Raw genomic sequence first — 55,959 nt, 5'->3', positions numbered from 1 at the left:
CGCCTCGACCTCTCGCGCGTCGCGGTGATGGTGCTGTCGTACGCCGCGCAGTCCGCCCGCGGCCTCGGCAAGCCGGTCGTCAGCCAGGCCGAGGTCGACCAGGGTCGCACCCTCGCCGAGCGGTTCCTGATCCGCTGGCGCGGCGAGGCCGACCCCAAGCACGCGCACGCCATCGACGCCTACTGGTCGTCGGCGGCCGAGCACGGCATGAACGCCTCGACCTTCACCGCGCGCGTCATCACCTCCACCGGCGCCGACGTGGCCGCCGCGTTCTCCGGCGCCATCGGGGCGATGTCCGGTCCGCTGCACGGCGGCGCCCCGTCGCGCGTGCTCGGGATGATCGAGGAGGTCGAGAAGCGCGACGGCGACGCGTCGTCCTACGTCAAGGAGCTGCTCGACAGCGGCGAGCGGCTGATGGGCTTCGGCCACCGCGTCTACCGCGCCGAGGACCCGCGCGCCCGGGTGCTGCGACGCACGGCCAAGGAGCTCGACGCGCCGCGCTACGAGGTGGCCGAGGCGCTGGAGAAGGCCGCCCTCGCCGAGCTGCGCGAGCGTCGCCCCGACCGGGTGCTGGAGACCAACGTCGAGTTCTGGGCGGCGATCGTCCTCGACTTCGCCGAGGTGCCGGCGCACATGTTCACCTCGATGTTCACCTGTGCCCGCACGGGCGGCTGGTCGGCGCACATCCTCGAGCAGAAGACGACCGGCCGGCTGATCAGGCCGTCCGCCGTCTACGCCGGGCCGAGCACCCGGCCGGCGAGCGAGGTTCAGGGCTGGGACGAGGCCTGGGCGTAGTACCAGGACGTCTTGCCGTTCGCGCCACGGCGCGTGAGCGAGATGTGCACGTGGTCGCGGTGCCGCAGGGTGGGTGAGCACGTCCGCCGGTTGCGGCAGCCGGAGCTCAAGTAGCGCTTGGCGACGAACCCGTCGTACGAGGCGTACATCCGGTCGTCCCAGATGACGTACATGATCCCCATCCGGCGGGCGAGCGCGTGCGGCTGGCCGGTGTCGTCGGGGGCGAGGATCTCCTCGATCATCGCGTCGGCCAGGGCCTTCTCGACCGGGTCGGTGGCGTCGAGGATCCAGTCGAAGGCGCGCGCCTCCTTGTGCTCGCTGCGGCTCGACCCCGCGCAGTCACGAGCGATCGTGCCGTAGCCGCCGCCGCGTGCGACGAGCCAGTCGGCGAGCATCAGCACCCCGGCCCTCGGAGTGCGCCGGCAGGTCGTCTGCGGCTGGTAGCCGGCGTACGGCTCCATCGGCATGAGGTACGGCGCCGAGGACGTGACGGTCCCGCGCCGGCTGCTCGGCTCGTCGGCCGCTGCGGCACCCAGGGTGCCGGAGAGCAGGCCGAGCACGAGGGCGCACGTACCCGCGACTCGCGTGACGGCACGCAGTGGCGCTCGCATCGAGACGTCCCACCTTCCCCTGTGACCACATCCGGCACAGGGACCGTATGCGGCCCCACGCGCAGGCGTCAGGGGATCGTCAGAACATCACTGCTGTAGTTCGCAGGCGGCGGTGCCGCCCGGCAGCCGGTGCCGGTTGGCGGCCACCCAGGCGTACGTCCGGCGCGCCACCGCGTCGACGCCCGGGGCGGTCATCACGCGCCCGACGGCGCGCCACGGCAGCGGTCCGGTGCGCAGGATCGCGGCGAAGGCACGGTGGCCGTAGTCGACCCGGCCGTCGGGGTGGACGTAGGGCATCTCCACGACCGCACGGACCGGGTCGACGCCGAGGGCGGCGAGGTCCGCGGCCTGGACAGTGGAGGCGTCGACGTCGACGCCGAGCCTCGGCACCAGCCGTGCGGTGCGCATGCAGAAGCCGCAGTCGGCGTCGTTGAGCATCAGTCCGCGGGGCACGCTCACAGGCTACGCGGGTCGTGGATGCGACGGCCGAAGCAGCGGCTCAGCTCCGAGCCGCAGTAGTGGCCGAAGCCGGGGATCGGCTCGTAGCCCGAGGAGAGGTAGAGCGAGATCGCCTCCGGCTGCTTCATCCCGGTCTCCAGCACGAGCGCCTCGACGCCGGCCTCGGCGGCCGTGGCCTCGAGGTGGGCCAGCATCCGGCGGGCGAGCCCGCGGCGCTGCGCGGCCGGGACGACGTACATGCGCTTGACCTCCGCGGTCACCTCGGCGCCGAGCGCCCTCACCGAGCTGCGCCGCCAGGCGCCGGTCGCGACCGGCGTGCCGTCGAGGTAGCCGACGAAGAACTGTCCGAGCGGGTCCTCGAAGTCATGCGGGTCGACGGGCGACTCGTCGCGGCCGCCGTAGCGTGCGACGTACTCCTCCTGCACGGCCTCGACCAGCAGCATGGCGTCGGGATGGGTGATCGGCAGTCGCTCGATGCGCAGCCCGGGTGCAGGCACGTGTCGGATCCCCCCATGTGAGACGTCGTCGGGAAGGTGACAGACTAGGACCCGCTGACAGCGTCGTCAGGACCGCCGTTCCGTGTCCACCGTGATCCACGTGAGGTTCCTCCATGACCGACGCCCTGAAGATCCCCGCCGACCTCCTCCCGGCCGATGGCCGCTTCGGCGCGGGCCCGTCCAAGATCCAGACCAGCCACCTCGACGCGCTGGCCGCGACCGGCGCGTCGCTGATGGGCACCTCGCACCGGCAGGCGCCGGTGAAGAAGACGGTGGGCCGGGTGCGCGAGGGTCTCACCGCGCTCTTCGACGTGCCCGAGGGCTACGAGGTGGTGCTCGGCAACGGCGGCGCCACCGCGTTCTGGGACATCGCCTGCTTCGGCCTGATCCGCGAGAAGAGCCAGCACCTGTCGTTCGGCGAGTTCTCCTCCAAGTTCGCCACCTCGGCCAAGAAGGCGCCGTGGCTGGCCGACCCGTCGGTCATCACCAGCGAGCCCGGCTCTCGTCCCGACGCGGTCGCCGAGGACGGCGTCGACGCCTACGCCTGGGCCCACAACGAGACCTCCACCGCGGTGATGGCGCCCGTACGCCGCCCGGCGGGGATCGACGACGACGCTCTCGTGCTGGTCGACGCGACCTCCGGCGCCGGCGGCCTGCCCGTCGACCTCGACCAGGTCGACACCTACTACTTCGCCCCGCAGAAGTGCTTCGCCTCCGACGGCGGCCTCTGGATCGCCCTGATGTCGCCGCGCGCGCTGGCCCGCGCGGAGGAGATCGCGGCGAGCGACCGCTACGTCCCGCCGTTCTTCGACCTGCCGACCGCCATCGACAACTCGTCGAAGAACCAGACCTACAACACCCCGTCGGTCGCCACGCTCTTCCTGATGGCCGAGCAGCTCGACTGGATGAACGGCCAGGGCGGGCTCAAGGCGATGGTCGAGCGCACCACCGCGTCCTCCGACGCGCTCTACGGCTGGGCCGAGCGCACCGCCTGGACCACGCCGTACGTCACCGAGGCGGCCGACCGCTCTCTGGTCATCGGCACGATCGACTTCGACGAGTCGATCGACGCCGCCGCGATCGCCGCGACCCTGCGGGCCAACGGCATCGTCGACACCGAGCCCTACCGCAAGCTCGGCCGCAACCAGCTGCGGATCGCGATGTACCCCGCGATCGACCCCGCCGACGTCGAGAAGCTCACCGCGGCGATCGACTTCGTCGTCGAGAACAGCTGAGGTCCACCGCACTCGGGCAAGGCGCAGTCAGCCCGTCAGCAGCTTGAGGACGGCGCGCTCCAGGGCAGCCTGGCGCGCGTCGTCCGTGTCGTAGGAGGCGCGCACCTTGATCGTGCGCCCGCGCTCGTAGGCCTCGACGACGCGCGGGTCGACGTACGCCGTGCGCGCCAGGGTCGGGGTGTTGCCGAGGAACTCCGAGACCTCCTTCATCGCGCTCGCGACCGCGCGCTTGCGCGACGCCTTCGTCTTCCCCGGTTCGTCGGACTCCGCCAGCGCGGCCGAGGCGATCACCGTCGCGTGCCAGGTGCGGAAGTCCTTGGCCGTGGCCTCGATCCCGAAGCACGTGCGGATGTAGTCGTTGACGTCGGCGGAGGAGAGACCGCGCCAGGTGCGGCCGTCCTTCCACGCCAACAGCTGGTCGCCGCCACCACGGCGGCGGCGCATGACGTCGAGCGCACCCACGGCGGCCGGGTCGTCGATGTCGATGCAGTGCTCGACGCCCGACTTGCCGACGAAGCAGAACCGCAGCCCGCCCCGGTGCCGCGACACGTGCTCCCGGAGCATCGTGGTCAGGCCGAAGGAGCCGTTGGTGTCGGTGTAGACGTCGTTGCCGATGCGGAAGTAGCCGAGGTCGAGGAGGCGTACGGCGACCGCGCACGCGCGCTCCTGCGACATGCCCTCGGCGCCGATGTCGGCCAGCACCCGCTCGCGGGCCTTGGACAGCGCCTTGCCGAAGCCGAGGATCCGGTCGAACTTCGCGGCGTCCCGGCTGGCGCGCCAGTGCGGGTGGTAGATGTACTGCCGACGACCCGCGTCGTCGGTGCCGACCGCCTGGAGGTGGCCGTTGGGGTAGGGCGTGATCCACACGTCCTTCCACGCCGGCGGGATGACGAGGTCCTTGCACCGCTGGACCTGCTCCTCGTCCAGCCGGTTGCCGTGCTGGTCGAGGTAGGTGAACCCCTTGCCGGCCCGGCGTCGGGTCCAGCCTGGCTGGTCGGGGAACGTACGCCTCAGTCGCGGCATGCGGCGAACCTACTGGTCGACCCACGTGGTGGCGGACACCCACAGGGAGGGGTCCCGCGGCCCGCGCCGGCGACCGACGTCACACCTCGGACGTGCCGGGGCGCAGCACCTGCCGGGCGAGCTCGGCCTGGCTGTCGGTGAGCAGGTGCTCGGGCACCCGCACCGGCTCGTGTCCCTCGACGGTGAACGTGTAGACGAACATGTCGGGGTGCGGCCGGGCGTCCTTGGCCGCCGCGGACCACACCGCCGCCGAGACGAGCGGGCCCAGCCCGGAGGCCTCGACGTCGACCTCGGCCGCCTCGGAGCGACCGGCGAAGCCCCCGCTGCGCTCGACGCGCAGACGCCCTCCGGGCTGCGGCTCGGGGGCGGGCGCCGACGCGCGGCCGGGCTCGACACCGACCTGCCGCCAGGCGTCGCGCACCGCGTCGGCGTGCTCGCCGGCGGCAGCGACGGTCGCCGCCGCGAAGGTGCCGAAGTCCGCGCCGCGAGGGACCGCGCCGCCGACCAGCGCGTCGTACCAGATCCGGCCCGCGCCCTCGATCGCCCTGCCGCCGACGGCGAGCGCCGCGAGGTGGAAGGCCCGGTTGGGGATGCCGGAGTTGAGGTGCACGCCGCCGTTGTCGGCGGTGGTCACGATGTAGTCGTCCATGTGGCCGACCTGCGGGTCCGCGCCGACCTCGGGGTCGTCGTACGCCGTGCCGGGCGCCGCCATGTCGCGCAGTGCCCGGGCCTGCACGGACGGCATGAAGATCCCCTCGCCGATGAGCCAGTCGCCGTCGGCGGCCTCCTGGCCGAGCAGGCGCTGCTTGAGGCAGGACGCGAACACGTCGGCGACCGACTCGTTGAGCGCGCCCGACTGGCCGCGGTAGGTGAGGTCGGCGGTGTGCTCGATGACGGCGTGGGAGAACTCGTGGGCGAGCACGTCGACGGGCTTGGTGAACCGCTCGAACACGCGGCCGTCGCCGTCGCCGAACACCAGCTGGGTGCCGTCCCAGAAGGCGTTGTTGTAGTCGGAGCCGTAGTGCACCGTGAGGCTCACCGGGGCGCCGGCGCCGTCGTGGGAGCTGCGTGCGAGGTCCTCGAGGAACATCTGCAGCGTCGCCTCGATGCCGGTGGCGGCCTCGTCGACCGCGACGTCCCCGGTGTCGGGCTCTCCGGAGCGCCGGGCCGGCGTGCCCGGCAGCCTGGTCGACGACCCCGCGTCGTGGACCGTCCAGACCGGTGCGACGCCCACCCCCTCGACAGCCACCGTGGAGGCGGCGCGAGCCTCGACCCCGCGCTGCGCGCGCAGGCGGCGCACCGCCTCGTCACGCGCGGCCGCCTCGGGGCCGTCGACCCGCTCGGCCAGCCAGGGCGGGATGAAGGTGCAGCGCGGAGCAGGAGCGGAGTGGGTGTCCCGAGAGGTCATGGGACAGGTCTACCTGTCCGGTCCGACAGCCGGAAGGGGTGCGCCCGGGCGGGGCGACTCAGCAGGGCTGGTAGTCGAAGCTGACGTCGGTGACGAAGACCGCCTGGTTCCGGTCGACCCCGCTCCAGCTCGTCTCGGCGTTCCAGTAGGTCAGCGTGAAGCTCGTCAGCGGACCGGCGAACCTGACCGTGACGTTCCCGGCACCGCTCGAGCTGTCGCTGTAGGCCGCACCGCCCGCCCACGGGGACGTCTGCGTCCCGGCACCCGACACACCGCTCCCGCGAGCGACCTCGGTCCAGGAGCCGTCCAGCTCGGCGCGGTCGCGGAAGTCTCCAGCGGTCTGGTCGATGTCGGTGAAGGTGAGCACGAGGTTGCTCACCGGCTTGCTGAACGAGAACGTGTAGGCGCCCCGCGCGTTGCGTCCGGGAGCGGGGCGGTCCATCCGCCGGGTGACGCTCTGGATGAGCCCGAGCCCCGGCTTCCCGGTGCCGCCGACCGGGTCGTAGACGTCGTACAGGCTCGGACCGTTTCCGCCCTCGCTGCCGGCCTTCACGAATCCCGTGTAGCTCGCCGCGATCCTCATCGTGATCGGCGCGGCCGACGCCCCGGACGGAGGCGTGTAGGTCTGCACGTAGTCCAGGCCGCCGTTGGAGACGGTGCCCGACCAGGACGCGAAGGACGCGCCCGTGAGCGGCGTGCACGAGGCGGCGTACGCGGGCACCGCGGCGGAGGCCGCGACCACGGGGACGGTCCAGGCGACAGTGCGCGTGACCGTGCGGCGGGACGGCCGGGCGTGGGTCGAGGCGTGGGTCGAGGCAGTGGCCATGCTGTGCTCCAGTCCGAGTACGGGGTCCCGGTCCTCAGGGACGGCCCCACCGTAGGGAGCACCGGGCCACGCGGCGGTAACACACAGTTACAGCCCGGATCATTCGCCGGGAGGCCTTGATCACACCCGAGCCCGCTGGGTCCGCGAAATCTCGATCTGCCGCCCCGCGCACTAGACTCGACACGCTGCGGCCGTGCTGGCCGCGCCCGGCCCTTCGGGCCTCGTCCGCTCTCGCACAGCCCTGTCTCCGCCCGGAAGGCCCCTGCATGTCCACCCAGTCCCGCACCGACCTGCGCAACGTCGCGATCGTCGCCCACGTCGACCACGGCAAGACCACGCTGGTCGACGCGATGCTCCGCCAGGCCGGCGCCTTCACCGCGCACCAGGCCGAGAGCGTCGCCGACCGGGTCATGGACTCCGGCGACCTCGAGCGCGAGAAGGGCATCACGATCCTCGCGAAGAACACCGCGGTCCACTACACGGGCCCGTCGGCACCCGAGGGCATGACGATCAACATCATCGACACCCCCGGCCACGCGGACTTCGGCGGCGAGGTCGAGCGCGGCCTGTCGATGGTCGACGGCATCGTGCTGCTGGTCGACGCCTCCGAGGGTCCGCTCCCCCAGACGCGCTTCGTGCTGCGCAAGGCGCTCAACGCCGACATGCCGGTGATCCTGGTCGTCAACAAGACCGACCGCGGCGACGCCCGCATCAGCGAGGTCGTCGACGAGTCCTACGAGCTGTTCATGGACCTGCTCGACGAGTCGCACAGCCAGGACGCGCTCGACTTCCCCGTCGTGTACGCCTCGGGCAAGGCCGGCATCGCCTCCCTCGAGCAGCCCGAGAACGGGTCCATGCCCGCGGGCTCGGACCTCGAGCCGCTCTTCAAGACGATCCTCGAGACCATCCCCGCCCCGCAGTACGACGACGAGGCGCCGCTGCAGGCCCACGTCACCAACCTCGACTCCTCGCCGTTCCTCGGCCGCCTCGCGCTGCTGCGCATCCACCAGGGCACCCTCAAGAAGGGCCAGACCGTGGCCTGGATGCGCCGCGACGGCGACGTGAAGAACGTCCGCATCACCGAGCTGCTCGTCACCGAGGGCCTCGAGCGCAAGCCCGGCGAGTCCGCCGGACCCGGCGACATCTGCGCGATCGCGGGCATCCCCGAGATCACCATCGGCGAGACGCTCGCCGACGCCGAGAACCCGGTCGCGCTGCCGCTCATCCACGTCGACGAGCCGGCCATCTCGATGACCATCGGCACCAACACCTCGCCGCTCGTCGGCAAGGTCAAGGGCTCCAAGGTCACCGCCCGCCTCGTCAAGGACCGCCTGGACTCCGAGCTCGTCGGCAACGTCTCGCTGCGCATCCTCCCGACCGAGCGCCCGGACGCCTGGGAGGTCCAGGGCCGCGGCGAGCTCGCGCTGGCGATCCTGGTCGAGCAGATGCGTCGCGAGGGCTTCGAGCTCACCGTCGGCAAGCCGCAGGTCGTCACGCGCGAGATCGACGGCAAGCTGCACGAGCCGTTCGAGCGCCTCACGATCGACGCGCCGGAGGAGTACCTCGGCACCATCACCGAGCTCCTCGCCGCCCGCAAGGGCCGCATGGAGGGCATGACCAACCACGGCACCGGCTGGGTCCGGATGGACTTCGTCGTCCCCTCGCGCGGCCTGATCGGCTTCCGCACCGACTTCCTCACCGAGACCCGCGGCACCGGCATCGCGCACCACATCTCCGAGGGCTACTTCCCGTGGGCCGGCGAGATCCGTTCGCGCAACAACGGTTCGCTCGTGGCCGACCGCGCCGGCGCGGCGACGGCGTACGCCATGACGTCGCTGCAGGAGCGCGGCGTGCTCTTCGTCGAGCCGGCGACCGAGGTCTACGAGGGCATGATCGTCGGCGAGAACTCCCGCGCCGACGACATGGACGTCAACATCACCAAGGAGAAGCAGCAGACCAACATCCGGTCCGCCACCTCCGACAACTTCGAGAAGCTGATCCCGCCGAAGCGCCTCTCGCTCGAGCAGTGCCTGGAGTTCTGCCGCGAGGACGAGTGCGTCGAGGTCACCCCGGAGATGGTGCGCATCCGCAAGGTCGTGCTCGACGCCAACGCGCGTGCCAAGACCGCGTCCCGCGCGCGCAAGGCCAACAAGTAGGCCCGACCGTGCCCGACGGTGACCTCGCGCACGAGCTGGCGGACTGGCTGGAGGGCCTCGGCCTCGCCGACCAGCTCGCCGCGGCCGGGTTGCCGACGTACGAGCGCGCGGGCGCCGACGTGCGCTGGACCGAGCCCACGACGGGCGAGCCGCTCGACGCCGACCGGCTCGCTGAGCTCGACCGGCTGCTGCGCGCGCAGGGCGACGACCCCGCCCACGCCGTACCGGTCGCACTGGTCCGGCTCCGTCGCGAGTCCCGGCTGCGGCAGGAGCTGCTCGACGGCGGCTGGCTCGACTACGCCGGGGTCGCGGCGCTGCGCGGCGTCTCGACCAACGCCGCCCGCTTCGCGGTGCACAAGGCCGCCGAGCGGCGCACGCTCCTGCTCGTCGGGCACGAGGGCGCGATCCTGGTGCCGAGGTTCCAGCTCGACGAGACGGGCGAGGTGCGCACCGAGCTGCTGACGGTGCTCGAGCCGCTGCTCGCCGCGGTCGACCCGTGGCGCGCGTGGATCTGGCTCACCAGTCCCGCCGCGCTCCTCGGCGGAGCGGTCCCCCACGAGGCGGCCCGCGACCCCGAGGAGCTGCCGGTCGTGCAGCGCGCCGCGGTCGCCCTGGCCGAGCGTGCCCGCTCGGCGCAGGGCTGACCCTGCACCTGCCCGCGGGCCGCGCTCCTCGGTGGCGGTGCGTCAGTCCGCGACCGGCTCCGCGCGCAGCGTGGGCGCCAGCACGACGAGGCCGAGCAGCGGCAGGACCGCGAGCACCAGGAGCGCGACGGGCATGCCCAGCGGGCCGCTGATGCCCGCGACCACGGCGGAGCCGACGCTGCCGCCGATGAGGAAGAGCAGCGTCGAGACGCCCAGCGCCACCCCGCGTACGTCCTGGTGGACCGCGTCGCCGACGACGGCGCTCAACGCAGGCTGGCCGAGGCCGAAGGCGAAGGTGACCAGGATGATGCCGGCGACCAGCACCGTCGCGCTCGTCGCCCAGGCACCGACCGTCGCCACCAGCAGCGCGGCCGAGGCGACGAGGCCGGCGACGGCGAGGGCGCGGCTCGGCCCGATCCGGTTGAGCATCGGCCCGGCGACCTGCGGGACCAGCAGCGCCACGCCGGCGCTGGGCACCATGGCGAGGCCGACCTGCCACGCCTCCCAGCCCTCGCCAAGCAGCACGGCCGGCAGCGCGATGAGCATGGCGAACCACGACGCGGGGACGGCCGACGCGGCGACGGCGCTGCGGACGACGGTGGCGTTGCGGATCACCTCGACGGGCAGGAAGCCGTCGGGACGCCGGCGTACGGTCGCGCGCACCGCGGGCACGCCCAGCACGAGCAGTCCTGCGCCGACGGCGGCCACCAGCAGGCCCGCCGACGGCGACTGCACGAGCAGCACCATGCCGGCGGCGGTGAGGGCGACGAGGATCGCGCCGACGACGTCGAGCCGCGCGCCGCTGCCACCGGTCGGCAGGGCCCGCCAGAGCAGCGGCACGACCAGCGCGCCGAGGATCGGCAGCGCCATCACGGCACGCCAGCCCCAGGCCGCCTCGACGAGCCCGCCGATGAGCGGTCCGAGGCAGCTCACAGCCGCGGCGACTCCCGCGAGCCGCCCGAAGGCGAGTCCGCGCACCTCGCCGGTGTACTTCGCGGACAGGATGGTCACGCCGAGCGTCGGGACCGCCGCGGCGCCGGCGCCCTGCACCATGCGCGCGCCGAGCAGCACCTCGAAGGTGGGCGCGAGGGCTGCGACCAGCGCGCCGATCGACATGAGCACCAGTCCCGCGAGCAGCGGACCGCGGACGCCGACGAGGTCGGAGATCCGGCCGTAGAGGGCGGTGGTGACCGCCAGCATCAGGACGTAGAGGCTGATCGCCCACGCCGCCAGCCCGGAGCTGACGCCGAGGTCCTCGCCGAGCAGGGCCAGCGCCACCGCGGCGCTCGACGAGCCCATGCCGGCCAGGCCGAAGAGGAGCCCGAGGAGCAGCGAGACGCGACGGGAGTCGTCCGCCTGCGCGCTCGTGGCCGCGGCATCAGGGGCGGCGTCGGGTGCTGGGCTCATCGAGGAAGGACAACAGCGGATCGAGCGGGGTTGTTCCCTCCGAAGTGCCGCGGTGCCGCGGGACGAGCACCTACCCTGAGCCGCATGACCACCCCCAGCGGCGCCACTCCCGGGTCCGGCCCCGGCGACGAGGCCATGCGCATGTGGATGGCAGCCCGCGACCGCGCCGAGGCGGCCCGCGAGGCGACGCTGGCGTCCGACGCCGAGCGGGAGCGGGTCTGCGACCTGCTCAACAGGGCCTTCAGCCAGGGACGCCTCACCCCGGCCGACCTCGACGAGCGCACCTCGCGCGCCCTCACGGCCCGTACGCACGGCGACCTCGAGGACGTGCTCGCCGGACTCACCCCGACCGGGACGTCAGCGCTGTGGGCCCAGCGTCCCCAGCGTGGGTTCCTCCCCCGGCTGGTCTTCTGGATCGTCGGGCTGCTCACGTCACCGTTCGTCCTCGGCGGCTCGCTGTTCGTGCTGTTCGGCGAAGGCGTCGGCGAGAGGGTCTTCGGGATCGTGCTGCTGGTGGTCTTCCTTCCCGGCCTGATCGCGCTCTACCGCTGGGCGCACCCGAGGCACTGACGGGGGTCACCTCGCCAGAGCCGTACGGTTTCGCACATGTCGCAGGCACCCGTCGCCGCACTCGTGGTCGTGCTGACCCTCGTGGCCGTGCTGCTCACGAGCGGGGTCGCCAAGCTCCGGGACCGCCGCGCGACCCGGGACGCCTTCACCGCGCTCCGGGTGCCGGCGATCGTGCCGGCCGACGTCGCTGCGCCGGCCCTGCCCTGGGTGGAGATCGCCGCCGCGGCCCTGCTGCTCGTGACTCCGTCCGGCTGGCTGGTGCCGGTCGCCGTGGTGGTCCTGCTGCTGATGCTGGCCTACGCCGCGCTGGTCGCGCGGGCGCTGACCTTCGACGAGCCGGTGACGTGCTCGTGCTTCGGCACCCTCGGCCGGCACGACGTGGACACCACGACCCTCGCCCGCAACGTGCTCCTGACCGCGCTCGCCGCCGTGGTCGTGTGGTTCGCCCTCGACGGCGGGTCGGTGCCGTCGGCGCTCGGCGCGCTGGACGTCGCGGGCTGGTGGGCGCTCGCGGCCGCAGCCGCCGCAGCGACGGTCGCGGTCCTGGTGGTCGGTGCTCCGGCGAGCGCCGGCCCCACCGCGTCGGCCGACGAGGACCTTCTCGACTACGAGCGCCAGGCCACCCCGTACGGCGCCCTCACCCTGCACGATGGGACGACCACGAGCATCGCCCAGCTCGCCGCCGCCCAGGCCCGGCTCCTCGTCGTCCTCAATCCCGGGTGCGGCCCGTGCGTACGCACCGCGGAGAAGCTGGACGACTGGGCAGCCCGCCTCGCGCCGGTCGTGGGTGTCGTCGCGATCTACCCGGACGAGGCCTCGGCGCGCGCAGCAGGCGAGCACGCGTACGACCTCGCCGCCTGGGAGCCGGAGCTCAACGTCCGTCGTGTCTTCTCCGTCGCCGCGCCCGCCGCGGTCCTGCTCGGGGCCGACGGCTATCTCGCAGGAGGGCCGGTGGACGGGGAGGACGAGGTGGCTGCGTTCGTGGAGGACGTCTTCGGCGTGCTCACGGAGCAGCCGAGCCCGGCCGAGTGAACGCGCAGGCCACCTACGATCGGCGGGTGCCCGATCTCGCCCTGTCCGTCGTCGTGCCCACTCGCGGCGGTGCGACACGGCTACCGGTCCTGCTCGACGCACTCGCCGCCCAGCAGGTCGACGAGCCGTGGGAGGTCCTCTTCGTCCTCGACGGGGACATCGACGGGAGCCGCGAGGTCGTCGAGACGTACGCCGACCGCGTGCCGTTGAGGATCGTCGAGCGAGCCGGTGGCGACGGGGTGTCCGCTGCCCTCTCCGCGGGCTACCAGGCGGCGCGCGGGGAGATCGTGCTCCGCTGCGACGACGACCTCACGCCCAGACCCGGCTTCCTCGCTGCTCATCTGGCCCGCCACCGGGCGCGTCCCGCGGACGCCCCGCCACTCGGTGTCGTCTCGCTCACCCGCGACGTGTTCGATGACACGCCCTACGCCAGCGCGTACGGGAGGCCCGCCAACCACCGCCTGATCGCCCAGGCGTACGCACGCCCGCCCGAGCAGCGGTGGCTCCACTGGGCGGCGTGCAACTCGGTGCCGAAGGCGGCGTACGAAGCGGTCGGCGGCTTCGACCCGACCATGACCTACCGCGAGGACTCCGAGCTCGGGCTGCGTCTGGCTCGTTCCGGAGTGGAGATCGTCATCGACCCCGATCTCGAGATCGAGCACCGCGGGCCTGCCGCAGACGCAGAGTCCCGGGTAGCGCGGGCCTTCATCTCCGGCGCGTCGATACGAGCCTTCCGCGACCGGCATTCAGGTGCGTTGCCAGAGCCTGCAGGCGGTGGAGCCTGGCGCTGGTTGGTCATGGCGGTCGCGCGCAGCATTGGCACGGCGGAAGATGCAGCGCGCCTCGGTCGAGGGGTCGACCGAGCGCTGTCCCGGTCGCCTCGTTTGATTCAGGGCAAGATGGTCGCCTTGGCTGTCGAAGCTGCGGCTGAGGCCGGCGTGCGGCATGGCGAGACGGAATGGATCAGGAGCGTGACGTGACATGGCGGAAGGGTCGATGCAGAGCTCGCGACCCGTACCCCTCCAGCCCGCCTTGGACAGAGAAGATCGGCACATGACTCCAGACCCGACCACGACGTCTTCACGGCTCGTGGATGGCCTCTCGGTGCGCGGCGCGGTGGCGCACCAGATCACGCACCTACGACAGCATGAGCATCGGATGGCCATGCGTCGCGCCCAGAGAGGTCTTCAGCTCCCCCGAAGCAGCTACGGACCAGATGCGACCGGCGCGATCTGGGCAGTAACGATGGTGAAGAACGAAGCCGACATCCTCACCCAGACGGTGGGACACCTGCTCGCCCAGGGCGTAGACCGGGTCCTTGTCGCAGACAACGGCTCCTCTGACGAGACCGTTGACTTGTTGCTGGGTCTTCGCGACAAGCGCGTGATCTTGGCGCGCGACACCGAACCTGCCTACTACCAGCAGGCGAAGATGACGCTCCTCGGGCGGTACGCAGCGCGCCGAGGCGCTGGTTGGATCATCCCGTTCGACGCCGACGAGCTGTGGTTCGGGCAGTCAGCGTCATTGGCTGACTCCCTGCGAGCAACCTCGGCGAAGGTCGCTCGAGCCGACATCCACAATGCGTTCCCTGTTTCTGGCGAGCCCGGTTCATTCCGAATTGAACGCGCTCCTCACAGTCTGAGGAAGGTCGCGTACCGAGCATCGCGGCTTGCCCTCCTCGACACCGGCAACCACTGGGTCTCTCGACCGGGCCGAATCGACACCACCTTCCGCATCGTCCACGTCCCGTGGCGCAGTCGCGAGCAGCTTGGCCGGAAGTTGCGTCAGGGGCGGGCGGCATTCTCGGGCATCGACGTGGATGACAACGTCGGTACTCACTGGCGCCGCTTCGGCGGAATGAGCGACGACGGCCTGAACACAGTGTGGAGCGAGATCATCCACGGTCGCCCAATCGACGGTCTGAGTTGGTCCCCCGAACCTGGTGCGGCCTTGTACGGAAACCCCTTCTCCTGGTCAAGGTGGCCTGAGGAGCTCCGCTCCCATGCCTGACGTGAAGTCGCGGATCAGGAGTGAGATCGGTCAGCTGAGCTGGGCGTTGCGCGAGTACAGACGACCGCAACGATGGGTCGAGCAGTGGCGATCCAATCGCGGGATCACCCTGCCGGACCTGCCCGAACCCTCGCAGCGGGACGAGGTCTGGGGCATCGCGATGGTGCGAGACGAGGCCGACATCATCGGCCTGACCGTGCAACACCTGTTGGACCAAGGTCTGGATCACGTGCTGGTGGTGGACAATCGATCCAGGGACGCAACCCCGCGGATACTGGCGGAGCTGTCCGCACGGGATCCCCGGCTCCATGTCGGGCGAGACGACGAACCCCGCTACTACCAGGCCGAGAAGATGTCCTACCTTGCGCACATCGCGCGACAGCGCGGCGCCCGGTGGGTAGTACCGTTCGACGCCGATGAGTTCTGGTTCGCCAAGGACGAATTGCTCGCGGACCTGCTGCGGAGGCAAGACACCGCGACCGTCGTGCATGCCGCATGGCACTCGATGGTGCCGTCCGGCGACGGCCCGATCGATGTAGAGACCGAGTACGTGCTCGACGCGACGCCCACCTTCCCTGGAAAGGTAGCCGCACGCACCCACCCCTGGCTGGTGCTCGGCGTGGGCAACCACTCAGCCGCGCGGGTCGGTGCGCACGCACACGGGATACACATTGCACATGCCGTGTACCGCAGTCAGAGTCAGGTCGCGCGCAAAGTGCGACAGGGGGCGGCCGCTGCTGTCGCAGCTGGCAAGTCGGGGAACATCGCACCCCACTGGCGACGAGCAAGCGGGCTTGACGACGACGCCATCGCCGACATCTGGTCTGACTTGCGAACGGGGCGTCCGGTGCCCCTGCTGGACCATCAGGCTGCAGGTCCCATGGTGTCTGTGCGTCCGGGCGTCTGGTCGACGTGGGACCCGGCTGACCTTCTGGCGGGGTGAGGTCTGCGGCCTGGGTTCAGTCGCCTGACGAACATTCTGGGCCAGGGGTCTTGCCGCCGGCAGCCTTCGCCTGGATGACTCGTCGTACCTTCACTCAAGTCGACCCAGCTCGACCAGCCTCGCAAACCGCGAGCTGGCCGCCTTCAGCTCATCGAACGTACCTACGCCATCCACCTCACCATCGACCAGCATCACGATCTTGTCGGCATGTCGAACAGTTGACAGCCGGTGGGCGACCACCACCAGGGTCACCTCTCCGTGCAAGGAAGCCATGGCTTCTGACACCGATCGCTCGGTCTCGTTGTCCAGAGCGGATGTCGCCTCATCCAGCACGATGACGGACGGGCGTAGGTACAGCGCGCGAGCGATGCCCAGACGCTGCGCCTGTCCGCCGCTGATGCGGGATCCCCTGTCACCCAGTTCGGTGTCCAGGCCATCTGGGAGAGATCGCACGAACTCCTCGAGGTGCGCCTGCCGAAGACAGTCCCACACGCGATCGTCGTCCGCTGGCATCCCGAAGATGACGTTGTTCCGCAGTGTGTCCTCGATGATGTACACCAGCTGAGGCACCAGCCCTATCTGGCGCTGCCAGCCCTCAAGGTCTTCTCTGATGTCCCGACCACCGACTGTGATGCGGCCAGACGTCGGTGCCAGCAACCCGAGCAGGAGGTCGACCAACGTGGTCTTGCCAGCACCGCTTGCTCCAACGATGGCCAGAGTCGTACCCCTTGGGACGCGCACGTTGATGCCGCTCAGCACTTGGTCCGCTCCCTCATAGGCAAACCCCACGTCGTGCAGTTCGATGTCTGCTGCCCAGGTGCCGTCGCGAGGGTCGAGCGGCGAGCTGCGCCTCTCGCCCTCATGGGGCAAGACGTAATGATGTACGTCATCTACAACCAGTCGGAGTCCCGGTAACCCGAACCGCACAGCCACGAGGCCCGCCATGAGGCGTGAGAGACACGGGATCACGCGAGTTCCTGCGGCCACGAAGACAGCCAGTGTCGTCAGCCCGTCCTGGGGTCCTTCCACGCTGAAGGTGGCGATGGTCATCAGTGCGACACCGACGACGAAGATGATCTCGAGCGCGTACTTGGGGAACTCGCCGGTGAACGCGAATCGGCGCTTCGCCGACGCGAGCCTCGTCTGAGCCTCGGCATAGTGACCGACGAACGTCTCCGCGTTCCGTCGCACCATGATCTCCTTGGCGCCGCCCATGGAGTGCAGGACGGCACGGAACGCCACCGTCGACTCCTGAAGCACCTGTTCGCCCGCCTCAGCGGCGTGTCGTTTGACAACCCTGCTGAGCCAGAACGCCGACACAGCGAAGTAGGCAACTGCCAACGCCGCAGGACCAGGACTGGTCAGCAGCAGCAAGCCGACCATCGCGAGGATGGTGAGAGCTTCGGTGGCCGCGCTGAGCGAACCGAGGACGACCTGTCCGTACGTCTGTCCGACAGCGTCCCCCATGGTTCGCAGCAGCTCGGCCGTCGTTCGCTGAGTGAACTTCTCGTAGGGAGCCGCGAGATACCCGCGCATCAGGCGAGAGCTGGTGCGCACCTGTTCCTTCGCCAGGAAGCCCAGCTGCCACCACCTGAAGCAGATCGTGAGAACCCCTTTCAGGACGAAAGCCCCGACCATCACCAGGCTGACGAAGACCGCAACCCACTGATCGCTGCGGTTCTCACCCACCACCGCAACCACCACACCAAGAGCGCCCTCGCTCCGTGGCCGGTCAGTCAGGATCTGCATGAGTGGCAGCAGCGCAGCCACACCCAGCATGTCCAGCATGGCGACAAGCACAGCTCCAGCGGCTGCCAGGACGAGACGCCATCGTGTGCCTTCACTGAAGAGCACGCCCGAGCCCGGAGGCAGCACGCGGCGAAGCAGCGTGACCGGCATAGCCACCTTCATCGCTCGCCCGTCCATCGCGGTGCACGCTGCCACGGACGCCACGTGCGGCCGGTGTTGTGCGCTAGATCGTGTACGGACGCAACCTCGGCCTCGCGGAGATAACGAGCGTTGACCTCCGCCTCGGGACCAGTGTCGTAGTCAGCTGCCACACGCCCGAAGTGATGCACGGGCGTCGCGTCTATGACGCCCAATCGCAAACCGTTACGCCGCAACCCTGACCACTGCACATCTAGGCCCCACCCCATCTGAGCATCCTCGGGAAATGGGAGGACGAGAGCTTGCGCCTTCGGGGACAGGAGAACGACTGGTCCGACCTCGACGAATGTGGTCTCTCTCGCCGTGCTGAGCGGCTCAGCACGAGTTACGCGGAAGCTGTGCTCGCTGTCGGGCGTGTGCGCCGGCTGGCAGATGTCGAACTCAGCCAGAACACCGAGTCCGGGGAATCGCCGTGCGCCCGTGCCGATGAACGTGACGTCGTCGTCGGCGATCACGACGTGCTGTTCGAGCACGGGTGGATACTTGTCGAGAAGGTTCTGGAGCAGAGGGATGCGCGCTCCCGGACCAATCTCCCTGGTGAACTGATCGAGGATCGGAGCCACTCGGTCCAGCGCGTGCAGGTGGACGAGCGACCCACTGGGCAGCCCGTCAACGAGTGTCGCTACTGCGTCCGCGTTGGTCGATCGGTAGACGCAGTACGCCGTCACTGGCACGTCCGCCGGCCTCGCTCGGTGGTAGCCGTGGCTGCCCGCTGTGTTCATCCACAGCATGCCCGGCCCCAACACGGGCCGTGCGTAGCGCCGGAAGAAGCGCAGGAGTGCGAACCGCACGTGCTCACGCATCCCAGCCCCCTCGGATCTCCTTGATCACGGTCCAGCGCGGATCGAGCTGCCAAGCGGCACCGTGGCGCGAGAGCCTGTTGTGAAACCACGGGGCTATGACTCTTGCCGGATCCGTCCCGTGGACGACGTTGCTCACGTACGCCGCCCAGTAGGAGAACGTCGAGTTGGCGAGGATCAACCTGGAGGCGCCGGCCACCTCCCGAAAATGATTCACAGGTTGTCCGGGCTCCGCAAATGTCGTGGTGCTGTCGGTCGACAACCAGCCCAATCGGTCCCGGCACCACCCGATGTCATCGCTCACCACGTGGACACTGTCCACTGGATGTTGACGTCGGGCGACCTCCAAGGCGGAGCGAACGTACTCGACGATGTCGAACGAGTACTGACCGCGGTACACCGGATCGCTGTAGTAGTCGCCGCGCCGAACGTTCAGGACGACTCGCCTGGGATCGTCGTCGCGGGGCAGACCTTGGAGTAGCGGAGAAGGTAGAAGGAATTCCTCGATGAACCGCCGCAGGTCGACAGCACCAAAGTCCACGCCGTACACCTGGTGGTGACCCAGGTCGCGCTGGTCGACGAAACGCACGTGCTGCTTGTCGATCGTGAGGAACTCGTCCACGGCTGGCATCTGCTTCAGCCAGGTGGCCATCCCTTCTCGCCGAAGGACATACGTGGCGTCGCCGGAGCGCTGTGATGTTGCAGCGCAGAGCCAGAGATACAGGTTGTTCGCGAATCCCGCGACATCAGTACCCCAGAGGACGGTCCGGGACCCACGGCGGACAAGACCGATCAGAGCCGCGCGCATGGAGTCACTTGGGCCCGGCACAACCGTTGAACTTCCTGTCTCGAGCAAGCATTGCGAAGTGGGCGATCGCCCATCCGGGCGACGTCCCGTCGTTAGCATGTCAGCATGCCCCGGCTTTCGGTGGTGATTCCCCACTTCGGCGACTCTCGACCGACCACTCATCTGGTGCAGCAGCTTCTCGCTCAGGATGGAGTCGACGAGGTCATCGTCGTCGATGACGCGTCACCGTCCCCCTTCCCCGCCATGGCAGGCGTAAGGCTGAAACGTCGGCCGACCAACGGTGGGTTCGGCGCGGCGGTCAACTCGGGCGTTGCCGAAGCGTCGGGTGACTTGGCACTCGTCCTGAACAGTGATGTCACTGTCGGGCCACGATTCGTGACCGACCTTCTCGAAGCCGCAGAACCATGGCTTCCGGCAGTCGTGAGCCCTCGCGTGGTCAGCCGTGCTGGCACGAACGAGTGGGTGGGCCGCCACTTCCCGACAGTCGCACATCAGGTGGTGGAGTGGCTGCACCCGCTCGTCCGGCTCCGACCCCGCCTGCACGAGGCCGTGGGTCACGACACCTCGGCACTGGGTCGCACCGCAGTTGTGGACTGGGTCATCGGCGCCGCACTCCTGTTGCCCGTCGAGCCGTTCCGAGCCGTGGGCGGCTTCGACGAGCGCTTCCACATGAACGCCGAAGAAGTCGACCTGCAACGCCGCCTCAGGTCATCTGGCATCCGATCGGTCGTCGTGGAAGAGCCTCACATCGTTCACGAGGGGGGCGGGTCGACGCCGTCGCCGGACCGCCGACGGTGGCTGGTGGAGTCGCGACTGGCTTACGCCCACAAGTGGGGCGGCCCAATCGCCGAACGCCGTCTCAGGGCCGCACTCATCACCGCATCAGCCGCCAACCTGTTCTGGAACATCGCGCGGGCCATGGCTGGACGGGACAGCCAGCCGCTGTCGACCTTTCGCTCCGAGCTGGCGCTCCTGCGCACGAGGCGAGGGCTTGGATGACTCGGGTCCTCCTCGTCGCCCCCGCCTTCCACGGCTACGGCGAATCCATCGCTGGAGCCCTGCGACGGGTGGGCCATGACGTGATCCTCCATGCGTACGACGCCAACGAGACCTTGGCTTCAAAGGTGCGCACCAAGCTCGTCCACGAGCTGCCGAGCCGGTTCGGCTCGAGATCGGGCGAGCTCGCCCGCAAGCGAACGCTGACCGCGCGTGCCGTCGCGGCCGTTGTTGCCGGGCGGCCCGACGTCGTCGTCACGGTCAAGGGTGACGCTCTCGGCGCCGACTATTGGGAGGCGCTCGACGCCTCGGGCGCCCGCCAGCTGCTCTGGCTCTACGACGAGCTCGCCCGGATGGACCTCGACGACGACGTCCTCGCGTCCCGGCCCTCCATCGTGTCGTACTCACCTCAGGACGTAGCCGCCCTCCGCGAACGCGGGCTCCGGGCCGGGCACGTGCTCGATGCCTTCGACCACACCATCCCGTTCACCCCGGCGCCCGGTGACGAGGTCGTCTTCATCGGCGCCCGCTACCCCGACCGCACGCGGCTGCTGCTCGGCCTGCACGAGCGCGGTGTGCCGGTCCGGGCGTACGGCCGCGACTGGTCGCGCCACCCGGTTGACCGGGCGCGTACGTGGGAGCTGAGCCGCCCGGACGTGCCGTCGGCGCGAGGGGTGGACCGCCCGACCGCCTACGGGTTGACGGCGGGCGCCGTCGCAGCGCTCAACTCCCACACCAACCAGGACGGCTTCACCATGCGGACCTTCGAACTGCCGGGAACCGGGTCCCTCCAGCTCATCGACCGCCCTGACGTGGACACGCTCTACGAACCCGGCCGCGAGGTCCTGGTGTTCACCGACGTCGACGATCTGGCCGGCCTCTGCGAGCGGGCACGCGCCGACCGCACCTGGGCGCGCGCGATCGCCGAACGAGGTCGCAGCCGGACGCTTGCCGAACACACCTTCGACCACCGCATCCCGTTGCTGGAGGATGCATGGGCCTGATCCACCCCAATGACCTTGCTGCGTGGCAGAGGTGGCAGCGGTCCCGGCACCGCTTGCGGCAGATTCGCCACGCGATCCGGCCGGGAACCGGACAGGTGCCCGAGGCGTTCGTGCTCACGACCTACGACCCCGAGCCCCGGTTGCTCGTGGCGCTCGACTCGTCCTCGCCCACCAGCCACGCGGCGCTCGTCGAGCCTCTGGCACGCCTCGACGTGCCCGTCGCGGTCCTGGCGCCCGGGCCGGCGCCTGATATCGACGGCCGCGCACCACTGAAGCAGCAGCGTGTCGGCATCGACCTCCCCGACAGCCTCCGTGGGGTGGGTGCCGTCGTCTCACTCGGCCACTACCTGCCGCGCGGCGAGCTCGCGCACCGATGGGCGAGCTCCGTGGGGGTGCGATCGGTCGTGGTGCAGCACGGCGCCCTCACCCCGTACGCGCCTCCGTTGCCTGCGGGTGCGCACCTGCTCGCCTGGAGCGCGGCCGACGCGGCCTTTTGGGCGTCCGGTCGACCAGACGTCGACCACCAGGTGGTGGGGAGCCAGCTCTTGTGGCAGGCAACCGACCAGCGACCAGGGGCCGATGCCGACACGCGACTGACCTACCTCGGCCAGATGCACGCGGCCGAGCTGCCCCGTCCGCGCCTGGCGCATGCAGCAGCAACGTTCTGCCTCTCGAACGAGGCCGTCTACCGTCCGCACCCCTCCGAGTGCGACCTGCTCTCGCGGCTGACCCACGACGGCTTCCGCCGAAAGGCGATCACGGTTGACGGATCGACCCCGCTCGCCCGCTTGGCTGGGCCAGTGGTGAGTGTCTTCTCGACCGGCGTCATCGAGGCGGCAGCGCAAGGGCGAGACGCCTGGGTGGCCTTCCCAAGACCGCCCTCATGGCTCGGGGAGTTCTGGGAGAGGTACGGCATGCATCGGTTGGGAGCGTCGCCTACACCGATGCCCGAGCGACCCGCGTTCGAGCCGGCGGCGAACATCGCCGTCGCGATCCGTCAGGCACTGTCAGCCTGACCGATCCCTTCGGTCTCAGTCGAGATCGAGCGGACGGAAGACAAGACGGGCCTCCCCGGCACGGCGGGTGCGTGTCCACGTCAGGTAGCCGACCACGTGTGCCCATGCGGTCACGGCCGAACGTGCGAGGTCCCTGTTGATCCGCCGCTCTGCTGCGACTCTTCGAACCGCATGGATCGGCCAGACCATCAAGTCACCCAGGATGGCTCGCCGGGTGAGCCTTGAGCCATAGATCGTGGGATGCCGCTGCCACACGACCGTCTCGGCTATGGCCGACAGATAGACCTTTCGCAGCGTGCGACGCACACCCGTCGTCCTACGGAAGTAGAGAACCATTCCGTCCGCCGGCTCGATCGCGTGTCCGGCCTGTCGCAGTCGGATCGAGAACTCGGAGTCGTCACAGCCATACGGCGGAAGGCTCTCATCGAATCCACCGACCGCGAAGTAGACGTCACGACGAACGCCGAAGTTGCATCCATGGATCCCCCGTCCCACGAGACCGTCGGGGTTGAGGACCTCCGATGACGTGTTGTGCGGGTGCTCGAGGACCCGACTTGTGCCCACGACGCAGACGTGCGTCTGCAGTGCGGAGTAGCCGTCTCGAACCCAGGTGTCGGAGACGATGTCGTCGCAGTCGCAGAAGAGCAGGACATGGCCCTCGGCCGCGGACGCGCCCACATTTCGTGCATGACTGACGCCGGGAGCGCTGCTCGCGTCCACCAGTCGCAGCGGCACGGGGAACGAGTCCCCGTAGGACATCACCAGCGTTTGCGTCCCGTCAGTGGAGCCGTTGTCCGAGACCACCACTTCCCATGCTTCAGGCGCTTCGCGCTGCAGGGCGAGCGCGTCGAGTTGAGCCGCGATCCACTGCGCGCCGTTGAGCACGATCAGCACCACCGAAAGACTAGGCGGCGTCGGAGGCACGACGTGGGACGTTATCGTGATCCGGGCTGGAGCACGCTCGTTCACGACAAGCCGTCGGCCATGAATCCGGAATCCGCATGATCGCGGACGGACTCTGAGAGCGTGGAACCTATGTCCCCCCGCGAAGCGCCCGCCCTCCTTCCGTCCGGGTTCCGACCATCGTCACCCGGAATCTTGGACGGGTTCGACCGACAGAGTGACCGATGAGCACCCTCTGCGTGATCCCGGCCCGGGGCGGCTCCAAGGGCGTCCCCCGCAAGAACCTGCTCGACGTGGGCGGCAAGCCGCTCATCGTCTGGACGATCGAGCAGGCCCTCGCGACCCCCGGCCTCGACGTCGTCGTCTCGACCGACGACGAGGAGATCGCCGACGTGGCCCGGGGCGCCGGCGCCCGCGTGCCGTGGCTGCGGCCGGCCGAGCTCGCCCAGGACACCACCCCGACCGAGCCGGTCGTACGGCACGCCATCGACCAGGTGAGCGCCGAGCGCGGGCGACCCGACGCCGTCATGCTGCTCCAGGCGACCTCCCCTGTCCGGCACGGCGACACCCTCGGGCGTGCCCTCGCCGAGTTCGCAGACACCGGCGTGGACTCGATGGTCGGCGTCGTCGAGCAGCCGCCGTTCATCTGGCAGGCCGGCGACCCGCCGACCGCGGCGTACGACGTCGCAGCACGCCCGCGGCGGCAGGACCTGACCGACCAGACCCGCCGCTACCGCGAGACGGGCTCGCTCTACGTCACCCGGACCGAGATCTACGAGCGCCACGACAACCGGCTCGGCGGCCGCATCGGGCTGTTCGTGATGGCCGAGGACGAGGGCATCGACATCGACACCGAGCTCGACGTGGCGCTGGCCGCGAGGTTGTTGACTGCTCGTTGAGCGGACTGCCCACGCCATGGCGATCCGCTGGATACCGTGGTCGGGTACGTACTCCCAGGGAAGGCCTCCGCCTTGATCATCGAGCGTGACCTCACGCCGTACGTCGTCTACTCGGGCGACCCGGTCCTGCGTGCCCTGGAGAAGATCACCGCCAACAAGGCGCGCGTGATCTTCCTCGTCGACTCGCACGGTCACCTCGACGGGGTGCTGTCGGACGGCGACTTCCGGCGCTGGGTCAGCGCTGCCGCCACCCTCACCACCGACGTACCTGCGATCGAGGCGGCCAACACCTCCCCGCGCAGCCTGCCGATCGGCAGCAGCCCGGCCGAGATCTCGCACGCGTTCGGGTCCGGCATCGACCACGTCGCGCTCGTCGACGACCGGGGCCACCTCGTCGCGATCGCGATCAACCGGGCCGACGAGCTCCGGATCGGGCGCCACGTCGTCGCGCCCGACGCGCCGGCGCTGATGATCAGCGAGATCGGGATCAACCACCAGGGCGAGGTCGGGCTCGCCAAGCAGCTCGTCGACCTGTCCGTCGAGGCCGGTGCCGACGTCGTGAAGTTCCAGCTGCGCGACATGGACTCGCTCTACCGCCAGGGCTCCTCCGGCTCCGGCGGAGAGGACCTCGGCCCGCAGTACACCCTCGACCTCCTCGCCAAGTACGACCTCGGCGCCGACGGCCTCTTCGAGGTCTTCGACCACTGTCGCGACGTCGGCATCGACGTGATGTGCACGGCGTGGGACCCCGTCAGCGTCGACCGCCTCGTCGACTACGGGATCACCTCGCTCAAGGTCGCCTCGGCCGACATGACCAACCACGCGCTGCTGCGCCACATGGCCGCCAGCGGCACGCCGATGGTGATCTCGACCGGCATGTCCACCGAGGGCGAGATCCGCGAGACCGTCGACCTGATCCGCGGCACCGGGGTCGCCCACGCCTTCCTGCACTGCCAGTCGACCTACCCGGCGCCGTTCAAGGACGTCAACCTCGCCTACCTGACCCGGCTCGCCGAGCTCACCCAGGCGCCCGTCGGCTACTCCGGGCACGAGCGCGGGTTCCACGTCGCGCTGGCCGCGGTGGCCCTGGGCGCCCGCATCATCGAGAAGCACTTCACCGTCGACCGCGACCTCGAGGGCAACGACCACAAGGTCAGCCTGCTCCCCGGCGAGTTCAAGGAGATGGTCCAGCGCGTCCGCGAGGTCGAGGAGGCCCTCGGCACGTCCGCGCCGCGCGCGGTCTCCACCGGCGAGATGATGAACCGCGTCAACCTGGCCAAGTCCCTCGTCGCGGCCCGCCGCATCGAGGTCGGCGAGACCCTCACCGACGCCGACATCGACATCAAGAGCCCCGGCCGCGGCCTCCAGCCCAACGCCTACGACCGGCTCGTGGGGCGTACGACCACGCGCGCGCTCGACGCCGGCGACTTCTTCTACGCCACCGACCTCGGCGACGCCGCCCCGCGCGGGCGGGCCTACGACTTCGACCGCCCGTGGGGCCTGGCCGTCCGCTACCACGACATCGACGCCATGACGAAGGACACCACCCCGGACTTCCTCGAGTTCCACTTCTCCTACAAGGACCTCGACCTGCCGGTCGCCGACGTCTTCGCGAAGTACGACGGCGGCCTGCCGATGGGCTTCACCACCCACTCGCCCGACCTGTTCGCCGGGGACTTCCTGCTCAACCTCGCCTCCGAGGACGACGACCACTGGGAGCGCTCGATCCGCGAGCTCCAGCGCGTCGTCGACACCACCCGCGAGATGCAGCAGCACTTCACCCGCGGCGCGGACGCCAAGGCCGACGCCGAGGGCCCGGTCGTCGTGGCCAGCCTCGGCGGCTTCACCACCGACGCGTTCGTCCGCCCCGAGCAGCGCGAGGCGATGTACGCCCGGGTGGCCGCCGGTCTCGCCCGCGTCGACGACTCCGGCGTCCGGCTCTGCGCGCAGACGCTGCCGCCCTACCCCTGGTACATGGGCGGCCAGCTCTACTGCAACCTCTTCGTCGACCCGCGCGACACCGCGGAGTTCGCCGAGCGCTACGACCGCCGGCTCTGCTTCGACGTCTCCCACTCCAAGCTCTCGGCCAACTACCTCGGCATGTCCTTCTCCGAGGCGACCGACCTCCTCGCGCCGCACACCGAGCACCTCCACCTCGTCGACGCGACCGGCGTCGACGGCGAGGGCGTCCAGGTCGGCGACGGCGAGATCGACTGGGCGGTGCTGGCCAAGCAGCTCGAGGTGCTGGCGCCGGGCGTGAGCTTCATCCCCGAGATCTGGCAGGGGCACGTCAACGACGGCGAGGGCTTCTGGATCGCCCTCGAGCGGCTGGAGCAATGGTTCTGAGCCAGCCCGCTGCCCCACCGACGGCACTGTGGGTGGTCCCGGTGAGCGACCTCGCTGGGGTGGCCCGGCACGTCCTCGACGTCGCCCGCGCCGGCATCCCCGGCTGGCGACTGGTGGTCCTGGCACCGCCCGGCGACCTGCCCGCGCGGCTGCGCGACGCGGGCGCCGCCGTGCTCGAGCGGCCGTTCGGCCCCGACCACGGGCTGCGCGCCTCGACCGCCAGCCTGTGCCACGTCGTACGCACCCTCCGTCCGGCCGTGGTGCACAGCCACCTGGCGTACGCCGACATCGTCGTCGCCCTCGCCGCCGGGCGCGGTCAGCGGCTGGTGACCACCGAGCACGGCATCGCCCGCGACGACACCGTCTACCACCGCTCGTCGGCCCGCACCCGGGCGATGGCAGCCGTCCACACCGCGCGCCTGCGCCGCTTCGACGCCGTGATCGCGGTCAGTCGCGCCACGGCCGACGCGATGGTCGAGAAGTGGCGCCCGCGGGTGCCGCCGGTCGTCGTCCCCAACGGGGTGGAGATGGTCGCGAGGCTCGCTCCGCTCGCACCCCGACCACCGCACGACGCGCCGCAGCCCGGCCTGCGCATCCTGTCACTGGCGCGGCTCGCTCCGGAGAAGCGGCTCCCCGACCTACTCGACGCCTTCGCCGTGCTCCGCCGCGACCACTCCGAGGCCCGCTTGACGCTGGCGGGCACCGGCCCCGAGGAGGGGGCGCTGCGCGCGCAGGTCGACCGCCTCGGCCTCGGCGACGCCGTCGCCCTGCCCGGCCACCTCGACGCCGAGCGGGCGATGGCCGAGCACGACGTGCTGGCCATGCTGTCGGTCTGGGAGAACTGCTCGTACGCCCTGCTGGACGCCGCCACCCGCGGGATGGGCGTCGTCGCGAGCGACGTGGGCGGCAACCCGGAGATCCTGCCGCCGACCTCGCTCGTGGACGCCGACGACACCGCGGCCGTCGCAGCCGCGCTCGCCGTCCAGGGCCTCGACGTCACCGCCCGCCCGACCCTGGGGGACTGGCCGACGGTGGAGGACATGTGCGCCCGGATCGCGGCGACGTACGCCTCGGCAGGGGCGGGCTGATGGGCCGGATCGACACCCCGTGGAACCTGCCGGACCGGACCGTCCTCCGCGCCGACCTGGCGGACCGCGAGATCCGGGCGACCGACTTCCTGCTGATGGCCGTCCTCCCCTTCCGCACCGTCGAGGTCGCAGGGCTGCCGGTCAACGAGCTCGCCATGGCGGCCCTGGTCGGCCTGAGCCTGTTCCGGCCGGCCCGGGGCGGGGCCCGGCTGCACGAGGTGGTGGTGCTCGCCCTCGGCGCCCTCCTCGCGCTCCTGCTCTACTCGGGCCAGGCCAACGACGTCGACTGGGCGCGGCGCGTGGGCCACGTCGTCGTCCTGGCCGGCCTGGTCTGGGCCCTCGGCACCGGCCGGGTCTCGCTGCGGTCCGCCGGCGCGGGCCTCGGCGCCGGGCTGGTCGCCGTCATCGCGCTCGCCCTGGCCGGCATCGGAGGCGACACCTATCCCGGCCGGCTGACCGGCTTCCTCGGCGACCCCAACGCCGGCGCCTTCTTCATCGCCGTCCTCGGCGTCCTCGCCGTGGTCTTCGCCGACGACCGGTGGAAGGTGCGCGTCGCCCTGGCCGTGCCGCTCCTGGCCGGCCTGGTGCTCTGCTTCTCGCGGACCGGGCTGCTGGCGGGCGCGTTCGCGATCTTCTGGCTGTTCGCCGGACGGCGTCTGGGTGCCGCGGGCGGCGCCGCGGTCGCGGCCGCGCTCGTCTGGCTGGTCGACAACATCCCGGAGGACCTCGTCCTCTACGGCCCGTTCTCGGACCGGTCCGGAAGCGACTCCCTGCGGGAGCGGATCATCGCGCAGGAGCGGGTCGAGCTCGCCGATGCCCCGTGGTACGGCAACGGTCCCGGCACGGCGCGGGTCGAGGTCCGCGACCTCGAGTTCTTCTTCCACAACAGCTATCTCGCCGTCCGCCAGGAGGGCGGCTGGATCGCGCTCCTCCTCGTGCTCGGCCTGGTGGCCTTCGCCTTCCTCGTCGTCTCGCGGCACTCGCGCGCAGGCGACCTCGCGGCCGCGGGAGCACAGGCCGCCCTCATCGGCGCGGCGGTCATGGCGATCACCCTCGGCGAGGTGCTTCTCGACACCCCCACGGCGATCGCGGTCGGCTTCGCCCTCGGCCAGTCGCTGCGGCCACCACCGGAGGCCGTGGCCGATGCCTGAGCGGATCCACCTCGCCGCCAACAACCCCGACCTGGGCGGCGGTGAGCAGGTGCTGCTGCGCCACGCCGAGGCCCTGCTCGACCTCGGCCACCCGGTGACGGTCGTGGCCGCGGACTCCCCCACCGAGGTCCTCGACGCCGCCGCCGGCGTCGGCGCGGACGTGGTGGCGATCCGCGCCGACGGCCGCCGCGACCACCTCCAGCGGCTCCGCGCCTGGGACCGTACGGAGCGCGACGGCGTCCTGTGGTGCCACGGGCTCGTGCCCGCCCTGGCGACCGCCGGCCACCCGCGGCGCATCGTCCACCTCCACCAGGACCCCCGCGGCCGGGCGCAGGCGGTCGCGGCCCGCGTCGCACGCCGGGGGGCGCTGGCCACCCTCGTGCCGTCGTCGGACATGGCGGGACGGGTGAGTGGCAGCCGCGCGCACGCCAACTGGACCTCCGACCTCCCCACCCTCGACCGGCCCGCCGTGCGGACCGGCGCCGTCGGCTACCTCGGCAGGATCTCGACCGACAAGGGGGTCGACGTCCTCGTGCGTGCCGTCGCCCGCGCGGCCGTCGCGGGCGACCTCCTCCTCGCCGGCGACTCGCGCTACGTCGCGGAGGCGGACGTGCGCACCGTCGAGCACGCGCTCGCCGGCCTCGGCCCGCGCGCCGTACGCCTCGGGCACACCAGCCCCGCCGACCTGTTCCGCCGCGTCGACGTCGTCGTGTTCCCGAGCGTCTGGCCCGAGCCCTTCGGCCTCGTGGTCGCCGAGGCCATGGCGGCCGGCGTCCCCTTCGTCATCTCCGCCGCCGGCGCCCTGCCCGAGGTGGCGGGCCCCGACCACCCGTGGGTCGCCCGCGCCGGCGACGCCGACGACCTGGCCCGGGTCCTCGAGCGAGCGCTCCGAGCCACCCCGGAGGAGGTGCGCGACGTGACCGGGCGCGCCCGCCGGCGCTGGGAGGAGCAGTACTCGCCGCGGGCCGGCCGGCTGCGGGTCGAGGCCCTGCTCACGGACCTGGGGATCACATGAGCACCCACCGGCCACCCGTGGCGATCGCCCACGACTACCTCACCCAGCGTGGCGGCGCCGAGCGCGTCGTCCTCACGCTCATGCGCGCCTTCCCCGACGCGCCCCTGCACACCACCCTCTACGACCCCGACGCCACCTATCCCGACTTCGCCGACGCCGACGTCCGTACGTCCCCCCTCAACCGGCTCGCCCCCCTCCGCCGCGACCACCGGCTCGCCCTCCCGCTGCTGGCCCCGGCCGCCTCACGGATGCGCGTCGACGCCGACGTCGTGGTGGCGTCGAGCAGCGGCTGGGCCCACGGCTTCGAGACCGGCGACCGGACCCGCACGGTCGTCTACTGCCACAACCCGGCCCGCTGGCTCTACCAGACCGACGAGTACCTCGGCGGCGCCGCCTGGCGCTCCCCCGTGGGCCCGCCGCTGCTGGCGATGCGCCCCGTCCTCAAGCGCTGGGACCGGCGCCGGGCGGACCAGGTCGACGTCTACCTCGCCAACAGCCGCGTCGTGCAGCAGCGCATCCGCGCGACGTACGGCCGCGACGCCGAGCTGCTGCCCCCGCCGCACGGCATGGACGCCTCCGCCCCGACCGAGCCGGTGCCCGAGCTGGACGGGTGGGAGCCCGGCTACGCGCTCGTGGTCTCGCGGTTGCTGCCCTACAAGAACGTCGACGCCGTCATCGAGGCCGTCCGCGGCACCGAGCGCCGCCTGGTCGTGGTGGGCCGCGGTCCGGAGGAGTCCCGGCTGCGCGCGACGCTCCCCGACAACGTCCGCATCCTCGGCGGCCTCCCCGACGCGCAGCTGCGCGGCGTGTACGCCGGGGCGGGCGTCCTCGTCGCCGCGAGCCACGAGGACTTCGGCCTGGCCCCCCTGGAGGCCGCCGCCTTCGGCGTCCCCGCCGTGGCCCTGCGCGGCGGCGGGTTCCTCGAGACCGTCCTGGAGGGCGAGACCGGGGTGTTCTTCGACCGCCCCGACCCGGACCAGATCGCGGTGGCCCTCGACGTTTCCGACCGGCACGGCTGGGACGGTGCAAGACTGCGGGCCCGGGCCGAGGAGTTCGGCGAGGCCCGGTTCATCGACAGGATCCGCACGATTGCTCTGGGGGAAGGAACGGTGGCCTGACGTGCGTCCCGAAGGCTCCCGGCTGCTCCCGTGGCTGCTCGGCGGCGTCGACCTCGTCATGATCGCGCTGGCGACCGTCCTCGCCATCCGCTTCCGGATGACCCTCCCGATCTTCGCCACCGCGGGCGACATCCTCGAGAACACCGCCCTCGCCAGCGTCTTCTTCCTCGGGACGTGGCTGGTCATGCTCGTCTACTTCGGCGCCTACGAGCTGGACGTGATCGGTGCCGGCACCGAGGAGTTCAAGCAGGTCGTCAACGCGTCGGTCTTCACGGCCGCGCTCGTCGCGACCATGGCCTACCTCATGCAGTACCCGCTCTCCCGCGGCTTCTTCGTCCTCTACTTCCCCCTCGGCGTCATGACGCTCCTCCTCGGGCGGCTGGTCAGCAGACGGGTCATCCAGCGGCTCAGGAGCGCCGGGCACCTCAACTCCAAGGTGCTGCTCGTCGGCAGCCCGATCTACATCGCCGAGATCCACCAGGTGCTGGCCCGCGAGTCCTGGCTCGGATACCAGGTGATGGGGTGCCTGGTGCCGGCCGTCCACGCCGGGCCGGAGACCATCTCCGCGGGCGTCCCGGTCCTCGGGCTCATCGAGGACGTTCGCGCGGTCGTCGACGAGTTCTCGCCCGACATCGTGTTCTTCACCGCGGGCGCGGTGAAGTCCTCCACCGCGCTGCGCCGCCTCGCCTGGGACCTCGAGGACCACGCGCACGTCCAGATCATCGTCGCCCCCAACGTCACCGACGTCTCCAGCGAGCGGGTACGGATCCGTCCGGTCGCCGGACTGCCGCTGATGCACCTGGGGCGCTCGCGCTCGCAGCTGGCCACCAACGACGCCAAGCGCGCCTTCGACCTGTTCGGCTCGCTGGCCGTCCTGGCCCTCGTCTGGCCGGTCCTCCTCGCCCTCATGCTCTGGATCAGGCTCCACGACGGCGGCCCCGCGCTGTTCCGGCAGGTCCGCGTCGGGCGTCAGGGTGCCGAGTTCACCTGCCTCAAGCTGCGCTCGATGTCGATCGACGCCGAGGACCGGCTCGCCGAGCTCGAGGCTCGCGACCACGTCCTCTTCAAGAGCACCCAGGACCCGCGCGTCACCCGGCCCGGCCGGTTCATCCGGCGCTTCTCCCTCGACGAGCTGCCCCAGCTGTGGAACGTGGTGCGCGGCGAGATGAGCCTGGTGGGTCCCCGCCCGCCGCTGCCCACCGAGGTCGAGCAGTACGAGGACGACATGCTGCGCCGCCTCAACGTGATGCCCGGCATGACCGGACTCTGGCAGGTGTCCGGGCGCTCCGACCTGTCGTGGGAGGACACCGTCCGCCTCGACCTCTACTACGTCGACAACTGGTCGATGGTGCAGGACCTGCTGATCCTGGCGCGCACGGTCACCGCCGTGCTGGCCAGCCGCGGCGCGTACTGACCACCGGGTCAGGACCTGGCGGCCTTCTCCGCCTCGGCCGCAGCCTCGGCCTGCTCGGCGTCGGCGGCCTTGTCGCCCTTGTCGGCCTTCTTGCGCCAGCCCTTGCCGGCCGTGGCGTCCGCCTCCTGCGAGGCGTACTCCGCCTGGTATCCCCCGTAGCCGCCGTAGCCGCCGCCGTAGGCGATGGCTGCGGCGCCCTTGACCGGGGCCTTGTTGAGCACGACGCCGAGGAGCCGGCTGCCGACCTGGTCGAGGATGCGGCGGCAGTGCTGGCTCTGCTCGATCTGCGTCTTGCCGGCCGCCTGGACGAGCAGCGCGCCGTCGCAGAACGCCGAGAGCAGGCCCGCGTCGGTGACCGGGAGCAGGGGCGGCGCGTCGAGGATGACGAAGTAGTCGTGGGAGAGCTCGTCGATGAACTGCTTCATCCGCAGCGAGCCGAGCAGCTCGCTCGGGTTGGGCGGGATGCGTCCGGCGGGGAGCAGGCTGAGGTTGGCCATGCCCGACTCGACGATCACGTCGCGGACCTCCACGTCGCCGGCCAGCGCCTGGGTGAGGCCGACGGCGCCGTCGATGTCGAACGTCGTGGCGAGCATCGGCCGGCGCAGGTCGGCGTCGATCAGGAGCACGGGGGTGCCGGCGTGCGCGACCAGGCGCGCGATGTTGGCCGAGACCGTCGACTTGCCCTCGCCGGCGAGGGCGGAGGTCACCACGATGCGGCGCGGCTCGTTGTCGACGTCGACGAAGCGCAGGTTGGTGCGCAGCTGGCGGAAGGCCTCCGCCGCCCGGCCCAGGTCGCCGCGGACCCCACGGTGCGTACGGCCGAGCGAGTCCTCCTTGGGGATGATCCCCAGCACCGCGGCGCCCGTGGCCTCCTCGACGTGCTTGGCCGAGCGGATGCGGCGGTCGATGAGGCGGCGCCCGATGAGCACCGCGTAGGCCAGGGCGAGACCACCGAGCGCTCCCTTCAACGCCGCGCTGGGGTAGTCCGGGCTGAACGGCGCCGTGGGCAGCTGCGCCTGCTCGACCGGGACGATGCGCGTCAGCGGGGCCTCGCGCGGGCTCTCCTCACCGGTCTCGACCTCCTGGGCATAGACCACGACGGCGTCGACGACGGCGCTGGCCAGGTCGCGCGCCTCCTCCGGAGTGCTGCCGATCGCGGTCACCGTCAGGGCGTTCACGCTGGCGTCGACCGACGCCGAGAAGCGACCCGCGATGGCGCTCGGCGGCACGTCCAGGCCGAGGTCCTCCACGACCTTCTCGGCCACCGGGGTGGTGGAGACGAGGAAGGCGTAGAGCACCGCCTTGTCCTCGGCGAGCTGGGCGTTGCCCTGCTCCTCACCGGCGGTCGTCGCGTTGCCGACGGTCACCAGTCCCGAGGAGGTGGCCGAGTAGAGCACGGGCTCGCGCGTGGTCCAGGCGGCCATCAGCACCGCGCCGAGGACCGTGCAGCCGATCAGCACCCACACATAGGCGCGGCTCAGCCGGACGAAGTCCCCGAACGTCATGCTCGCGAGTGTAGGACGTCGGACCGGTCCATCTACCCGGAAGCGCGACACTCAGGCTGGCACCATGTGCCCATGGACGAGCACCGGGAGGGCCGGGCGGCCCCGATCGCCGCGCGCGTCCACCTCGCCCACGCCGTCGTGCAGAAGCTCGCCGACGACCGCGACGTCGACCTCCTCCACCTCAAGGGCCCGGCCGTCCTCCCGGGCCTGCGGGCCGAGGGCCGGCAGTCCAGCGACGTCGACGTCCTGGTCCGCCCGAGCCACCTCGCCCGCCTGGTCGAGGCGCTGGAGTCCGTCGGCTTCGAGCAGCGCACCGACTTCTCGACCGGGTCCGCGTTCGCGCACGCCGCCAACTGGTGGCACGACGACTGGGGGTGGGTCGACGTCCACACCAGCTGGCCGGGCGTCACCATCGACGCCGAGGAGGCGTACGCCGTGCTCGCGCGCACCCTCGTGCACCGCCAGATCGCCCACAGGCCGTGCCCGGTGCCCGACCGCACCTCCCAGCGGCTGATCCTGGTCCTCCACTCCGCGCGGTCCGGCGGGACGGCCGACGCCGACCACGCCTGGGCGGGTGCCGAGCCGGAGGAGCAGGACGCCGTACGCCGGCTGGCCGCCGAGCTGGGGGCCGAGGTCGCCCTCGCCGCCGGCATCGGGGAGCTCGAGCTCCACCGCGGCGACCCGTCGTACCTGCTCTGGCGCTACTTCAGCGAGGGCGGGACCCGCCTCGACGAGTGGCGTGCGCGGCTCGCGGCCGCGCCGACCCTGCGTGCGAAAGCGGCGCTGGTGACCGCCGCGACGCGGGTCAACCGCGACCACCTGCGGATGGAGCTGGGCCGCACGCCCACCCGCGACGAGGTGCGCGAGCGGCAGCGCCTGCGCGTCAGGCGGGCGGTCGCCGAGGTGTCGAGCAGGGCCGCGAAGGGGGCCACGAGGAGGTGGCGGCGGTCGTGACGCGCTACCGGATCGCCGACGACGTCGCGTGGGTGAGCGAGGAGGAGCTCGACGGCGGGGAGACGCCGACCGCCTACCTCACCCGGCTCCCGAAGGGGCCGCCCATCCTGCTCGAGGGCTCCGGGTGCGTGGTGTGGCTCGCGCTCGCCGATGGCGGCACCCTCGACGAGGTCGTCACCGCCGCCGCCGCCATGTCGGGCACCGGCCCCGAGGAGATCCGCGAGGACGTGGAGACGCTCGTCGACCAGCTCGTCATCATCGGCGTCGCGCGAGAAGACTGACCGCCAGCGCGCCGATCGCCGCGCCGAGGGTGTTGGCCCCGACGTCGCTCCACGTGCCCTGCCGGTCGAGCCACCGCCACTGCACCGCCTCGATCGCGAGGGACCCGGCCGCCGCGACCACCGTCGCCTGCCACCACGGCCGCCGCGTCAGCAGCACGAACAACGCCCCGAGCGGGACGAAGAGCAGCACGTTGAGGAGCACACCGTAGTGCTCCGGGGTGACCCAGTCGGGCGCGATCGGCCAGTCGTACCTGAACCAGACGTAGCAGGCGACCGTGAAGCGGTTGAGGGCCCAGCCCCACGGGCCGCCGACCAGGACCGCCAGCCCCACGACGTAGCCGAGCGCGACGCCGACCAGCACCCGTCGTTCGCCCCTCCACCCCACGTCGTCCACCCTAGAGTGGGCGGCGTGAGCTCCCAGGGAACACCGCCCGAGGTGGTGGTGGACGCCCTGGGAGTGCCCATCGGCATCCCCGTCTCCGGTGAGGCCGCCGCGCGCCTGCGACGGCAGTGGAGCCGCGCGCTCACCGACCGCCCGGCCGCCACCGTCGTCGACCTCGAGCAGATCGGCACCGAGGACGACGTGGCCCATGACTACGCCGTCACCTCGCGGGTCACCCTCGCCGCGCTCGACGCCACGGCCGGGCTCCGCATCAACCTGCACGCCGGCGCCGTGGCCGACGACGAGGGCCGGACCCTGGTCGTCATCGGCCCGTCGGGCTCGGGCAAGACGACGGCCGTGCAGCAGCTCGCGCGCCGCCTCGGCTACCTGTCCGACGAGACCACCTCGGTCGACGAGGGCCTCGCCGTCCACCCCCACCCCAAGCCGCTCTCGGTGATCACCGACCGCGACGCCCCCCTCGTCAAGCACTCGCTGTCCCCCGACGACCTCGACCTGCGGCGACCGCCGCCGTCGGCCCACCTGCACCGCATCGTCCTGCTGCACCGCGGCGACACCGACCTCGGCCTCGTCCCGCTCGCCCCGGCCCGCGCCATCGCCGAGATCGTGGCGCAGACCTCCTCGCTGGTCCGGCTCGAGCACCCGGTCCGTCGCCTCGCCGACACGATCGACGCGTGCGGGGGCGCGTGGGCCCTGCACTACCGCGAGCTGGCGGACTGGCTCGACGACCTCGTCGACCTCCTCGACGTCGAGGGCCGGCCCCCGCCGCCGCGCCGCCACCACCCGTCCCAGGCCGACACGGGACGTCCCCCCGGCGCCTGGACCCGTACGCCGTGGCGCGACGCGGTCGAGTACGACGACGAGCTGGTGCTGATGGTCGACTCCCGGGTGCACGTGCTGGCCGGGCTCGGCGTCGTCCTCTGGCTCGCCCTCGAGGCCCCCCGCACCGCCGACGAGCTCGTCGCCGAGGTGCAGGAGCTGTGGGGTGCCCACCCCGACGCCGTCACGCTGGTCGGCGACGCCCTCGAGCTGATGGTCGCCGAGGGGATGCTCCGGCCTCCTGCCTGAGCCGTCGGGCCGGGTAGGTTTCGATCATGACCGCTCGCCGCCAGCTGCCCACCGACGAGGCCCGCGACCTGCTCGCCCTGACGCGCGAGATCGCGACCAAGGAGCTCGCCCCCAGGTCGGCGGAGGCGGAGGCCACCGAGACCTTCCCGCGCGACGTCTTCCGGATGCTCGGCCAGGCCGGGCTGCTGTCGCTGCCCTACCCCGAGGAGCACGGCGGCGGGGACCAGCCCTACGAGGTCTACCTCCAGGTGCTCGAGGAGATCAGCGCCGTCTGGTCGTCGGTCGGCGTCGGCGTCTCGGTGCACGCCCTGTCCTGCTTCGGCCTCGCCGAGTTCGGCACCGACGAGCAGCGCGCCCGGTGGCTGCCCGACATGCTCGGCGGCGACCTGCTCGGCGCCTACTGCCTCTCCGAGCCGCACGCTGGCTCCGACCCCGCCGCGATGCGTACGACCGCGCGCCGCGATGGCGACTCCTACGTCCTCAACGGGGCGAAGGCGTGGACCACGCACGGCGGCCACGCCGACTTCTACAAGGTGATGGCCCGCACGTCCGACGACCGCAACGGCATTTCCTGCTTCCTCGTGCCCGCCGACTCCGAGGGCCTGTCCGCCGACCCGCCCGAGCGCAAGATGGGCCTCACCGGCTCGGCCACCGCGACCATGCGCTTCGACAACGTCCGCGTCGACGCCTCCCGCCTGCTCGGCGCGGAGGGTGAGGGCCTGCGGATCGCGCTCGCCGGCCTCGACTCGGGCCGCCTGGGCATCGCCGCCGTCGCCGTCGGGCTCGCCCAGGGCGCCCTCGACGCGGCCGTGGCGTACGCCCGCGAGCGGGAGACCTTCGGCACGCGGATCATCGACCACCAGGGCCTGGCCTTCGTGCTGGCCGACATGGAGGCCGCGATCGTCTCCGCCCGCGCCACGATGCTCCACGCCGCGCGGCTCAAGGACGCGGGCCTCCCGTTCTCCCGCGAGGCCTCGATCGCCAAGCTCGTCGCCACCGACAACGCCATGAAGGTCACCACCGACGCCGTCCAGGTGCTCGGCGGCTACGGCTACACCCGCGACTTCCCCGTCGAGCGCTACATGCGCGAGGCCAAGGTGATGCAGATCTTCGAGGGGACCAACCAGATCCAGCGGCTGGTCATCTCCCGCTCGCTCGCCAAGGACGACGCGGGCGCGATCGGCTGACCGCCGGCGCTCCCCCTCCGTCGCGGGACCGCCGGGCGCCGCGGTGGGAACCACCGGCTCACCGGTGGTTCCCGCGCTTGCAGCCCGTTGCAGCGCCACAGATGCGCATGAAAAGGACTGTCGGATCGACGACGGCTCGACCGTTCTCCACAGGCGCGCTCCAGCAGGATTGAGGCCGCCCGCGGTCGGCAACCATCTCGCCATGATGAAGCCAGTGCAGCTCGCGGAGCTCCCCCTCGTGGTGGCGCGCGCCACCCTCATCGACGAGGGCATGACGGACCGACACATCAACGCTCTCGTGCACGCCGGCGCGCTCGTACGCGTCCGCAGGGGCCAGTACGTCGACGGCGAGGCGTGGCGTGCGCTGGGCCGCGCAGACCGGCACCGACTCCTCACGCGCGGGGTGATGCTCGCAGCCCACCCGGGCACGACAGCCACCCACGTCTCCGCCGCCGTCGAGTGGGGCGCACCCGTGTGGGACCTCCCGCTCGGGGTCGCCCACACCACCCGTTGCGACGGCAAGGTGGGCCGCCGCCGCAAGGACTGGATCCAGCACGGAGGGGCCCTGCCACCGACGGACGTCACGATGCTCAACGGGATCCCCGTGTCTGTCGCGGCCCGCACCTGTGTCGAGATCACGACCATCACGGACGTCGAGCGAAGCCTGGTCGTCGTCAACGGCCTCCTCCACTCGGGTGCCACGACCGAGCAGGAGTTCGCCGACTGGGCACGGAGCGCTCGCTACTGGCCGCACAGCCTGGCGACGGACCTGGTGCTCCGGTTGTGCGACACCCGCATCGAGTCCGCTGGTGAGTCACGGTTCTACTACTTCTGCTGGCGCCAGCACCTGCCTCGCCCGACGCCGCAGGTCGAGGTGTACGACGAGCGCGGTCGACTCGTCGGGCGTGTCGACTTCGCATGGGAGGAGTTCGGCGTGTTCGTGGAGTTCGACGGCAAGCAGAAGTACGCCAAGTACCGCCGCGACGGCGAGACCCTCGACGAGTTCCTGATGCGTGAGAAGAAGCGCGAGGAGCTCATCTGCCAGCTGACGGGATGGGTGTGCATCCGGGTGACGTGGGCAGACCTCGCGACGCCCGAGCTCCTCGCGCGGCGCGTCCGCAAGCTCCTCGACTCGAGGCGAGCCCTCGGGGCGTAGGTTCCAGTCCCTTTCAGCGGCTCATCGGCCGCTGCAACGGGCTGGATCCTCGGCAACCACCGGTTGACCGGTGGTTCCCACGTGCCCCCATCCCCCCACCCGGAAGGCGGTTGTCCGGCCCCCGGGGGCGAGCGAGCGTGGTGGACATGTCCAAGCGCATCGCATTCCTGACCGCATCCGAGGGCGTCGAGGAGGTCGAGCTCACGAAGCCGTGGCAGGCCGCCGTCGACGCCGGCCACACCGCAGAGCTCCTGTCGCTCGACGAGGGCGAGGTCCAGCTCTTCAACCACCTCGACAAGTCCTCCACCCAGCGCGTCGACCGGCGCGTGTCCGACGTCGCCATCGGCGACTACGACGCCCTGGTCCTCCCGGGCGGCGTCGCCAACCCCGACGCCCTCCGCATGGACGAGGAGGCCGTGGCCTTCATCCGCGACTTCGTCGACTCCGGCAAGCCCGTGGCCGCCATCTGCCACGCGGCCTGGACCCTCGTCGAGGCCGACCGCGTACGCGGCAAGCGGGTCGCCAGCTGGCCGAGCCTGCAGACCGACATCCGCAACGGCGGCGGCGAGTGGGTCGACGAGGAGGTCGTGACCGACGGCAACCTGATCACGAGCCGCAACCCCGACGACATCCCGGCCTTCTCGAAGGCCCTGCTCGGGGCGCTCGACGGCTAGGTCGTCTCAGGGCGGGGCCCCGGGTGTGGCGGTGGTCACACGAGTGGTGCATGCTGAGTGGAAGCGCTCTCACACCCGGAAGGTCCCCCCATGCCAGCTGCCCCTCCGCACCCCCGCCGACCCCGTCGTACGCCCCTGCGAGCCGTCCTCACGGCCCTCGCCCTGACGGTGGTCGGGCTCACGGCCCCCACCATCGCCCCGAGCACGGCCGCGCCCGCGGCCGCCGCTGACGCCCCTGACCTCGGCGACCGGGTGGTGGTCTTCGATCCCACGATGTCCACCTCCGAGATCCGCCAGCGGGCCGACGAGATCTGGCAGCAGCAGGTCGACGCCGAGATGTCCGAGGAGCGGTGGAGCCTGCTCTTCATGCCCGGCACCTACGGCACCGCCGCCGAGCCGCTGCAGATCAAGGTCGGCTACTACACCGAGGTCGCCGGCCTCGGCGTCGACCCGTCCGACGTCGTGATCAACGGCAAGGTCGAGGTCTACAACCGCTGCCTCACCGACGGCCCCACGCAGCCCTACTGCGTCGCGCTCAACAACTTCTGGCGCTCGCTGTCCAACCTCACCATCGACGTCAACGGCACCGGCCAGGACGGTTGCCGCGCCTCGGCCAACTTTTGGGCCACCTCCCAGGCCGCCTCCCTGCGCCGCGTCGACGTCCGCGGCGGCAACCTCTCGCTGATGGACTACTGCACCGAGGGTCCCCAGTACGCCAGCGGCGGCTACCTCGCCGACTCGCGCGCAGGCACCGTCATCAACGGCTCGCAGCAGCAGTGGCTCACCCGCAACAGCGAGGTCGGCTCGTGGACCAACGGCGTGTGGAACCAGGTCTTCGCCGGCACGATCGGCGCGCCCTCGGAGGCCAACTTCCCCACCGAGCCCTACACCACCCTCGACCGCACGCCGCTGAGCCGGGAGAAGCCCTACCTCCACCTCGGTGACGACGGCGACTGGCAGGTCCGCGTCCCCGACGGGCGCACCAGCTCGCGCGGCACGAGCTGGGCCGGCGGCACCACCGCCGGCACCGACCTCCCGCTCTCGGCCTTCCACGTCGCCACCCCCGACCAGTCGGCCAGGACGATCGCCAAGGCGCTGGACCGTGGCAAGAACCTGCTGCTCACCCCCGGCGTGTACGACGTCGACCGCAGCCTGGTGATCCGCCGCGACGACACCGTGGTCCTCGGCCTCGGCCACGCGACCCTCACGGCCGTCGGCGGTGCGACCCCCGTCGTCGTACGTCCTGAGGCGACCGGCGTGGTCGTCGCGGGCGTCACCGTCGACGCCGGCGCCCGGCTCTCGCCGACCCTGATGCACATCCAGGGCCGTCCCGGCCGCTCCGGGGACCGCCGACCCGCTGGCGAGGTGCCGACCACGACGCTGAACGACGTCTACTTCCGCGTCGGCGGCCCGCACATCGGCAAGGCCGACGTCTCGCTGCGCATCGACGCCGACGACGTGCTCATCGACCACGCGTGGGTCTGGCGCGCCGACCACGGCATCGAGGGCTTCACCGCCGGCGCGGTGGGCGACACCGACCGCTGGAACACCAACATCGGTCGCGTCGGCCTGATCGTCAACGGTGACCGCGTGCGCGCCACGGGTCTCTTCGTCGAGCACTACCAGGAGTTCAACACCATCTGGAACGGCGAGGACGGCGAGGTCGTGCTCTACCAGAACGAGCTCCCCTACGACCCGCCGTCGCAGGCCGACTGGACCCGTCCCGACGGCACGCTCGGCTGGGCCGGCTACAAGGTCGCCGACGACGTGCGCCGCCACCAGCTCTACGGCGGCGGGGTCTACGTCTTCAACCGCAACGACCCCTCCATCACCACCGAGAGCGGCTTCGAGGTGCCCGACCGGGCAGGCGTACGGCTCCACCACGTCATGACGGTGAACCTCGAGGCCGGCAGCATCGAGCACGTCGTCAACGACACCGGGGCGCGGGTGGACAGCAACGCCCCCGGCATCCCGAGCTACGTGGTGGACTACCCGGCTCCCTGAGTCGGGGTCACTCCACCAGCCAGCGTCCCAGCAGCGTCCCGTCCTGCTCCAGCAGCAGGGCGGGACGCAGCGCGACCTCGACCTCCGCGCCGGTGGCGATGCGTACGGCGTCGCCACCGGTCAGGACCGGCACGATCGTCCAGCACAGCTCGTCGACGACGCCCGCAGCCAGGAGGTCGGCGAACAGCGACGGCCCGCCCTCGCACAGCTGCTCGGTCCACCCGCGCTCGACCAGGGCGGCCTTGAGGGCGGCGAGGTCGATCTCGTCCTCGCCGAGCTCCAGCACGTTCTCGTCGCCCAGGGCCTCGCGGGCCGCGGCCAGCCCGTCGGAGCTGGCCACGGTCGCCATCAGGATCCGCCCTCGGGGTGCGTCGCGCAGCGTGGGCGGGATGTCCGCGGACCTGCTGACCACGACGAGCGGCATCGGCGGCACGTCGTACCCCTCGTCGCGCAGCGTGCCGGCGCCCACCACGAGGCAGTCCGCGCGGCGCCGCAGGGCGTCGAACACCCGCTTGTCGGCGTCGTTGTTGATGCTCTTGCTGACCCCGTCGGAGCCCTGCGCCGCCCCGTCTACGGTGCTGACGAAGTTGACCCGCAGCCACGGCTCGCGCTCCGGCGTGTAGGCCGCCGCCAGCTCGTCGTCGGACAGGTCGGCCAGCCGCCGCAGCTCGAGAGGTTCGCTCACGGACTTCATCCTGCCTTCTACGCTGGCGAGCGTGATCACCCTTGCGGACCTTGCCGCCCTCCACCAGGCGCACGCCGACGACCTGGCGGCGGCAGTCGAGCCGGTCGTCCTCGACGGCCCCCGCGGACCGGTCACGATCGGCGACGGGCCGGTGACCCTGATGGGCTGCATCAACCTCTCGCGCGACTCGACCTACCGCGAGAGCGTCGCGACCAGCCCCGCCGACGCCGTACGCATGGGGCGGATCCAGGCCGCGCAGGGTGCCGCGCTCATCGACCTCGGCGCGGAGTCGAGCAACGCCGGCGCGGCCCGCGTCACCGCCGACGACCAGATCGCGACGTTGGTGCCCGCGGTGAAGGAGCTGGCCGCGGAGGCGGTGGTGTCCGTCGAGACGTACGAGCCCGAGGTCGTGCGCGCCTGCCTCGACGCCGGCGCGCGGGTCCTCAACATGACGGGCCGCCAGCACGAGGAGGAGATGCTCGCGCTCGCCGCCGAGTACGACGCGGCCGTGGTGATGTGCTTCGGCGTGACGTCCAACGTGCGCGAGATCGCCGACGTCCCGCCCGACGCCGACCCGATGCCGGTCCTGCTCGACCACTTCGCGCCCCGGCTGGGCCACGCCCGCTCGCTCGGGGTGGACAAGGTCGTCATCGACCCGGGGATGGGCTTCTACTACGGCAACCTCGTCGACCCGATGACCCGGGCGCAGCACCAGGCCCGCGTCCTGACGCAGACCTTCCGGCTGCGACCGCTCGGCGTCCCGGTGTGCAACGTGCTGCCGCACACCTACGACATCTTCGGTGACGAGTTCCGGAAGGCCGAGGGGTTCTACGGGGTGTTCGCCGCGCTCGGCGGCGCACACCTGCTCCGGATCCACGAGGTCGCCCACCTGCGGGTGGTGCTGCGCGCGCTCGAGGAGCTCACGATCCGCTGAAGCCGACACCATGCAGGCAGTTCGGTTCGCTGACGCCCCCCTCCACGCTCAGGCGGCCAGGCCGTGGCGCCCAACTGCCTGCATGGTGCGCCAACGAACCACGTCCTCGATGGCGGCGCGGACCTCGTCCGGCCGAAACATGACGTCGACCCACGAGAACCTCACCACCACCAGCCCCAGCCGGGCCGCGGTGGTGTAGCGGTCGACGTCGCGCTGTAGCCCGGCTTTCGTCCAGTGGTGCTCGAACGACTCGGCCTCGAACACGATCCCGAGCACCCGGTCGAGGAGGTCGACGAAGCCGACGCCGGGGACGTGGCCCTGCGGTACGACATCCAGCCCGGGCACCGTCATCGCGATGACGTGGAGGCAGGTCTCGAAAGGGTTCGCTCGCAGCGGCGTCGCTGCGTGAGCGACCCTCAAGGCCTTGGCGCGGCCGGTGCGCGGACTCCGGGCAGCCGCGATGATGAGGTCATCCCGATCGACGATCCCCTCGCGAAGAGCCGAGTCGGCCACGCAGAGCGCGACGTCGAAGTCGTAGGCACGTGCGCAGTCGATGACCGTCCGGGTGCGCGAGGTGACGTTGCGTCGGAGCTCCCGCTCGCTGAGGTCGGCCCAGTGCAGCTCATAGGAGCCGCTCGGCTTGCGCGCACTTCGAGGCATCGTGATGCACGGCCTGAGGGGCTCGTGCTTCAGCTTCCACCCGAACTCCTGCGCAGCGCTGAGGTGAGACGCGGTGCCCCCTGTCCGCGCCACCGCGCGCATCGTCCCCTCGAGGTCTGCCAGGCAGTACCTGTTGTGCCGCGGCTTGTGGATCACCCCGCTGTCGACCGCGACCAGTAGCTGTGCCCGAGTGGTCAGGCCGAGCAGCTCCCGGAAGGTGCCCACGCCGCCGAGCTCGCGGAGGGCGACGACCGGGTCCATGCCCCGAGAGTGCCGCAAGTCCCGCGGCACTCGCTCGCTCCATCCACAGGCACCATGCAGGCAGTTCGCCGCCTGCACACTGTCGGGCACGCTCAGCCGAGAGCCCCTGCAGCCGAACTGCCTGCATGGTGTCAGCCGGCGTACCCCTGCGGGTTCTGCGACTGCCAGCGCCAGGTGTCGGCGGCCATCTCGTCGACGGACCGCCGGGTGCTCCAGCCGAGCTCGCGGTTGGCCTTGCTCGGGTCGGCGTACGACGTGGCGACGTCGCCGGGTCGGCGGGCGACGACCTCGTAGGGGAGCTCGCGGCCGACCGCGCGCTCGAACGCGTGCAGCAGCTCGAGGACGCTGGTGCCGTGGCCGGAGCCGAGGTTCCACACGTTGACGGGCTCGGAGGTGGTCGTCAGCGCCTCGAGGGCAGCGACGTGACCGGCGGCGAGGTCCTCGACGTGGATGTAGTCGCGCACGCCGGTGCCGTCGGGGGTGTCGTAGTCGTCGCCGAACACCTGGAGCTTGTCGCGCTTGCCCACCGCGACCTGAGCGATGAACGGCATCAGGTTGTTGGGGGTGCCCGAGGGGTCCTCGCCGATCGTGCCGGACTCGTGGGCGCCGACGGGGTTGAAGTAGCGCAGCAGCGCGAAGCGCATCCGCGGGGCGGCCTCGGCGACGTCGCGCAGGATCTGCTCCTGCATGACCTTGGTCCAGCCGTAGGGGTTGGTCGCGAAGGTCGGCTGGTCCTCCGTGGCACCGGCCTGGTCGGTGCCGTAGACCGTGGCGCTGGAGGAGAAGACGAGCTTGTCGACGTCGTGCTTCTGCATCGCGCGCACCAGGGAGAACGTGGAGCCGAGGTTGTTCTCGTAGTAGTCGAGCGGCTTGGCGACGCTCTCCCCCACCGCCTTGAACCCGGCGAAGTGGATGACCGCGTCGAAGTCCTCGGCGGCGAAGAGGTGCTCGGTCTTGTCGTAGTCGCAGAGGTCGAAGGAGTGCAGCGCCAGCGGCGTCCCGGTCAGCGACTCCATCCGCCCGAGCACGGTCGGGTGGGCGTTGCTGAAGTTGTCGACGATGACCACGTCATGGCCGGCGGCGACGAGCTGGATGACGGTGTGCGAGCCGATGTAGCCGGCACCGCCGCTGACGAGGATCTTCATGAGCCACACCCTAACGATGCTCCGCCCTGACAGACTGGCCGCATGCCGAGCGCACTCATCACCGGGATCACCGGCCAGGACGGGCTCTACCTCGCCGAGCTGCTGCTCGAGAAGGGCTACGACGTCCACGGCTTGATCCGCGGCCAGAACAACCCGCGCCGGGCCCTGGTCGAGGACCTGGTCCCCGACGTCCAGCTCCACAACGGCGACCTCACCGACCTGTCCAGCCTGATGCGCGCCATGCGCGACTCCGAGCCCGACGAGGTCTACAACCTCGGCGCGATCTCCTTCGTCGCCTACTCCTGGGAGAACGCCTTCGTCACCAGCGACGTGACCGGCATGGGCGTGCTCAACATGCTCGAGGCCGTACGCCTCCACGCGGGCGACGACCCGCGCGCGATCCGCTTCTACCAGGCGTCGAGCTCGGAGATGTTCGGCAAGGTGCAGGAGGTGCCGCAGTCGGAGAAGACCCTGCTGTGGCCGCGCTCGCCGTACGGCGTGAGCAAGGTCTACGGCCACTACATGACGATCAACTACCGCGAGTCCTACGGCATGCACGCCTCGTCGGGCATCCTGTTCAACCACGAGTCGCCGCGTCGCGGCCCCGAGTTCGTGACCCGCAAGATCAGCCAGGCGGTGGCCCGGATCCACCTCGGCCAGCAGGACTCGATGGCGCTCGGCAACCTCGACGCTCGGCGCGACTGGGGCTATGCCGGCGACTACGTCGAGGCGATGTGGCGGATGCTGCAGCAGGACGAGGCCGACGACTACGTCATCGCCACCGGCGAGACCTGGTCGATCCGCGACTTCCTCGACCTCGCCTTCGCCCACGTCGGCATCGACGACTGGGACCAGCACGTCACCCAGGACCCGCGCTTCATGCGGCCGGCCGAGGTCGAGCTGCTCATCGGCGACGCGTCGAAGGCGCGCGACAAGCTCGGCTGGAAGCCGACCGTCTCGTTCGCCGAGCTGGTCGCGATGATGGTCGACGCCGACATCGCCGCCGCCAAGGCGGGCTGGTGACCGCAGCCGCGTTCATCACCGGGATCGGCGGGCAGGACGGCACCTACCTCGCCGAGCGCCTGGTGGCCGAGGGCCTGGAGGTCCACGCCCTCGTGCTGGAGACGGACGGCCACCCGGAGCACTGCCCGGCCGAGGTCGTGCTGCACACCGGCGACCTCGCCGACGTCGAGGCCACGCGCCGCCTCGTCGCGGAGATCGCGCCGCAGGAGGTCTACAACCTCGCCGCGATCAGCTCGGTCGCCCAGTCGTGGGACGAGCCCGACCGCACCTCGTTCGTCAATGGCCACGCCGCCGTCGCGCTGATGGAGTCGGCACGACGGCTCGGCGGCGTACGCCTCGTGCAGGCCTCGAGCGCGGAGATCTTCGGTGAGGCCCAGGAGGCCCCGCAGGACGAGGTGACCCCGATCGCGCCGGTGAACCCGTACGGCGCGGCGAAGGCGTTCGCCCACCTCTCCGCGCGCGTCTTCCGCCAGCGCGACCAGCACGTGTCGAGCGTGATCCTCTACAACCACGAGTCCCCGCGCCGCCACCTGCGGTTCGTGACCCGCAAGATCACCTCGACGGTGGCCGCGATCGCGCGCGGCGACGCCGACGAGCTCGTGCTCGGCAACCTCGACGCCCGACGCGACTGGGGGTGGGCGCCCGACTACGTCGACGCCATGGTCCGCGCCGCCCGCGCCGACGAGCCGGCCGACTACGTCGTGGCCACGGGCACGGCGCACTCGGTGCGCGACTTCGTGGCCGCCGCGTTCGCCGCGGCTGGGATCACCGACTGGGAGCCCCTCGTCCGGCAGGACGCGGCGTTCTTCCGCCCCGCCGACCCGACCGAGCTCGTCGGCGACGCGACCCGCGCCCGCGAGGAGCTGGGGTGGGCACCGACGGTCGACTTCGCCGAGATCGTGCGGCGGATGGTCGCCGCGGACCTCGCCTGAGGTTCCAGTCCCCTTCTGCGGGTTCTCACCCGTTGCAGCGGGTCAGGAGCGCGGGAACCACCGGTCCACCGGTGGTTCCCGCCTACCCGTGCTGCAACAACCCGATCAGGTACTCGCCATACCCGCTCTTGCGCAGCGGCTCGGCCTGCTCCAGCAGCTCGTCGTCGCTCAGGAAGCCCATCCGCCACGCGACCTCCTCGGGCGCGCCGATCTTGAACCCCTGCCGGCCCTCGATGGTGCGCACGAAGTTGGACGCGTCGTTGAGCGAGTCGAACGTGCCGGTGTCGAGCCAGGCGGTGCCGCGCGGCAGCACCTCGACGTGGAGGCGCCCCTCCTCGAGGTAGCGGCGGTTGAGGTCGGTGATCTCCAGCTCGCCGCGCGCGGACGGCTCGAGCTCCGCGGCGTACGCCACCACGTCGTTGTCGTAGAAGTAGAGCCCCGGCACCGCGAAGTCGCTCTTGGGGTTCTCCGGCTTCTCCTCCAGCGACAGCGCGCGGCCCTCGTCGTCGAACTCCACGACGCCGTACGCCCGGGGGTCGGCGACGTGGTAGCCGAAGACGGCTGCACCGTCGAGCTCGGAGAACCGCAGCAGCTGCTGGCCGAGGCCGGAGCCGTAGAAGATGTTGTCGCCGAGGACGAGCGCCGAGCGCTGGTCGCCGATGTGGTCGGCGCCGATGATGAACGCCTGGGCGAGGCCGTCCGGCGAGGGCTGGACCGCGAAGGTGATGTTGATGCCGAACTGCGAGCCGTCGCCGAGCAGCCGGTGGAACCCGTCGGCCTCGTGGGGCGTGGTGATGATCAGGACGTCCTGGATGCCCGCGAGCATCAGCGTGGAGAGCGGGTAGTAGATCATCGGCTTGTCGTACACAGGGACCAGCTGCTTGCTGATGCCCTGCGTGATCGGGTGCAGTCGGGAGCCGGTGCCACCGGCCAGGATGATTCCGCGCATGGGTGCACCCTAGGGCGTCGGGCGTCACAGCCGTTCGGGCCCGCACGTCGGACCCGTTTGGCACCATGTGCGCATGCCGTCCTCCCGTCGCACGTCCCCGCGACGCCTGGTACGGCCCGCGACCGTCGTCGGCGGCCTGCTCCTGCTGCTCGTCGGCCTGGCGCTGCTGGCGATCCCGTTCCTCGAGGCGCCGGGGCACGCGGAGGGCGCGCGCACCGACCTCGAGGCGGCCCGCGACTCGCTGTCCGCGGGAGACGTCGGCGCGGCGGAGGCGAGCGTGCAGAGCGCCCGCCGGCACGCCGACCAGGTGCAGGACGCGATGCAGGGGTTCGGCGGTGACGTCTGGAGCCTGATCCCCGTCGTCGGCGAGCCCGTCTCGGACGTACGCCACCTGGGCAACGCGCTCGACCACCTGACCGCGGCCGCCGAGGTGGCCGTGCAGGCGTGGCCGGCGGTCAACGGCGACGACGCCACGCTGTTCGCCGACCGGGGCGTGGACCTGCCCACGCTCGAGACGCTGGTCGGAGCGGTCGACGAGGCGAGCACCCACCTCGACGCCGCCCAGCTCGAGCTCGGCGAGGTGCGCGACTCCTCGATCGGAGTCGGCACCCGCCTCGGCGACGCGCGGGACGAGGCGACCGAGGTCCTCAGCCCGGTCGCCGCCACCGCCCGGCGGGCGAGGTCGATCACCGACGTGCTGCCCGACCTGTTCGGCGCGCGGGGCGAGCGCACCTACCTCCTGGCGCTGCTCAACCCGAGCGAGCAGCGCTTCTCCGGCGGCGCCCCCCTGACGGTGGTGCCGATGGAGGTCACCGACGGCAGGCTCAGCATGGGCGAGGCGCGCGACACCACCGACCCCGACCTGTTCCGGGTGGGTCGCTGGGAGCGGGTCGAGGGCAACCCGTTCCACAACGGCAAGCTGCGCCTGTCGACCTCGACCTACGCCCCGGACTGGTCGGTGTCGGGCGAGGAGCTGCTCCGCGGCTGGGAGCGCCGGACCGACCAGGAGGTCGACGGCATCGTGGTCGTCGACATGGTGGCGCTCGCCGACATGCTGCGGATCACCGGGCCCGTCGAGACCGAGGGCTACGGGACGCTCGGCGCCGACAACTTCACCGCGACGCTCGTCGGCGACTACGACAAGTACCCCGACAACGAGGCCCGCAAGGACCTCAACCGCGCGATCGTGCCGCTGTTCGCCGAGCGCCTCCTCGACCCCGGCGACGGCCTCGAGAAGATCGAGTCGCTGCGCACCTCCGCCCAGGCGCGGCACTTCGCGATGTGGATGCGCGATCCCGACCTGCAGTCCGCGGTCGCCGACATCGGGCTCGCCGGCGAGCTGTCCGACACACGCCACGACTACCTCGCGGTCTTCAACCAGAACACCAACCGCAGCAAGGCCGACTTCTGGCAGGAGCGGACGGTCGCGAGCGAGGTCCGGCTGCGCGAGGACGGCTCGGCGCAGGTCCGTCTCACCATCTCGGTCCACAACGACTCGCCGCCCTACGTCCAGCCGTTCCCCGACCCCCGCGACGGCACCTACGTCACCAAGTGGAACGGCATGACCCTCGGCGTCTTCCTGCCCGATGGCGCCGTGCTCACCAGCGCGACCGCCGCCGGGCGCCCCCAGGGCACCCGCCTCTTCGACTACTACGGCCGCCCCTACAAGCTGCTGCGCCTCACGCTCCCGCCCGGCACGACGCGCGAGGCGGTGCTCGAGTACGACGTCCCGGCCGCCGCGGTCGCGCCCGGCGACGGCACGCTCACCTACCGCCTCGACGCCACGCCGCAGGGCCTGGTGGTGCCCCAGGCGGTGTCGGTGGACGTGCGCTGGCCCGAGGGCTACGAGGTCGGCGAGCTGCCGGAGGGCTGGACGCGTACGGGCCCGGGGCGGGCGGCGTACGCCGATCCCGGCCTGGTCACCCAGCCCAGCTTCAGCATCACCGGGTCGGCCACCGCTCCGTAGCCCCGGCGCCGCGCCCTAGACTCCCCGCCATGGAACGCCTTCTTGTGACCGGGGGCGCGGGGTTCATCGGGTCGAACTTCGTGCACCACCTCGTCGACCACACCGACCTGAAGATCACGGTGCTCGACAAGCTCACCTACGCCGCCTCCCAGGAGTCGCTGGCGGGGCTGCCCGAGGACCGCGTCCAGCTGGTCGTCGGCGACGTCGCGGACGAGGACGTCGTCGACCCGCTCGTGGCGGCCCACGACGCGGTCGTCCACTACGCGGCCGAGTCGCACAACGACAACTCGCTGCACGACCCCAGCCCGTTCATCAAGACCAACATCCTCGGGACCTACACGATCCTCGAGGCGGTGCGGAAGCACGACAAGCGCCTGCACCACGTCTCGACCGACGAGGTCTACGGCGACCTCGAGCTCGACGACCCCAAGCGCTTCACCGAGGACACCCCCTACAACCCGTCCTCGCCCTACTCGGCGTCCAAGGCCGGCTCCGACCACCTCGTCCGCGCCTGGGTCCGCAGCTTCGGCGTGCGGGCGACGGTCTCCAACTGCTCCAACAACTACGGCCCCTGGCAGCACATCGAGAAGTTCATCCCACGCCAGATCACCAACGTCATCGACGGCATCCGCCCCAAGCTCTACGGCTCCGGCGAGAACGTCCGCGACTGGATCCACGCCGACGACCACTCCTCCGCGGTGCTCACCATCCTGGAGAAGGGCCGCATCGGCGAGACCTACCTGATCGGCGCCGACGGCGAGAAGAACAACCTCGAGGTCGTCCGCCTGATCCTCACGCTCATGGGCAAGGACGCCGACGACTTCGACCACGTCAACGACCGCGCCGGCCACGACCTGCGCTACGCCATCGAGTCCGGCAAGCTGCGCCAGGAGCTCGGCTGGCGTCCGCAGTTCCAGGACTTCGAGGCCGGTCTGGCCAACACCATCGAGTGGTACCAGACCCACGAGGACTGGTGGCGCCCGCACAAGGACGCCACCGAGGCGAAGTACGCGGAGAAGGGCCAGTGACCCTCCCGACCCTGGAGACCACCCCGATCCCCGGCCTCCTCGTCGTACGCCTCGACCGTCGCGTCGACGACCGCGGGTTCTTCAAGGAGAACTGGCAGCGCGAGAAGATGCTCGCGATCGGGCTGCCCGACTTCGGCCCCGTCCAGAACAACGTCTCCTTCAACGCCGACCGTGGCGTCACCCGGGGCATCCACACCGAGCCGTGGGACAAGTTCGTCTCGCTGGCCACCGGCCGGATCTTCGGCGCGTGGGTCGACATGCGCGAGGGCGAGAGCTTCGGCGCGACGTTCACGCTCGAGATGGACACCTCCGTGGCCGTGTTCGTCCCGCGGGGCGTCGGCAACAGCTACCAGACGCTCGAGGACGCCACCTCCTACACCTACCTGGTCAACGAGCACTGGCGCCCCGGCATCGCCTACCCCGCGCTCGCGCTCGACGACCCGTCCGCGGCGATCGCCTGGCCGATCCCGCTGGCCGAGGCGATCATCAGCGAGAAGGACCAGAACAACCCCGCGCTCGACCCGGCCACCGCGATCCCGCCCAAGAAGACCCTCGTCCTGGGGGGCGGCGGCCAGCTCGGCCTGGCGCTCGCGGCCGCCTTCCCCGGCAGCGAGGCCGTCACCCGCGCCGAGCTCGACGTCACCGGCGCCGAGGCCGTGGCGGCGTGGCCCTGGCACGAGTACGCCGTGGTGCTCAACGCGGCCGCCTACACCGCCGTCGACGCCGCGGAGACGCCGGAGGGCCGGGTGGCCGCGTGGGCCGCGAACGCCACCGCCCCCGCGACGCTCGCCGGGCTCGCCCGCCGGCACGGCTTCACGCTCGTGCACTTCTCCTCCGAGTACGTCTTCGACGGCACCGCGCCGCTCGACCCCGGCCACACCGAGGACGAGCCGCTGTCGCCGCTCGGCGTCTACGCCCAGACCAAGGCCGCCGGCGACATCGCCGCCGCGCTCGCCCCGCGCCACTACGTCCTGCGCACGTCGTGGGTCATCGGCGACGGCAAGAACTTCGTCCGCACCATGCAGTCCCTCGCCGAGAAGGGCGTGTCCCCCAGCGTCGTCGACGACCAGGTCGGCCGCCTGACCTTCACCGACGAGCTGGTCCGCGCGACCCGCCACCTCCTCGACAGCCAGGCGCCGTACGGCACCTACAACCTCTCCAACGGCGGCCCCGCGATGTCGTGGCGCGAGGTCGCGCAGGCGGTCTTCGAGCGCTCCGGCCGCAGCGCGGAGGACGTCTCCGGCACGACCACGGCGGCGTACGCCGAGGGGGTGCTGGCGCAGGGCAAACCGTTCGCGCCGCGGCCGCTCAACTCCGCCATGTCGCTCGACAAGATCCGGGCGACCGGGTTCGAGCCCGAGGACGCGCTGGCCGCGCTCGACCGCTACCTCGCCGACTGACCTCGGTTTCGACACGCTCGCTGCGCTCGCTGCTCAACCAGCGGTGGGCCGCTGGTTGAGCAGGGCGAGGAACGAGCCCGTGTCGAAACCGAGGACCTCAGCGGTGGGGCCGCGCCGCTGGTTGAGCAGGGCGAGGAACGAGCCCGTGTCGAAACCGAGGACCTCAGCGGTGCGAGGTCACCTCGGCGAGCGCGGGGCGTACGTCCGCGATGTAGACGAGCGAGGCGATCGTGAACACCAGGTGGATGAGCCCCAGCGGGGACGAGCCGATCAGCAGCAGCTGCGCGGCGAAGCCGAGACCGGTGATCGCGACCCACGCCTGCTTGGTCAGCTTGCCGGCGGCCTCGTAGGCCTCGGCGGAGTAGGTCAGCGAGTTGATGAACGCGAATCCCTTGATCGCGAGCAGCGCGACGAGCACGACCAGCATCAGGGTGCTCTGGAAGGCGTAGATGTCCACGCCACGAGGGTAGCCGGACGGGCCGAGGCGTCATACAAAGCCGTACGCATGACTGCAACTTCGCATGACGCTCGCCGCAACCCCCGCCGGCGCATACCGTCACGCCGCCGGGGGTACCTCCACCCCATGATCGGATTCCTCGTAGCTGGCCTCATCATCGGCGCGCTCGCGCGCCTCATCAAGCCCGGCAAGCAGAACCTCGGCATTCTCGCCACGCTCGGCCTGGGACTCGTGGGGTCTCTGATCGGCGGGCTGATCGCCCAGCTGTTCGGCACCGGCAGCATCTGGGAGCTCAACGTCATCGGCTTCGTGCTGGCCGTGGTGGCTGCCGTGCTCCTCATCGGCGTCGCGGAGGGCGTCGCGGGCAAGGAGAAGAGCCACGTCTGACGACCCATTCAGACGAAGCAAGAGGCCCCCGTCCTGATGGAAGGGGGCCTCTCTCATGACAAGATCAGAACAGCATCAGCTGGTCGTCGTCGGCTGGCGCTCTTCAGTCGCCGACCTTCTCGGCGGCGTCGGCGACGGCCTTGACCGCGTTGGTCGCGGTCGTGGTCGCGGCGGTCGCCGTGGCCTTGGCGCTGCTCTGGGCGGTGGCGGTCTTCTTGGCCGCGGTCTTGCGCGCGGTCGTGGCGGCGGCCTTCTTGCCGGCAGCCTTCTGGGTCGCCTTCTTGGCGGTCGGCTTCGGCTTGGGGGCGACCTTGGTGGCGGCGGTCCTGTCGGCGGCCTCGACGTTGGCCTCGGCAGCCTTCTTGGCCTGGGTGGCGGTGGCCTTGGCCTTCGACGCGGTGGTCTTGGCGGACTTCACCGTGGCCTTGGTCGACTCCTGGCGGCGGATGCGGCCCACGAGGGACTCGCCGCGCTTGACCAGGTCGGAGTAGGTCGCGTTGGCCGCGGCGACGTTCTCGTCGACGAGCGTGGTCACCTGGGTGGAGACCTTGGCGGGGTAGGCGAGGGCCTCGGCCTGGAGCTCGGAGACGCGGGCCTCGATGGCGGCGCGACGGGCCTGGGCCTGCTTGCGCAGCGCCTTGGGGTCGGTGGCGGTCTTCTGCACGTCGTTGACGCGCATGGTGACGTCCTTCTGGACCGCGGCGACGCGCTTCTGCACGTCGGCCACTGCCTCGCGGACGGCCTCGACGGCGAGGTCGGTCACGCCGACACCGGCCAGGACGGGCTTGAGGGCCTCGGTCTTGATGTCGAACTTGGCGGTTGCCATGGTGGTGCTCCTTCTCTCGGGTCCGGTGGGTGCTGCAGGGTGCTACTGGGTCGTACGGGGGTCGTTCGGGGGTCGTACGGGGGTCCTACGGGGGTGGGGCCGTGTCGCGCTCGTTGAGCGCGAGGAACGAGGCGTAGACGTCGAGCAGCGAGTTCTTCTGCCGCTCGGTCAGCGCCGTGTCGGCCAGGATCGCCAGCTCGACGGAGCCGGCCTGCCCGGGGTCGGGGTGGACGATGCCGGCGCGGACGTAGAGCTGCTCGGCGCTGACGCGCAGGGCGCGTGCCAGCTGCTGGAGCACCTCGGCGGACGGCTTGCGCAGGCCGCGCTCGATCTGGCTGAGGTAGGGGTTGCTGACGCCGACCTGGTCGGCGAGCTGTCGGAGGGAGAGCTGCGCACCGAGGCGCTGCTCCTTGAGGTAGTCGCCCAGCGAGCCGAGCGAGTCGACGACCGCCTTGCTGGTCTTCGTGCCGGCGCGATCGCCGCTCTTGCCGCTCGTCCTGGCCGGGCTCTTGTCCTTGGCCATGTCTCCAGTGTGCTAACTCTGTTAGCAGAACACAAGTCCTCGGCAGGTGAGACCACTCACAATGCCAATTGTCAAGCGCACTTTCGCGCTAACAGCGCTGCTCGCACCCCTCTCAGGGTGACATCGGGCGCCGTCTAGGATCGCGGCATGTCCCGCCGCCCGCTCCACCCCGCCGTACGCCGGGCGCTGGCCGTGGCGCTCGCGGCGTGGACCGTGGTGCTGGCGGTCACCCTGCTGGCGCCGTCGGCGGCCGGGCCGTCGTGGCTGGTCGAGACCGGGTCGGGGATCCTGGGCCGACTGGGGCTGCCGGAGGTCCTGGCGGCGCCGGAGCGAGTGGAGTTCGGCCTCAACGCCGCCGCGTTCGTGCCGCTGAGCCTGCTCGGCACGCTCCTGTGGCCGCGGCCCACGTGGCGCGACTGGACCGCGATCGGCTTCACCGCGTCGTTCCTCGTCGAGGTCGTGCAGGCCGTGGCGCTGGGCGGGCGCTCGGCGACGCACGCCGACGTCGTCGCCAACACCCTCGGCACCCTGCTCGGAGCGCTCCTCGGGCTCGCGGTCGGCTCAGAAGACCGCGCGGATCTCCCCGACCGGCACCCCGCCGCCGAGGAGCTCGAGCCGCCCCGTTGACCGCACCGCCTCGGCGTCGACCCCTTCCTCGTCGAGCACGCCGGAGCGACGCAGGGCCTCGGCCATCAGCACCGGGCGTACGCGGGGCGCGCCGTCGTCGGTCTTGAGCGCCCACGCGCGGCCGTCGGGCAGCGCGACGGCGTACACAGACTCCGCGCCGGCCTTGCCGATCATTCCGGGCACGGCGCGCAGCAGCGCGAGCTCGTCGCGGGTGGTGCCGCTGACGAACTCGGGGTGGCGCCGGATGGCGTCCGCCACGCGGCGCTGCGGACCCTCGGTCGCGGCGGCGAGGGAGGAGAACGCCCGCGCGAGCCCGGTCAGCGAGGTCGACAGCAGCGGCGCGCCGCAGCCGTCGACCGCGACGGTCGTCACCGGCTCGCCGGTGAGCCGGGCGAACGTGTCGATGATCGCCACCTGCAGCGGGTGGTCGGGGGCGAGGTAGGTCCCGGTGTCCCAGCCGCGGAGCACGCACGTGGCGAGCATGGCGGCGTGCTTGCCGGAGCAGTTCATCAGGATCGGGGTCCTGGCCCCGCCCGCGCGCAGGACGGCCTCGCGCGCGGCGTCGTCGAGCGGGAAGTCGGGCGGCGTCTGCAGGGCCGACTCGTCCAGCCCGGCCGACGCCAGCGTGCGGCGTACGCCCTCGACGTGGAACGGCTCGCCCGAGTGGGACGCGCACGCCAGCGCCAGCAGGTCGTCGGGCAGGTCCAGGCCGAGCTCGACCATGGCGAGGGCCTGGACCGGCTTGTTGCTCGAGCGCGGGAGCACCGGCGCCTCGACGTCGCCCACCGACCACTCCACGGTGCCGT

Annotated in this window: 55 protein-coding genes (2 of these 55 only partly in view); 34 read left to right on the top strand and 21 right to left on the bottom strand. The window is 71.3% G+C overall.

The features are described 5' to 3' along the window. Positions 1-795, top strand: the 3' portion of a protein-coding gene (locus tag IEZ24_RS16655) for a citrate synthase 2 (RefSeq protein ID WP_129455749.1). It extends 309 nt beyond the left edge of the window; only the last 795 of its 1,104 coding nucleotides appear in the window; its start codon lies beyond the left edge, outside the window; its stop codon occupies positions 793-795. Here IEZ24_RS16655 and IEZ24_RS16650 read toward each other — a convergent pair. The 3 genes from IEZ24_RS16650 to IEZ24_RS16640 form a co-directional block, all read right to left on the bottom strand. Continuing rightward, positions 768-1,406, bottom strand: a complete 639-nt coding sequence (locus IEZ24_RS16650; RefSeq protein WP_129455748.1) for a hypothetical protein — start codon at positions 1,404-1,406, stop codon at positions 768-770. The genes IEZ24_RS16655 and IEZ24_RS16650 overlap by 28 nt on opposite strands. An 87-nt stretch (positions 1,407-1,493) precedes the next feature. After that, positions 1,494-1,859 (bottom strand): thiol-disulfide oxidoreductase DCC family protein, encoded by a 366-nt coding sequence (locus IEZ24_RS16645; protein WP_207206854.1) that lies wholly within the window; start codon positions 1,857-1,859, stop codon positions 1,494-1,496. A gap of 2 nt (positions 1,860-1,861) precedes the next feature. After that, a complete protein-coding gene (locus IEZ24_RS16640; RefSeq protein ID WP_242498524.1) occupies positions 1,862-2,362 on the bottom strand; it encodes a GNAT family N-acetyltransferase in 501 nt (166 codons plus the stop codon). Positions 2,363-2,475: 113 nt separating this feature from the next. Between IEZ24_RS16640 and serC the strand changes: the two genes are divergently transcribed. Then, on the top strand, positions 2,476-3,597 hold the full coding sequence (gene serC, locus IEZ24_RS16635; protein WP_129455747.1) for a phosphoserine transaminase: 1,122 nt from the start codon (positions 2,476-2,478) through the stop codon (positions 3,595-3,597). Positions 3,598-3,624: 27 nt separating this feature from the next. On the opposite strand, the gene IEZ24_RS16630 is transcribed toward serC, so the two are convergent. The 3 genes from IEZ24_RS16630 to IEZ24_RS16620 all read right to left on the bottom strand — a co-directional run bounded on the left by IEZ24_RS16630 (position 3,625) and on the right by IEZ24_RS16620 (position 6,854). Continuing rightward, positions 3,625-4,620, bottom strand: a complete 996-nt coding sequence (locus IEZ24_RS16630; RefSeq protein WP_129455746.1) for a DNA topoisomerase IB — start codon at positions 4,618-4,620, stop codon at positions 3,625-3,627. 79 nt (positions 4,621-4,699) lie between these two features. After that, on the bottom strand, positions 4,700-6,028 hold the full coding sequence (locus IEZ24_RS16625; protein ID WP_129455745.1) for a protealysin inhibitor emfourin: 1,329 nt from the start codon (positions 6,026-6,028) through the stop codon (positions 4,700-4,702). A gap of 58 nt (positions 6,029-6,086) precedes the next feature. After that, complete coding sequence (locus IEZ24_RS16620; protein WP_129455744.1) at positions 6,087-6,854, bottom strand: hypothetical protein; 768 nt, start codon at positions 6,852-6,854, stop codon at positions 6,087-6,089. A 266-nt stretch (positions 6,855-7,120) separates the two neighbouring features. Here IEZ24_RS16620 and typA point away from each other — a divergent pair, with 266 nt between their 5' ends. Together typA and IEZ24_RS16610 are read left to right on the top strand one after the other, a co-directional pair. Beyond that, positions 7,121-9,010: a translational GTPase TypA gene (gene typA / locus IEZ24_RS16615; RefSeq protein ID WP_129455743.1), complete on the top strand. Its 1,890-nt coding sequence runs from the start codon at positions 7,121-7,123 to the stop codon at positions 9,008-9,010. Positions 9,011-9,018: 8 nt separating this feature from the next. After that, on the top strand, positions 9,019-9,654 hold the full coding sequence (locus IEZ24_RS16610) for a hypothetical protein (protein ID WP_129455742.1): 636 nt from the start codon (positions 9,019-9,021) through the stop codon (positions 9,652-9,654). A gap of 42 nt (positions 9,655-9,696) precedes the next feature. Here the strand turns inward: IEZ24_RS16610 and IEZ24_RS16605 are convergent, their stop codons facing one another. After that, positions 9,697-11,061 carry an MFS transporter gene (locus IEZ24_RS16605; RefSeq protein ID WP_129455741.1) on the bottom strand — a complete coding sequence of 455 codons (1,365 nt, stop codon included), beginning with the start codon at positions 11,059-11,061 and terminating at the stop codon, positions 9,697-9,699. Between the two features lie 84 nt (positions 11,062-11,145). Here IEZ24_RS16605 and IEZ24_RS16600 point away from each other — a divergent pair, with 84 nt between their 5' ends. The 5 genes from IEZ24_RS16600 (at position 11,146) to IEZ24_RS16580 (ending at position 15,616) form a co-directional block, all read left to right on the top strand. Then, a complete protein-coding gene (locus IEZ24_RS16600) occupies positions 11,146-11,631 on the top strand; it encodes a DUF1707 SHOCT-like domain-containing protein (protein WP_129455740.1) in 486 nt (161 codons plus the stop codon). A gap of 36 nt (positions 11,632-11,667) precedes the next feature. Next, the gene (locus tag IEZ24_RS16595) at positions 11,668-12,663 is read left to right on the top strand and encodes a TlpA family protein disulfide reductase (RefSeq protein ID WP_129455739.1); all 996 of its coding nucleotides are present in this window, start codon (positions 11,668-11,670) and stop codon (positions 12,661-12,663) included. Positions 12,664-12,689: 26 nt separating this feature from the next. Next, positions 12,690-13,643, top strand: coding sequence for a glycosyltransferase family 2 protein (locus tag IEZ24_RS16590; RefSeq protein WP_165356118.1), 954 nt, complete (start codon positions 12,690-12,692; stop codon positions 13,641-13,643). Between the two features lie 73 nt (positions 13,644-13,716). Further along, the gene (locus IEZ24_RS16585; protein ID WP_165356117.1) at positions 13,717-14,673 is read left to right on the top strand and encodes a glycosyltransferase family 2 protein; all 957 of its coding nucleotides are present in this window, start codon (positions 13,717-13,719) and stop codon (positions 14,671-14,673) included. Next, positions 14,666-15,616, top strand: coding sequence for a glycosyltransferase family 2 protein (locus tag IEZ24_RS16580; protein WP_129455737.1), 951 nt, complete (start codon positions 14,666-14,668; stop codon positions 15,614-15,616). Before IEZ24_RS16585 ends, IEZ24_RS16580 begins: the two co-directional genes overlap by 8 nt. A gap of 90 nt (positions 15,617-15,706) precedes the next feature. Here the strand turns inward: IEZ24_RS16580 and IEZ24_RS16575 are convergent, their stop codons facing one another. From IEZ24_RS16575 to IEZ24_RS16565, 3 genes are read right to left on the bottom strand one after another with little or no spacing between them, the layout of a single operon-like run. After that, positions 15,707-17,515, bottom strand: a complete 1,809-nt coding sequence (locus IEZ24_RS16575; RefSeq protein WP_165356116.1) for an ABC transporter ATP-binding protein — start codon at positions 17,513-17,515, stop codon at positions 15,707-15,709. Positions 17,516-17,523: 8 nt separating this feature from the next. Further along, positions 17,524-18,366 carry a hypothetical protein gene (locus IEZ24_RS16570; RefSeq protein WP_129455735.1) on the bottom strand — a complete coding sequence of 281 codons (843 nt, stop codon included), beginning with the start codon at positions 18,364-18,366 and terminating at the stop codon, positions 17,524-17,526. Further along, entirely contained in the window at positions 18,359-18,985 is a 627-nt protein-coding gene (locus tag IEZ24_RS16565; protein ID WP_165356115.1) for an alpha-1,2-fucosyltransferase, read from the bottom strand. Before IEZ24_RS16565 ends, IEZ24_RS16570 begins: the two co-directional genes overlap by 8 nt. Before the next feature lie 291 nt (positions 18,986-19,276). On the opposite strand from IEZ24_RS16565, the gene IEZ24_RS16560 reads away from it, so the two are divergent. From IEZ24_RS16560 to IEZ24_RS16550, 3 genes are all read left to right on the top strand, one after another. Continuing rightward, positions 19,277-20,170 (top strand): glycosyltransferase family 2 protein, encoded by an 894-nt coding sequence (locus IEZ24_RS16560; RefSeq protein ID WP_129455733.1) that lies wholly within the window; start codon positions 19,277-19,279, stop codon positions 20,168-20,170. Continuing rightward, positions 20,167-21,171 (top strand): CgeB family protein, encoded by a 1,005-nt coding sequence (locus IEZ24_RS16555; RefSeq protein WP_129455732.1) that lies wholly within the window; start codon positions 20,167-20,169, stop codon positions 21,169-21,171. Before IEZ24_RS16560 ends, IEZ24_RS16555 begins: the two co-directional genes overlap by 4 nt. Positions 21,172-21,266: 95 nt before the next feature. After that, entirely contained in the window at positions 21,267-22,187 is a 921-nt protein-coding gene (locus IEZ24_RS16550; RefSeq protein ID WP_207206853.1) for a prephenate dehydrogenase, read from the top strand. Positions 22,188-22,202: 15 nt separating this feature from the next. Here the strand turns inward: IEZ24_RS16550 and IEZ24_RS16545 are convergent, their stop codons facing one another. Beyond that, entirely contained in the window at positions 22,203-23,081 is an 879-nt protein-coding gene (locus IEZ24_RS16545) for a glycosyltransferase family 2 protein (RefSeq protein ID WP_165356114.1), read from the bottom strand. Between the two features lie 233 nt (positions 23,082-23,314). Between IEZ24_RS16545 and IEZ24_RS16540 the strand changes: the two genes are divergently transcribed. The 7 genes from IEZ24_RS16540 to IEZ24_RS16510 all read left to right on the top strand — a co-directional run bounded on the left by IEZ24_RS16540 (position 23,315) and on the right by IEZ24_RS16510 (position 32,121). After that, complete coding sequence (locus IEZ24_RS16540; RefSeq protein ID WP_129455729.1) at positions 23,315-23,989, top strand: acylneuraminate cytidylyltransferase family protein; 675 nt, start codon at positions 23,315-23,317, stop codon at positions 23,987-23,989. A 72-nt stretch (positions 23,990-24,061) separates the two neighbouring features. Then, complete coding sequence (locus IEZ24_RS16535; RefSeq protein WP_129455728.1) at positions 24,062-26,335, top strand: N-acetylneuraminate synthase family protein; 2,274 nt, start codon at positions 24,062-24,064, stop codon at positions 26,333-26,335. Positions 26,336-26,376: 41 nt separating this feature from the next. Next, entirely contained in the window at positions 26,377-27,423 is a 1,047-nt protein-coding gene (locus IEZ24_RS16530; RefSeq protein ID WP_242498523.1) for a glycosyltransferase, read from the top strand. Further along, entirely contained in the window at positions 27,378-28,574 is a 1,197-nt protein-coding gene (locus IEZ24_RS16525; RefSeq protein WP_165356113.1) for a hypothetical protein, read from the top strand. The genes IEZ24_RS16530 and IEZ24_RS16525 overlap by 46 nt, the downstream gene beginning before the upstream one ends. After that, positions 28,567-29,589, top strand: coding sequence for a glycosyltransferase family 4 protein (locus IEZ24_RS16520; RefSeq protein WP_165356112.1), 1,023 nt, complete (start codon positions 28,567-28,569; stop codon positions 29,587-29,589). The genes IEZ24_RS16525 and IEZ24_RS16520 overlap by 8 nt, the downstream gene beginning before the upstream one ends. Further along, positions 29,586-30,707 carry a glycosyltransferase gene (locus IEZ24_RS16515; protein ID WP_129455725.1) on the top strand — a complete coding sequence of 374 codons (1,122 nt, stop codon included), beginning with the start codon at positions 29,586-29,588 and terminating at the stop codon, positions 30,705-30,707. The genes IEZ24_RS16520 and IEZ24_RS16515 overlap by 4 nt, the downstream gene beginning before the upstream one ends. A 1-nt stretch (position 30,708) precedes the next feature. Next, positions 30,709-32,121 carry a sugar transferase gene (locus tag IEZ24_RS16510; RefSeq protein WP_207206852.1) on the top strand — a complete coding sequence of 471 codons (1,413 nt, stop codon included), beginning with the start codon at positions 30,709-30,711 and terminating at the stop codon, positions 32,119-32,121. Between the two features lie 8 nt (positions 32,122-32,129). On the opposite strand, the gene IEZ24_RS16505 is transcribed toward IEZ24_RS16510, so the two are convergent. Beyond that, entirely contained in the window at positions 32,130-33,626 is a 1,497-nt protein-coding gene (locus tag IEZ24_RS16505; protein ID WP_129455724.1) for a polysaccharide biosynthesis tyrosine autokinase, read from the bottom strand. Positions 33,627-33,698: 72 nt separating this feature from the next. Between IEZ24_RS16505 and IEZ24_RS16500 the strand changes: the two genes are divergently transcribed. Continuing rightward, positions 33,699-34,580 carry a nucleotidyltransferase family protein gene (locus IEZ24_RS16500; protein ID WP_129455723.1) on the top strand — a complete coding sequence of 294 codons (882 nt, stop codon included), beginning with the start codon at positions 33,699-33,701 and terminating at the stop codon, positions 34,578-34,580. Then, complete coding sequence (locus IEZ24_RS16495) at positions 34,577-34,861, top strand: PqqD family protein (protein WP_129455722.1); 285 nt, start codon at positions 34,577-34,579, stop codon at positions 34,859-34,861. The genes IEZ24_RS16500 and IEZ24_RS16495 overlap by 4 nt, the downstream gene beginning before the upstream one ends. Here IEZ24_RS16495 and IEZ24_RS16490 read toward each other — a convergent pair. Beyond that, positions 34,836-35,246 carry a VanZ family protein gene (locus tag IEZ24_RS16490; protein ID WP_165356111.1) on the bottom strand — a complete coding sequence of 137 codons (411 nt, stop codon included), beginning with the start codon at positions 35,244-35,246 and terminating at the stop codon, positions 34,836-34,838. The genes IEZ24_RS16495 and IEZ24_RS16490 overlap by 26 nt on opposite strands. Before the next feature lie 24 nt (positions 35,247-35,270). Between IEZ24_RS16490 and IEZ24_RS16485 the strand changes: the two genes are divergently transcribed. From IEZ24_RS16485 to IEZ24_RS16465, 5 genes are all read left to right on the top strand, one after another. Continuing rightward, positions 35,271-36,329, top strand: a complete 1,059-nt coding sequence (locus IEZ24_RS16485; protein ID WP_165356110.1) for an ATP-binding cassette domain-containing protein — start codon at positions 35,271-35,273, stop codon at positions 36,327-36,329. Between the two features lie 26 nt (positions 36,330-36,355). Beyond that, positions 36,356-37,516 carry an acyl-CoA dehydrogenase family protein gene (locus IEZ24_RS16480; protein ID WP_129455719.1) on the top strand — a complete coding sequence of 387 codons (1,161 nt, stop codon included), beginning with the start codon at positions 36,356-36,358 and terminating at the stop codon, positions 37,514-37,516. A 202-nt stretch (positions 37,517-37,718) separates the two neighbouring features. Then, positions 37,719-38,672: a hypothetical protein gene (locus IEZ24_RS16475; RefSeq protein WP_129455718.1), complete on the top strand. Its 954-nt coding sequence runs from the start codon at positions 37,719-37,721 to the stop codon at positions 38,670-38,672. 146 nt (positions 38,673-38,818) lie between these two features. Further along, a complete protein-coding gene (locus IEZ24_RS16470) occupies positions 38,819-39,346 on the top strand; it encodes a type 1 glutamine amidotransferase domain-containing protein (protein ID WP_129455717.1) in 528 nt (175 codons plus the stop codon). 90 nt (positions 39,347-39,436) lie between these two features. Then, the gene (locus tag IEZ24_RS16465) at positions 39,437-41,350 is read left to right on the top strand and encodes a glycosyl hydrolase family 28-related protein (protein ID WP_129455716.1); all 1,914 of its coding nucleotides are present in this window, start codon (positions 39,437-39,439) and stop codon (positions 41,348-41,350) included. A gap of 7 nt (positions 41,351-41,357) precedes the next feature. On the opposite strand, the gene IEZ24_RS16460 is transcribed toward IEZ24_RS16465, so the two are convergent. Continuing rightward, a complete protein-coding gene (locus IEZ24_RS16460; protein WP_242498522.1) occupies positions 41,358-42,035 on the bottom strand; it encodes a dihydrofolate reductase family protein in 678 nt (225 codons plus the stop codon). A 31-nt stretch (positions 42,036-42,066) separates the two neighbouring features. Here IEZ24_RS16460 and IEZ24_RS16455 point away from each other — a divergent pair, with 31 nt between their 5' ends. Further along, positions 42,067-42,969 (top strand): dihydropteroate synthase, encoded by a 903-nt coding sequence (locus tag IEZ24_RS16455; protein WP_129455714.1) that lies wholly within the window; start codon positions 42,067-42,069, stop codon positions 42,967-42,969. Positions 42,970-43,017: 48 nt separating this feature from the next. Here the strand turns inward: IEZ24_RS16455 and IEZ24_RS16450 are convergent, their stop codons facing one another. Both IEZ24_RS16450 and galE read right to left on the bottom strand, forming a co-directional pair. Then, a complete protein-coding gene (locus IEZ24_RS16450; protein WP_129455713.1) occupies positions 43,018-43,890 on the bottom strand; it encodes a hypothetical protein in 873 nt (290 codons plus the stop codon). Between the two features lie 131 nt (positions 43,891-44,021). Further along, positions 44,022-45,035, bottom strand: coding sequence for a UDP-glucose 4-epimerase GalE (galE, locus tag IEZ24_RS16445; protein WP_129455712.1), 1,014 nt, complete (start codon positions 45,033-45,035; stop codon positions 44,022-44,024). 42 nt (positions 45,036-45,077) lie between these two features. Between galE and gmd the strand changes: the two genes are divergently transcribed. After that, entirely contained in the window at positions 45,078-46,058 is a 981-nt protein-coding gene (gene gmd / locus IEZ24_RS16440) for a GDP-mannose 4,6-dehydratase (RefSeq protein WP_129455711.1), read from the top strand. Next, positions 46,055-46,990 (top strand): GDP-mannose 4,6-dehydratase, encoded by a 936-nt coding sequence (locus IEZ24_RS16435; protein ID WP_242498521.1) that lies wholly within the window; start codon positions 46,055-46,057, stop codon positions 46,988-46,990. Before gmd ends, IEZ24_RS16435 begins: the two co-directional genes overlap by 4 nt. 82 nt (positions 46,991-47,072) lie before the next feature. On the opposite strand, the gene rfbA is transcribed toward IEZ24_RS16435, so the two are convergent. After that, on the bottom strand, positions 47,073-47,939 hold the full coding sequence (gene rfbA / locus IEZ24_RS16430; protein WP_129455710.1) for a glucose-1-phosphate thymidylyltransferase RfbA: 867 nt from the start codon (positions 47,937-47,939) through the stop codon (positions 47,073-47,075). Positions 47,940-48,012: 73 nt separating this feature from the next. Between rfbA and IEZ24_RS16425 the strand changes: the two genes are divergently transcribed. From IEZ24_RS16425 to IEZ24_RS16415, 3 genes are read left to right on the top strand one after another with little or no spacing between them, the layout of a single operon-like run. Further along, entirely contained in the window at positions 48,013-49,905 is a 1,893-nt protein-coding gene (locus IEZ24_RS16425) for a DUF4012 domain-containing protein (protein WP_129455709.1), read from the top strand. A gap of 29 nt (positions 49,906-49,934) precedes the next feature. Next, positions 49,935-50,933, top strand: a complete 999-nt coding sequence (rfbB, locus tag IEZ24_RS16420; RefSeq protein ID WP_129455708.1) for a dTDP-glucose 4,6-dehydratase — start codon at positions 49,935-49,937, stop codon at positions 50,931-50,933. Next, the gene (locus tag IEZ24_RS16415) at positions 50,930-52,333 is read left to right on the top strand and encodes a sugar nucleotide-binding protein (RefSeq protein ID WP_129455707.1); all 1,404 of its coding nucleotides are present in this window, start codon (positions 50,930-50,932) and stop codon (positions 52,331-52,333) included. The genes rfbB and IEZ24_RS16415 overlap by 4 nt, the downstream gene beginning before the upstream one ends. A 163-nt stretch (positions 52,334-52,496) precedes the next feature. Here IEZ24_RS16415 and IEZ24_RS16410 read toward each other — a convergent pair whose 3' ends face one another. Continuing rightward, positions 52,497-52,790 (bottom strand): DUF2516 family protein, encoded by a 294-nt coding sequence (locus tag IEZ24_RS16410; protein ID WP_129455706.1) that lies wholly within the window; start codon positions 52,788-52,790, stop codon positions 52,497-52,499. 126 nt (positions 52,791-52,916) lie between these two features. Here IEZ24_RS16410 and IEZ24_RS16405 point away from each other — a divergent pair, with 126 nt between their 5' ends. Continuing rightward, positions 52,917-53,177, top strand: coding sequence for a GlsB/YeaQ/YmgE family stress response membrane protein (locus IEZ24_RS16405; RefSeq protein ID WP_129455705.1), 261 nt, complete (start codon positions 52,917-52,919; stop codon positions 53,175-53,177). 103 nt (positions 53,178-53,280) lie between these two features. Here the strand turns inward: IEZ24_RS16405 and IEZ24_RS16400 are convergent, their stop codons facing one another. After that, positions 53,281-54,003 carry a hypothetical protein gene (locus IEZ24_RS16400; protein WP_129455704.1) on the bottom strand — a complete coding sequence of 241 codons (723 nt, stop codon included), beginning with the start codon at positions 54,001-54,003 and terminating at the stop codon, positions 53,281-53,283. Positions 54,004-54,088: 85 nt separating this feature from the next. After that, positions 54,089-54,526: a helix-turn-helix domain-containing protein gene (locus IEZ24_RS16395; protein WP_129455703.1), complete on the bottom strand. Its 438-nt coding sequence runs from the start codon at positions 54,524-54,526 to the stop codon at positions 54,089-54,091. Between the two features lie 147 nt (positions 54,527-54,673). Between IEZ24_RS16395 and IEZ24_RS16390 the strand changes: the two genes are divergently transcribed. Then, on the top strand, positions 54,674-55,153 hold the full coding sequence (locus IEZ24_RS16390) for a VanZ family protein (RefSeq protein ID WP_129455702.1): 480 nt from the start codon (positions 54,674-54,676) through the stop codon (positions 55,151-55,153). Here IEZ24_RS16390 and IEZ24_RS16385 read toward each other — a convergent pair. Further along, positions 55,088-55,959 carry the 3' portion of an asparaginase gene (locus tag IEZ24_RS16385; protein WP_129455701.1) on the bottom strand. The gene runs 97 nt beyond the window's last position, so the window shows 872 of its 969 coding nt (coding positions 98-969); its start codon lies beyond the right edge, outside the window; the stop codon is at positions 55,088-55,090. The genes IEZ24_RS16390 and IEZ24_RS16385 overlap by 66 nt on opposite strands.

It is taken from the genome of Nocardioides ganghwensis, assembly GCF_014779655.1.
Taxonomy (GTDB): domain Bacteria; phylum Actinomycetota; class Actinomycetes; order Propionibacteriales; family Nocardioidaceae; genus Nocardioides; species Nocardioides ganghwensis.
Note: the sequence above shows the minus strand (reverse complement) of the source record. Positions and strands in the feature narration are given on the sequence as shown.

Bases quoted from the DNA above. Each gene is read 5' to 3' on its own strand.
- typA (WP_129455743.1), top strand. From the start codon at position 7,121: ATGTCCACCCAGTCCCGCACCGACCTGCGCAACGTCGCGATCGTCGCC.
- IEZ24_RS16560 (WP_129455733.1), top strand. From the start codon at position 19,277: ATGCCCCGGCTTTCGGTGGTGATTCCCCACTTCGGCGACTCTCGACCG.
- IEZ24_RS16620 (WP_129455744.1), bottom strand. From the start codon at position 6,854: ATGGCCACTGCCTCGACCCACGCCTCGACCCACGCCCGGCCGTCCCGC.
- IEZ24_RS16605 (WP_129455741.1), bottom strand. From the start codon at position 11,061: ATGAGCCCAGCACCCGACGCCGCCCCTGATGCCGCGGCCACGAGCGCG.
- IEZ24_RS16505 (WP_129455724.1), bottom strand. From the start codon at position 33,626: ATGACGTTCGGGGACTTCGTCCGGCTGAGCCGCGCCTATGTGTGGGTG.
- IEZ24_RS16650 (WP_129455748.1), bottom strand. From the start codon at position 1,406: ATGCGAGCGCCACTGCGTGCCGTCACGCGAGTCGCGGGTACGTGCGCC.
- IEZ24_RS16575 (WP_165356116.1), bottom strand. From the start codon at position 17,515: ATGCCGGTCACGCTGCTTCGCCGCGTGCTGCCTCCGGGCTCGGGCGTG.
- IEZ24_RS16500 (WP_129455723.1), top strand. From the start codon at position 33,699: ATGGACGAGCACCGGGAGGGCCGGGCGGCCCCGATCGCCGCGCGCGTC.
- IEZ24_RS16580 (WP_129455737.1), top strand. From the start codon at position 14,666: ATGCCTGACGTGAAGTCGCGGATCAGGAGTGAGATCGGTCAGCTGAGC.
- rfbB (WP_129455708.1), top strand. From the start codon at position 49,935: ATGGAACGCCTTCTTGTGACCGGGGGCGCGGGGTTCATCGGGTCGAAC.
- IEZ24_RS16400 (WP_129455704.1), bottom strand. From the start codon at position 54,003: ATGGCAACCGCCAAGTTCGACATCAAGACCGAGGCCCTCAAGCCCGTC.
- IEZ24_RS16570 (WP_129455735.1), bottom strand. From the start codon at position 18,366: ATGCGTGAGCACGTGCGGTTCGCACTCCTGCGCTTCTTCCGGCGCTAC.
- IEZ24_RS16450 (WP_129455713.1), bottom strand. From the start codon at position 43,890: ATGGACCCGGTCGTCGCCCTCCGCGAGCTCGGCGGCGTGGGCACCTTC.
- galE (WP_129455712.1), bottom strand. From the start codon at position 45,035: ATGAAGATCCTCGTCAGCGGCGGTGCCGGCTACATCGGCTCGCACACC.
- IEZ24_RS16600 (WP_129455740.1), top strand. From the start codon at position 11,146: ATGACCACCCCCAGCGGCGCCACTCCCGGGTCCGGCCCCGGCGACGAG.
- IEZ24_RS16390 (WP_129455702.1), top strand. From the start codon at position 54,674: ATGTCCCGCCGCCCGCTCCACCCCGCCGTACGCCGGGCGCTGGCCGTG.
- IEZ24_RS16540 (WP_129455729.1), top strand. From the start codon at position 23,315: ATGAGCACCCTCTGCGTGATCCCGGCCCGGGGCGGCTCCAAGGGCGTC.
- IEZ24_RS16465 (WP_129455716.1), top strand. From the start codon at position 39,437: ATGCCAGCTGCCCCTCCGCACCCCCGCCGACCCCGTCGTACGCCCCTG.
- IEZ24_RS16515 (WP_129455725.1), top strand. From the start codon at position 29,586: ATGAGCACCCACCGGCCACCCGTGGCGATCGCCCACGACTACCTCACC.
- IEZ24_RS16630 (WP_129455746.1), bottom strand. From the start codon at position 4,620: ATGCCGCGACTGAGGCGTACGTTCCCCGACCAGCCAGGCTGGACCCGA.
- IEZ24_RS16405 (WP_129455705.1), top strand. From the start codon at position 52,917: ATGATCGGATTCCTCGTAGCTGGCCTCATCATCGGCGCGCTCGCGCGC.
- IEZ24_RS16470 (WP_129455717.1), top strand. From the start codon at position 38,819: ATGTCCAAGCGCATCGCATTCCTGACCGCATCCGAGGGCGTCGAGGAG.
- IEZ24_RS16520 (WP_165356112.1), top strand. From the start codon at position 28,567: ATGCCTGAGCGGATCCACCTCGCCGCCAACAACCCCGACCTGGGCGGC.
- IEZ24_RS16480 (WP_129455719.1), top strand. From the start codon at position 36,356: ATGACCGCTCGCCGCCAGCTGCCCACCGACGAGGCCCGCGACCTGCTC.
- IEZ24_RS16555 (WP_129455732.1), top strand. From the start codon at position 20,167: ATGACTCGGGTCCTCCTCGTCGCCCCCGCCTTCCACGGCTACGGCGAA.
- IEZ24_RS16595 (WP_129455739.1), top strand. From the start codon at position 11,668: ATGTCGCAGGCACCCGTCGCCGCACTCGTGGTCGTGCTGACCCTCGTG.
- IEZ24_RS16585 (WP_165356117.1), top strand. From the start codon at position 13,717: ATGACTCCAGACCCGACCACGACGTCTTCACGGCTCGTGGATGGCCTC.
- serC (WP_129455747.1), top strand. From the start codon at position 2,476: ATGACCGACGCCCTGAAGATCCCCGCCGACCTCCTCCCGGCCGATGGC.
- IEZ24_RS16395 (WP_129455703.1), bottom strand. From the start codon at position 54,526: ATGGCCAAGGACAAGAGCCCGGCCAGGACGAGCGGCAAGAGCGGCGAT.
- IEZ24_RS16475 (WP_129455718.1), top strand. From the start codon at position 37,719: ATGATGAAGCCAGTGCAGCTCGCGGAGCTCCCCCTCGTGGTGGCGCGC.
- IEZ24_RS16425 (WP_129455709.1), top strand. From the start codon at position 48,013: ATGCCGTCCTCCCGTCGCACGTCCCCGCGACGCCTGGTACGGCCCGCG.
- rfbA (WP_129455710.1), bottom strand. From the start codon at position 47,939: ATGCGCGGAATCATCCTGGCCGGTGGCACCGGCTCCCGACTGCACCCG.
- IEZ24_RS16625 (WP_129455745.1), bottom strand. From the start codon at position 6,028: ATGACCTCTCGGGACACCCACTCCGCTCCTGCTCCGCGCTGCACCTTC.
- gmd (WP_129455711.1), top strand. From the start codon at position 45,078: ATGCCGAGCGCACTCATCACCGGGATCACCGGCCAGGACGGGCTCTAC.